The sequence below is a fragment of the Rhodococcus sp. M8 genome, from assembly GCF_015654185.1.
GTDB classification, from domain to species: Bacteria; Actinomycetota; Actinomycetes; order Mycobacteriales; family Mycobacteriaceae; genus Rhodococcus; species Rhodococcus aetherivorans.
Genome location: NZ_CP064065.1, coordinates 402,794 through 460,277, shown reverse-complemented (window position 1 = coordinate 460,277; position 57,484 = coordinate 402,794). Strand labels below are relative to the sequence as shown.

Below are 57,484 nucleotides of genomic sequence, written 5' to 3'. Positions count from 1 at the left end.
GGGCCGCGCCGTCGGCCTCCTCGCTGTCGCCCACCATCAGCGTGCGCTCCGGGGACACACCGAGCGCATCGACGGCGTGGCGGAAGATCTCCGGCTCCGGCTTGACCGCGCCGACCTCGAAGGACAACACGAACTCCGACACCAGGTCGTCGATGCCGAGCGCCGCGAACGCCGGCCGGATGTCGAAGGCGATGTTGCTCAGCACCGCCACGGCGAGGCCCTCGCCGGCGAGGGCCTCGATCACCGGGACCGTGTCCGGGTACACCGTCCAGCACCGCGGATCGGTCAGCTTCGCGTACAGGCCGAGGGCCTGCTCCTCGTCGGCGACCCCGGAGCGGCGCAGCACCGTGAGGTAGGCGTCGCGGTGCCAGCGGGGATCCCGGTCGCGGTTGATCCAGGCGTGATGCTCGGCGGCATCCATCTCGACGGGCTGGCCGGTCGGGGCGGTCATCCGGCGCATCAGCTCGGCCTGCCGGTGCACGTCGAACGGTCGGCCCCGGTCGTCGGTGACGTCGGCCAGCCAGGATTCGTCCTCCTCGAGCCGGAACAACGTGCCGGAGAAGTCGAACAGCACGGCGTCGAACGGTGGAACGCTCATGGTTCGAAGGCTAGCGGCCGCGGGGTCGGGCTGCGGATCGAGCGCGGAGCGACGACGATCGAGTCCATGTCGACGACCCGTGCCTCCCGCAAGTCCAAGGTTTCGATCGTCGGTGCCGGCAGCGTCGGCACCGCCGTCGCCTACGCGTGCCTGATCCGTGGCTCCGCGGATTCGCTGGCCCTGTTCGATCCGAACACCGACAAGGTGCGGGCCGAGGTGCTCGACCTGAACCACGGCACCCAGTTCGCCCCGGCGTGCCGCATCGACGGCGCCGACGACCTCGCCGTCACCGCCGGCTCCGACCTGATCGTCGTGACGGCGGGCGCCAAGCAGAAGCCGGGCCAGTCACGGCTCGAGCTGGCGGCGGCGAACGTGCGCATCGTGCAGGAGCTCACGCCCGCCCTCCTCGCGCTCTCCCCCGACGCCGTGGTGCTGTTCGTCAGCAACCCGGTCGACGTGGTGACGTATGCGGCGATCCGCGCGACCGACGCCCCCGCCGGACAGATCCTCGGGTCCGGCACGGTTCTCGACTCCGGGCGGTTGCGCTTCCTCGTCGCGCAGCACGTCGGCATCGCGGTGGAGAACGTGCACGCCCTCATCGTCGGCGAGCACGGCGACTCCGAGATCACGCTGTGGTCGAGCGCGACGGTGGGCGGGGTGCCGGCCACGGAGTACCGGGACGAGAATGGTGCGCCGGCGTTCGACGCGGCGATCCGGGAGCAGATCTCCACGCGGGTGGTCCGCAGCGCCTACGAGATCATCCTGGGCAAGGGGGCCACCAACCTGGCCATCGGCCTGTCCACCGCCCGGATCGTGGAGGCGGTGCTGAGGGACCAGCACCGGGTGCTGCCGGTCTCGACGCTGCAGCGCGGCGCGCACGGGATCGACGGGGTGTGCCTGTCGCTGCCGACGATCGTCGACGGCCGCGGCGCCGGCCGGGTGCTCGAGATCCCGCTGTCGCCCGACGAGGCCGCCGGGCTGCGGGCGTCGGCGCAGACGCTGCGGGAGGTGCAGCGCTCGCTGGGGCTGTGACCGCCGGGCCCGGCTCCGAGCGAATGTATCGTCGATCTCCGTAGCGGTAGCGAGCGATACACTCGCTCGGCGCACGGGAAGCCGGGAGGGTCAGCGCGTGCGGATCACCGGCGGGTCGAAGGCCCGGACCGGCGGCAGTTCCCCGTCGAAGCGCTCGATCTGCACGAGCACGTGCTGGCCCGTGCAACCGCGTGCGAGACGCGACGTGCCGATGTCGGCGGTGAGCACGTTGGGGTTGCCGTGCACGCACATCGAGCCGGGGTCGGCCGGGTCGAGGGGGTCGTACCAGGCGCCGGTGCCCAGCTGCACCACGCCGGGCAGCAGGCCGTCGTCGAGGACGGCGCCGGCCAGGCAGGCGCCCCGATCGTTGAAGACCCGCACAACGTCGTCGGCCGCCACGCCGCGTGCCGCCGCGTCGTCCGGGTGCATCCGGATCGGCTCACGCCCGCGGATCTTCGAGGCCTGGCTGGTGGCGCCGTGGTCGAGCTGGCTGTGCAGGCGGGTCTTCGGCTGGTTCGCGATCAGGTGCAGCGGGTAATGCTGCGCCCGCGGGCCCCCGAGCCACTCCTCCGGCTCGAACCAGGCGGGATGCCCGGCGCAGTCGTCGTATCCGAAGCCGTCGATATCGGCGGAGAAGATCTCGATGCGCCCGCTGGGGGTGCCCAGCGGATTGCGCTGCGGGTCGGCACGGAACTCCTCGAACAGGGTGAGCCCGTCCTCGCTGCGCATCCGCACGTGGCCGCGCCGCCAGAACTCGTCGAACTCGGGCGGTGTCTCGACGCGGTTCTCGTCGGCGAGAACGAAGCCACGCCACTGCCCGTACAGGTGCTCGAGCCACTCGCGGGCGCTGCGACCCTCCGTGAACCGCTCCCCGAAGCCGAGCCGGTGCGCCAGGGCGGCGAACGTGTCGTAGTCGTCGCGGGCGTCGGCGAATCGCGGGGCGGCGGCGTGCATCGCGACCAGCAGCGGGTCGTTGCGGGTGCAGCTGAGATCCTCGCGTTCGAGAGACGTGGTGGACGGCACCACGATGTCGGCGTGCTTGGCCGTCGCGGTCCAGTAGGGGTCGTGCACGACGATCGTGTCCGGCCGGGTCAGAGCGCGGCGCAGCCGGCCCAGGTCCTGGTGGTGGTGGAACGGGTTGCCGCCGGCCCAGTACACGAGCCGGATGTCGGGGTACGTCAGGCGCCGGCCGTCGAAGTCGTACTCCTGCCCCGGCCGCAGCAGCAGGTCGGAGATCGCGGCCACCGGGATCAGGTCGTCGACCGGGTTGTTGCCCTGGAACAGGGTCGGCAGCGGATACGGGACGGGCGCGATGCCGGGTTCGTTCATCGAGCCGTAGCCGTGCCCGAAGCCGCCGCCGGGCAGACCGATCTGGCCGAGCATCGCGGCGAGGGTCACCCCCGCCCACGGCGCCTGCTCGCCGTGCCGGACCCGCTGCAGCGACCAGGTGACCGTGATCAGGGTGCGGCCCGCGGCCATGCGCCGGGCCAGCGCGGCGATGGCCTCGGCGGGCAGGCCGGACAGGCCGGCTGCCCACCGCGGGGTCTTGGCGACGCCGTCGGTGCGGCCGAGGAGATAGTCCTCGAACCGGTCGTAGCCGACGCAGTAGCGGTCGAGGAAGTCGCGGTCGGCGAGGTCCTCGGTGGCGAGCACGTAGGCGAGGGCGAGCATGACCGCGACGTCCGTGCCGGGCCGGGGCGCGAGCCGCTCGGCGGCGCCGTGCAGGTCGTCGTGCAGGGGGCTGATCGACACCACGGTCCCGCCGCGGGCGCGCAGGGCGTCGAGCGCGCCGCGGGTGGGGTGGTGGCTGGTGCCGCCGTCGTTGACCGCCGTGTTCTTCAGCGGCACCCCACCGAAGCACACCATCAGGTCGGTCTCGCGGGCGATGACGTCCCAGTTCGTGGCGCGGGCGAACAGCTTCCAGTGCGTGCCGACCACGCGCGGCATGATCACGCCGGTCGCGCCGAGCGAATAGCTGTGCACCGATCGGGTGTAACCGCCGAGCATCTTCAGGAACCGGTGGACCTGGCTCTGCGCGTGGTGGAACCGGCCCGGCGACGACCAGCCGTACGAGCCGCCGAAGATCGCCCGGTTGCCGTGCGTGTCGACCACGCGCCGCAGCTCACCGGCGAGCAGCTCGGTCAGCTCGTCCCAGGACACCGCGACGAACTCGTCGACCCCACGTCGGTCGCTGGGGCCCGGTCCTGCTTCGAGCCAGCCCCGGCGCACCGCAGGTCCGGCCACGCGCGACCGGTGCCGCACCGAGCCGACGGCGTTGGCGAGAATCGGCGACGGATCGGTGTCGCCTTCGAAGGGGTGCACGGCGGTGACGTCGCCCTCGTCCGTCTCGACCTCGAACATCCCCCAGTGCGCCATGTGCTGGTGTCGCACGGCTCGAGAACTCATGGGGCACAGTCTGCCAGTGGGCGCGCAGCGTCCGATCGGCGAGCCGAGCGGCGCCCGGGGACCTAGCGTGGGCATCGACGGACGGCGACAGCCGTACCCGACGAGAGGGAGGCGTTGATGGCGGAAGGTGTCGAATCCGGCGGGGCCCCGGCCCGCGCGGTGGTGGTCGGAGCCGGGCACGTCGGCATGATCTCGGCGATGCGCCTGGCCGACGCGGACGTGTTCGACGAGGTCGTGCTCGTCGACGTCGAACCCGGCCTGGCGGCGGGGATCGCTCTGGACCTGACCCACACCGGCGCGCTGACGGGCTCCGGGACGCGGGTATGGGGGGCGGTGTCGCTGGAGGAGGCCGGTCCCGCGGACTACGTGATCATCACCGCCGGCAAGGCCCGCCGGCCGGGGATGAGTCGCAGCGACCTCACCGCGACGAACGCCCGGATCGTCGGCGACGTGGCCGGGCGCGCGGCGGCGGTCTCCCCCGACGTGGTGCTCGTCGTGGTGACGAACCCGTTGGACGAGATGACGTACCAGGCGTGGCGCGGCTCGGGGTTGCCGGCGGAGCAGGTGCTGGGCATGGCCGGGCTGCTCGACGCGGGGCGGTTCCGGGCGCTGGCCGCCGCGGACGGGGCCGGGGCGGCGCGGGAGCTCGGCGCCGTGGCGCTCGGGAGCCACGGCGAGGAGATGGTGATCCCGCTGTCGCAGGCACCGGAGATCGCCGCGCGTCTCGACGCCGCGCGCCTCGACGAGCTGGTCGACCGCACCCGCACCTCGGGCGCGGAGGTTCTGGGGCTGCTGAAGTCCGGCAGCGCGTTCTTCGGTCCCGGCACCGCCGCCGCGCACATGGTGCTGGCGATGGTCGCCGACTCGGGAACGGTCGTGTCGGCGACGGTGCGCCCGAACGGCGAGTACGGCATCGGCGACGTGTTCGTCGGTCTCCCGGTGGTCCTGGGGCGCCGCGGCGTGCGGCGCATCGTCGAGCTGGACCTGACACCGGAGGAACTGGAACTGCTGCGCGAGGCGGCGAAACGGATCGGTGAGCGGATCGCGGGGCTGCCCGCCTGAGCACGCCCGGGCTGCGGCGCCGTCCCCGGTGGCGGCGCCGCGGCGCGGGTCAGGGCAGCGCGGTGATCAGCTTCTCGACGTCGACGCGAGGACCGGTGAAGAACGGGGTCTCCTCCCGGACGTGCATGCGGGCCTCGGTGGCGCGCAGGTCACGCATGAGATCGACGATGCGGTCCAGTTCGGGCGCCTCGAACGCCAGGATCCACTCGTAGTCGCCGAGCGCGAACGCGGGGACGGTATTGGCGCGCACGTCCGGGTAGCCACGGCCGGCCTTGCCGTGGTCGGCGAGCATCTTGCGGCGCTCGGCGTCGGGCAGCAGGTACCACTCGTACGACCGCACGAAGGGGTAGACGCAGATGTAGTTGCCGGGGTCCTCGCCGGCGATGAAGGCCGGGACGTGGCTCTTGTTGAACTCCGCCGGCCGGTGCAGCGCGACGTTCGACCAGACCGGAGCGCTGGCGCGGCCGAGGACGGTGGTGCGCCGGAAATCGGAGTAGAGCTTCTGCAGATCCTCGAGCCGCTCGGCGTGGGTCCAGATCATGAAGTCGGCGTCGGCGCGGACGCCGGCGACGTCGTAGATGCCGCGGACGATCACATCGGTGTTCTCGAAGGACGCGAAGAACTTCTGCGCGTCCTCGATCGCCGCGGTGCGGTCCTCGCCGAGGACACCGGGCCGGACCTGGAACACCGAGAACATCGCGTAGCGGAGGGTGGAGTTGAGCTTGTCGAAGTCGAGACGTGCCATGCCGCTCATCCTGCCACTCGCGTAGCGAGCCGCGTCGCGGCCGTCGTGCCTGATGCGACACAGGCGGGGACTCCGACGCCGTGAAGCATCGCGCCGGCGACCTCGAGGCCGTCGACGGTAGCGATCGCGTCCTCGAGGACGGCGACCACGTCGAGGTGCCCGGCCCGGTACTGGGGCAGGCCGCCGTGCCAGCGCTGGACGAACGTGGCCACCGGCTCGTCGGTGACCCCGGTGACGGTGGCGAGGTCGGCGCGAGCGCGGGCGATCAGCTCGTCGTCGGGGGCGTCGACGATCGCGGCTTCGCCGTAACGGCCGAACGACGCGCGGGCCAGCGCGACGTCGCGCCCGGCCAGGTGGGGCCACTTGCGGCTCGACAGGGTGAACGCCTTGGCGGACAGGTCCTCACCGGTGGCGACGAGGATCCCGGAGTTCTGCGGCAACGCGGCACCGCTCGGCAGTGCCAGCGCCACCACCGCGGACGAGGCGAGCGGGATCCGGGACGCCTGCGCGGCCGCCGCCGGGACGGCGTCGGCGAGCAGCTCGGCGGCACGGTCGGCCGGCACCGCGAGGACGACACCGTCGACGGGTCCGATCGGGTCGAGGTTCCAGCGGCCGCCGGCGCGGCGCAGACCGCTCGCGGCGGCGTGCCGGATCTCGGCGTCGGCGGCCTTCTCCAGCGCGTCGAGCAGCGTGCCGTAGCCGTCGCGCAGGGTGCCGAACACCGGCGCGTCCGAGGGCTCCGGCAGCGCACGGGTGACCGCCTCGCTCAGGCTCGGGGCACCCGCGTCGAGGGCTGCGGCCAGGGTCGGCAGGGTGGCCCGCACGCCCGCGGTGTCGGAGAGCCCGGAGTAGACGCCGCCGAGGAGGGGGTCGACGGAGCGGCGCACCACCTGCTCGCCGAACCGGTCGGCGACCAGGTCGGCCACCGAGACGTCGCCGGCGCGGTCCCAGTACAGCGGGACGGTGGGCTCGGCCGCTATCCGCGCAAGGGTGTCGGCGTCGACGAGACCGGTCATCGACCCGGCGTCGGCGGGGATCCCCATCAGGGTGCCGCTGGGCAGCGGATGCAGCGCGGCACCGGCGTAGATCAGCGGCCGGGCCCCGGACGGGTGCACGAGCTGGTCACTCAGGCCCAGCTCCTCGAGCAGCGCGGGGACCTCGGGGCGGCGGCCGATGAACGCCTCCGCCCCCACATCGACCGGATCCCCGGCGAGCGGCACGGTGCGCAGCTTCCCGCCGAGCCGCTCGGAGCCCTCGAGGAGGACGATCTGGGCGTGCGCGCCGAGCAGGCGACGCAACCGGTACGCCGCGACGAGCCCGGTGATGCCGCCGCCGACGACGGCGACGCTCGGTGCTCCTGCACCGCTCACAGCGAGTGCACCAGTTCGACGACGGCGGTGAGGACGTCCGGATCGGTGTCGGGCAGGACGCCGTGCCCGAGGTTGAAGATGTGCCCGGTCGCCCCCGCGGCGCGGGCGCGGTCACCCTCGGCGACGATGCGGCGCACCTCGGCCTGGACCACCTCGGGTCCGGCGAACAGGATCGCGGGATCGAGATTGCCTTGCAACGCTTTTCCGGCCCCCACCCGGGTGACGGCGACGTCCAGCGGCACCCGCCAGTCCACGCCGACCACATCGGCGCCGGCCTCGCCCATGGCGCCGAGCAGTTCGCCGGTGCCGACACCGAAGTGGATGCGCGGCACGCCGGCGGACTCGACCTCGGCGAACACGCGTTCCGAATGGGGCAGCACGAATTCGCGGTAGTCGGCCAGCGACAGCGCGCCGGCCCACGAGTCGAACAGCTGGATCGCGTCGACGCCGGCGTGCAGCTGAGCCTGCAGGAACGCGATCGTGATGTCGGCGAGCCGCCCCAGCAGGGCGTGCCAGGTGCGCGGATCGGCGTGCATGAGGGCCTTGGTGCGCTCGTGGTTGCGGCTGGGTCCGCCCTCGACGAGGTAGGAGGCGAGGGTGAACGGCGCCCCGGCGAGGCCGATGAGCGGGACGTCGCCGAGTTCGCGAGTGAGCAGCCCCACCGCCCGTGCGACGGCACCGACCTCGTCGTGTTCGAGGGTGGGCAGCTTCGCGACGTCCGCCGCGGTGCGCACGGGGTTCGCGATCACCGGTCCGGTCCCGGCCACGATGTCGAGGTCGATCCCGGCGGCCTTGAGCGGAACGACGATGTCCGAGAACAGGATCGCGGCGTCCACCCGGTGCCGGCGCACCGGCTGCAGGGTGATCTCGCAGACCAGTTCGGGATCGAAGCAGGACTCGAGCATGCCGATGTTCGCCCGGATCTCGCGGTACTCCGGCAGCGACCGGCCGGCCTGCCGCATGAACCACACGGGCCGGTGCGCCGGCTCGAGTCCCCGCGCGGCGGCGAGCAGGGGCGCCTGCGGGAGCTGGCGCCGCGTCGGGTAATCCACACGCGGGGTGGAGCCGACGTTCGTGTTCTCCAGGCCGGTCATTGATCCTCGTTCGTCCAAGGGCACGGGTCGCTGCCCATGCTGCCACGCCCGGCCACCCCTCCGGAATCGGCGCGCCTCCCGCGTGGTCCCGGTCACCCGGTCTAACGTCCGCTGTCGTGACCACCTCGCCCGCCGAGCCGGCCCAGTTCCGCGCTGCCATCGACTCGATGAACGCGGCCACCGTGCGGCCGGAGATCGAGGTGGGTCCGATCCGGCCGCCGCAGCGGCTGGCTCCGTACAGCTATGCGCTGGGCGCGGAGGTGCTCCATCCGGACACCGACCTGGTGCCCGAGCAATCGGAGGGCGACGCGTTCGGCAGGCTGATCCTGCTGTACGACCCGGAGGGCGACGAGGCCTGGAACGGCACCATGCGGCTCGTCGCCTACATCCAGGCCGACGTGGACGCCACCCTGGCTGCCGATCCGCTGCTGCCGGAGGTGGCCTGGAGCTGGCTGGTCGATGCGCTCGACGCGCACGGCGAGCCGCTGACGGCGCTCGGCGGCACCGTGACGTCGACGAGTTCGGTGCGCTTCGGCGACATCGCCGGCCCGGCGCGGGCGCATCAGCTGGAGCTACGGGCGTCGTGGACCGCACAGTCCGGCGAGCTCGGACCGCACGTGGAGGCGTTCTGCGAGGTGCTCGCGTATGCGGCGGGCCTGCCCCCGGCGGGCGTGACGCGCCTGCAGCACTGAGCCGTCGCCGAGTCCCGAGTCGCCGACGGCACGGAGAGCGGTGCACCGGCGCACCCCGCGGTCCTATGATCGAGGCATGCGTCGGCTCAGCGGGCTCGACGCCGCGCTCCTCTACACCGACTCGCCGGGGCTGCCCGTGCAGATCGGCGGCTTGGCCCTGCTCGACGTCTCGACCGTGCCGGGCGGCTACTCCTTCGAACGGCTCGGCTCCGACCTGGAGGCGCGCGTTGCGGCGGTGCCGCTGCTGCGCCGGCGAGTGGTCGACTCCCGGCTCAATCCCGGCCATCCCGTGTGGGTGGATGACCCCGATTTCGACGTCGGCCGGCACGTGCGCCGGTTCACCGTGCCGCCCCCGGGCACCGCGGCCGAACTGGCCGTGCTCTGTGGGCAGCGTTTCGCCCAGCGGTTCGACCGGTCCGGGCCGCTGTGGGAGACCGCGGTGTTCGAGGGACTGGCCGACGGCTCGGTCGCGGTGCTGACGCGCATCCACCACGCCGTCGTGGACGGCCTCGCCGGGGCGACCCTGCTGGCGCAGCTGTGCGACCGCGAACCCGGCGCCCCGCCACCGCGGCCCGAGTCGCCCGGCGTCGGTGGGGCGAACCGCCTGACCGTCGCCGCGGGCGGCGTTGCCGATCTCGCCACCCGGCCGCTGGACCTCGCCCGCGCGGTGCGGTCCAGCGCGGCCATGGTGCCCCGGTGGGTGGGCCGGGCGCGGCGAGGGGAGGCGATGGCGGTGCCGCTCACGGCGCCGCGGACGTCGTTCAACCGCCGCGTCACCGGCCGTCGCAACGTCGCGTTCGTGACGCTGGATTTCGCGGCCGTGAAGGCGGTCAAGCGCGCGTTCGGCGTCACGGTCAACGATGTCGTGCTGGCCCTGTGCGCCTCGGTTCTGCGCCGATATCTCGCCGCCCGCGGCGAACTGCCGGCCTCTCCCCTGGTGGCCGCCGTCCCGGTCTCGGTGCACGGACGCGCCCGGGGGGACGCCGGCAACCAGATTTCGGTGCTGATGGGGCGGCTGCACACCGAGATCGCCGATCCCGTCGTGCGGCTGCACGCCGTCGCGGCGGACGAGACTGCGGCCAAGGCCCACCACGCCACCTTCGACCCCGACCTGCTCGGCAGCTGGGGCCAGGTGGCTCCGGGCGCGGCGTTCGGGGCGGCCCTGCGGTTGTATTCGGCGCTGCGGCTGCCCAACGTGCTCCCGGTGCTGAACAATCTCGTGGTCTCCGACATCCCCGGGCCGACGGACACGCTGTACTACCTCGGCGCGCGGATCACCGCGCTGTACCCGTTCGGGCCGATCTACCACGGCGCGGGCCTGAACATCACCGTCCTGTCGCTCGACGGCGGCCTGCACTTCGGTCTGCAGTCGTGCCCCGACCTGCTGCCGGACCTGTGGCGGCTGGCCGACGGCTTCCCGGCTGCTCTCGCGGAGCTGGCCGACCGGGTGCCGGGCGCTCCGCCGGCCCCGCTCGCCGCGCCGAGCTGACCGGCGCCCGTCGCGGCGCCCGGGGAACGGGTTCCGGACCGCCGGGGCGACGAAGACCCGCTCGGGCAGGTGGACCAGGCTTCCCCCGCCGATACTAGAACCTGTTCTAGAATGGGGCCATGCATCGACTCAGCGGCCTCGACGCCGGATTCCTGTACCTCGAGACGCCGACGCAGCTGCTGCACGTGTGCGGACTGATCGTCCTCGACACGACGACCGTTCCGGACGGGTACCGCTACGAGGCACTGCGCGCGGAACTCGCGGCCCGCCTCACGGCCGTACCGTTGTTCCGCCAGAAGATCGCCGACAGCCCGTTCAACCTCGACCATCCGGTATGGGTGGACGATCCGGACTTCGACCTCGACCGCCACCTGCACCGGGTCGCGGTCCCGGCGCCCGGGCGCCGGGAGGAGCTCGCGGACCTGTGCGGGCACATCGCCGCACAGCCGCTCGACCGCTCCCGGCCGCTGTGGGAGATGGTGGTGATCGAGGGCCTCGAGGACGGATCGGTCGCGGTGATGACGAAGATCCACCACGCCGGCGCCGACGGCGTCACCGGCGCGGACCTCGTGGCGCAGCTGTGCAGCCTCGAACCGGACGCGCCACGGCCCGAGCCCGTCACCGACGGGGCCGGCGGCGGCTCGGCGCTCGGGATCGCCCTCGGCGGCCTGCTCAACGTCGCCACCCGCCCGCTGGGGCTGGTGCGGGCGCTGCCCAAGACCGTGGAGCTGGTGCCCCGGTGGATCACCCGGGCCCGTCGCGGCGAGGCCATGCCGGCACCGTTCACCGCTCCGCGCACCTCCTTCAACGGCACGATCACCGGCCACCGCAGCGTCGGATTCGCGCAGTTCGACCTGGGCCGGGTCAAGGCCGTGAAGGACGAGCACGGGGTGAAGGTCAACGACGTGGTCATGGCCGTGTGCGCCGGTGCGCTGCGCCGTTACCTCGCCGACCGCGACGAGCTCCCCGACTCCCCGCTGATCGGCATGGTCCCGGTGTCGGTGCGCGGCAAGTCGGACCGGCCCGGACGCAACCAGGTCTCGCCGATGTTCGCGAGCCTGCACACCCACATCGCCGATCCGATCGAGCGACTGCACGCGATCGCGGATGCGAATGCCTGTGCCAAAGAACATAATTCGGCCCTGGGCGCAAGCCTGCTGCAGGACTGGACGCAGTTCATGGCGCCCGCGGTGTTCGGCGCGGCGATGCGCACGTACGCGTCGCTGCGGCTCGCGGAACGCCACCCCGTGGTCCACAACCTGGTGGTCTCGAACGTGCCCGGCCCTGCGATGCCCCTGTACTTCCTCGGGGCCCGGATCCGGGCCATGTACCCGCTGGGACCGATCTTCCACGGGGTCGGACTCAACATCACCGTGATGTCGTTGGACGGCGCGCTCGATGTCGGCGTGCTCACGTGCCCCGAACTTGTTCCCGACGTCTGGTTGCTCGTCGACGCCTTCCCTTCGGCGCTCGACGAACTCGACACCGCACCGTAGAATCCGCGCAGCAGCCCGCGCGGTCGTGTGCCACTCGTCACACCGGGAATCGGCACGTCGACCGCGCGGTTGACCGGGTCGACGCCCAGACCACCGCCACCCGGATAGAGTCACGAACCATGTCGGTAGCCAACGAACACGAGCCCGCAGGGGCGACGGTCCCGCTGCTGACCCCGCGTGACGGCGTCCCCGAGGTCGTCACCACGGCAGCCGGGGTGGCCGCGGCGGCGGAAGCGCTCGCCGCGGGCAGCGGGCCGCTCGCCGTCGACGCCGAGCGGGCTTCGGGCTTCCGGTACTCCGCGCGCGCCTATCTGGTGCAGCTGCGTCGCGCCGGCGCCGGCACGGTGCTGCTCGACCCGATCCCGACGGCCGACGCGCTCGCGCCGCTCGCGGCGGCGATCAACGATCTCGAGTGGGTGCTGCACTCCGCCGACCAGGACCTGCCCGGCCTCGACGAGCTGGGCCTGCGGCCCGCGGTGCTCTACGACACCGAACTGGCCGGGCGTCTCGCCGGCTTCGATCGGGTGGGGCTGGCCGCCATCGTCGAACGCACCCTCGGTTTCGAGCTGCGCAAGGGCCACGGGGCGGCCGACTGGTCCACCCGGCCGCTCCCCGACGCCTGGCTGAACTATGCGGCTCTCGACGTCGAGATCCTCGTCGAGCTGCGGGACGCGATGGCGGCCGAGCTCGAGCAGCAGGGCAAGTCGGAGTGGGCCGCGCAGGAGTTCGAGCACATCCGTCGCGCCGGGCCTCCGGCCCCCAAGCCCGACCGCTGGCGCCGCACCTCCCGCATCCACACCCTCAAGGATCCGCGGCGGCTCGCGATCGTGCGCGAGCTGTGGACGGCGCGAGACGAACTCGCGGCACGCCGGGACATCGCCCCGGGCCGGGTGCTGCCGGACTCCGCGATCGTCGCCGCAGCCGAGGCCGCCCCCCGTACCGTCGACGAGCTGCGCGCCCTGCCGGTCTTCGGGGGGCCGCGGCAGCGCCGGTCGTCGCGGGTGTGGCTGGGAGCGATCGAGCGGGCCCGGGCGCTGCCGAAATCGGAGCTGCCACCCGTTACACAGCCGTTCACCGGCCCGCCGCCGGCCAACCGCTGGGCCCGGCACGATCCCGACGCCGCCGCGCGGCTCACCGCGGCCCGTGCCGCGCTCGCCGAGCTCAGCGAGCAGGTCCAGGTGCCGGTGGAGAATCTCGTCGGCCCCGAACTGGTGCGCCGGTTGTGCTGGGAGTGGCGGGTGTCGGCGGATACCGACGTCGTCGCGTACATCGAGGAACGGTTCGCCACCGACGGGGCACGGCCCTGGCAGCGGGAGCTGACGGCGCCGCGCCTGGCGAAGGCGCTGACCGCGGACTGACCCGTTCCCACCGTCCCGGCCCGCGGACCCACGGTCGCGTCACGCCCGATCCCTGCATTCGCCACCGCCTCGGTGTCGAGCGCTTCCGCATACCCGCTGTTCAGAGCAACGTACTCGGGACCAGCGCGGCGAGTTCCCCTGATGGTCACGAGCGCGCCCCGCAACCCCGGCGGCCACCGGCCTCGCCGCAGGACGCCCAGACCGCCGGCGAGACCGGTGGCTGCCCGGCGCGCGCACCCCTCCGGTGACGCCCGGCGCGGATGGTAAGTTACTGGTCGGTAACACGCTGGCGTCCGGGCTGCCCGGCGCCGGGATGTTCCCGGAACCCTGGCCTCGCCGGCGTCGGCGAGCATCGCTCCATCGGGAGGAATACGCGTGGCGTCAACCACCACAACTCAACGCAATGTCGTCTTCGTCGACGGCGTACGCACCCCGTTCGGGAAAGCGGGCCCGAAGGGCATCTACGCGGAGACCCGCGCCGACGACCTCGTCGTCAAGACCATCCGGGAGCTGCTGCGCCGCAACCCGCAGCTCGACCCCGCGCGCATCGACGAGGTCGCCGTCGCCGCGACCACCCAGACCGGCGACCAGGGCCTGACCATCGGCCGCACTGCCGCGATCCTCGCCGGCCTACCGGAGACCGTGCCGGGCTTCGCGATCGACCGCATGTGCGCCGGCGCGATGACCGCAGTCACCACCACCGCCTCCGGAATCGGCTTCGGTCAGTACGACGTGGTGATCGCCGGCGGCGTCGAGCACATGGGCCGCCACCCGATGGGTCAGGGCGCCGATCCGAACCCCCGGTTCCTCGCCGACAAACTCGTCGACCCCAGCGCCCTTGTGATGGGCAACACCGCCGAGAACCTGCACGACCGGTTCCCCGGTATCACCAAGGCCCGCACCGACGCCTACGCCGTCGCCAGCCAGAACAAGTTCGACGCCGCGAAGAAGGCCGGCTACATCGCCGAGACCCTCGTGCCCGTCGCCACCCGGTCGGCGACCGGCTGGGGCCTGGCCACCGAGGACGAGCCGCCGCGCCCGGGCACCACGCTCGAGGATCTCGCGAAGCTCAAGACGCCGTTCCGCCCCGCCGGCCGCATCACCGCCGGCAACGCCGCCGGCCTCAACGACGGCGCGACGGCCTGCCTCCTCGCCGGCGAGGACACCGCCCGCGAACTCGGTCTGCAGATCGGCATGCGCATGGTCGGCTTCGCCTTCCAGGGCGTCGACCCGGCCGTGATGGGCATCGGCCCGGTGCCGGCGACCGAGAAGGTTCTCGCTCGCACCGGCCTGACCATCGACGACATCGGCCTGTTCGAGATCAACGAGGCCTTCGCCGTGCAGGTGCTCGCGTTTCTCGAACACTTCGGCATCGACGACGACGACCCGCGGGTCAACCAGTGGGGCGGCGCCATCGCCTGCGGCCACCCGCTCGCGTCGTCCGGCGTGCGCCTGATGACCCAGCTCTCCCGGCAGTTCGCCCGGCACCCCGAGGTGCGCTACGGCCTGACCACGATGTGCATCGGCCTCGGCATGGGCGGCACCGTGATCTGGGAGAACCCCAACTTCGAGGGAGACAAGTAGTCATGAGCGAGCTTTCGTCCCTGTTCGCCGACGAGGTCGTCACGAACGCCTACACCAAGCTCGTCGAGGTGCCCGGCATCGACGGCCCCGTCGCGCTGATCACCCTCGACAACGGGTTCGACCACACCAAGCCGAACTCGTTCGGCCCCGCCGGCCTCGAGGCCTTCGACAAGGCCCTCGACGAGGCCTTCGCCGCGAACCCCGCTGCTGTCGCGGTCACCGGCAAGCCGTTCATCTTCGCCGCCGGCGCCGACCTGAAGGGCGTTCCCTCGATCACCAGCCGCGAGCAGGGGCTCGAGCTGGGCCGCCTCGGCCACCGCGTGTTCCGCCGCCTGCGCGACTCGCAGGTGCCGACGTTCGCCTTCGTGGGCGGCCTCGCCCTCGGCGGCGGCCTCGAGGTCGGGCTGCACTGCCACTACCGGACCTACGCCGACAACGTGCCGGCGCTCGGCCTGCCCGAGACGATGCTGGGTCTGGTCCCCGGCTGGGGTGGCACCCAGCTGCTGCCGAACCTGATCGGGCCCGACCACGCGGTGACGCTGATCCTCGAGAACCCGCTCAACAACGGCAAGGTCATCCGCGCGAAGCAGGCCGCCGAACTCGGCCTGGCCGACGCGGTGTTCGGCTCGGCCGACTTCCTCGAGCAGTCCCTCGCCTGGGCTGCGAAGGTCCTCGCCGGGGAGATCACCCCGGCCCGCCCCGAGATCGACCGCGGCGCCGGCTGGGACGCGGCGCTCGGCCGCGCGAAGGCGCTCGTCGCGGCCAAGACCCGCGGCTTCGCGCCCGGAGCGGCCCGGGCGGTCGAGCTGCTCGAGCTGGCCCGTAACACCGACATCGCTGATCCCGAGTCGCTGTCGAAGGGCTTCGCCGCCGAGGACGAGGCGCTGGCCGACCTGCTGATGTCCGACGAGCTGCGGGCCGGGCTCTACGCCTTCGACCTGGTCAACAAGCGTGCCAAGCGTCCCGCCGGTGCGCCGGACAAGTCCCTGGCCCGCAAGGTCACCGGCGTCGGCATCGTCGGGGCGGGCCTGATGGCCAGCCAGCTCGCGCTGCTGTTCGTGCGCCAGCTGCAGGTGCCGGTGATCCTCACCGACGTCGACTCCGAGCGCATCGACAAGGGTGTGGGCTACGTGCACACCGAGATCGACAAGCTGCAGGGCAAGGGCCGGCTGTCGCCCGACGCCGCGAACCGCCTCAAGGCGCTCGTGTCGGGCTCCCTCGACAAGGCCGCGTTCGCGAACACCGACTTCGTCATCGAGGCTGTGTTCGAGAACATGGACGTCAAGAAGCAGGTTTTCGCCGAGATCGAGCAGTACGTCTCGCCGGAAACCGTCCTGGCGACCAACACGTCGTCGCTGTCGATCACCACGATGGCCGCGGACCTGAAGCACCCCGAGCGCGTCGTCGGCTTCCACTTCTTCAACCCCGTCGCCGTGCTCCCGTTGCTCGAGATCATCAGGGGCGCGCAGACGGACGACGCGACCCTTGCGACGGCCTTCGCCACCGCCAAGGCGCTGAAGAAGTCGGCCGTGCTGTGCGGGGACCTGCCGGGCTTCGTGTTCAACCGGCTCGTCACCCGCACCCTCGGCGAGGTGATGACCGCCGTGGACGAGGGCACCCCGTTCGAGGTCGCGGACAACGCCGTCGGCGAGCTGGGCATGCCGATGAGCCCCTTCACGCTGCTCGCACTCGTCGGCCCGGCCGTCGCGCTGCACACCGGCGAGACCCTGCAGGCCGCCTACCCCGACCGCTTCGTGTCCTCCCCCGGACTCGAGGCGCTCGTCGAGGCCCGCAAGCCGGGCGTGTGGACGTACGCGGACGGCAAGCAGGTCGTCGACCCGGAGGTCGCGGCGCTGTGGCCGCAGGGCGACAAGCCCTCCACCGCCGAGGAGGTGCTCGAGCGGACCCGTCGCGCCTTCGCCGAGGAGATCCGGATCATGCTCGAGGAGGGCGTCGTCGCCGCCCCCGAGGACATCGACCTGTGCCTGATCCTCGGCGGCGGCTTCGGATTCTGGAACGGCGGCATCACGCCGTACCTGGATCGCACCGGCACCTCGGAGGCCGTCAACGGCACACGCTTCCTCGCCCCCGGCGTGGCCGGCGTCTGACGAACCGGTAGCTCCGCACGGCGCCCCGGGACCCGCGCAACCGTCGTGGGCCCCGGGGCGCGTCCGTGCGTATCACCCCGGCCACGGTGCCCACCGAAGCGGCCCCCCCGACGCGGTGTCAGGCGTACCGTCCAGCCTGTGACCGACAGTTCCCACCTCCCCCATTCGAGGATCGAGCAGCAGCACACGGTGGCCCGCGCGGTGCTGTTCGCCGCCGTGGCCGCGCTCGGCGGATTCCTGTTCGGATACGACACCGCCGTCATCAACGGCGCCGTCGGCGCCATCCGCGAGCGCTACGAGGTCGGCGCCGGGGCCATCGGCCTGTCCGTGTCGCTGACGCTGGTCGGCGCGGCGCTCGGTGCGTGGATCGCCGGCAGCATCGCCGATCGGCTGGGCCGGATCCGGGTCATGCAGATCGCCGCGGTCCTGTTCCTTGTCGGCGCACTCGGGTCGGCGTTCCCCTTCAGCATCTACGACCTGACGTTCTGGCGCTCCATAGGTGGCGTGGGCGTCGGCTTCGCCTCGGTCATCGCCCCGGCCTACATCGCCGAGATCTCGCCCGCCGCCATACGTGGCCGACTCGGCTCGATGTACCAGCTCGCGATCGTCCTCGGCATCGCCATTTCCCAGCTCGTCAACTACGCCCTCGCCGCGGCCGCCGGCGGGGCCAGCGAAGAGCTGCTCGGCATCGAGGCCTGGCAGTGGATGCTCGCACTCGGCGCGGTCCCCGCGACCCTGTACCTGATCATGACCTTCCCCATCCCCGAATCGCCGCGGTACCTGGTGCGGATCGGCCGGGAGGACGCCGCGCGCCGCATCATCGCCACGGTCGAGGGCGGCGACGAGGTCGCCGTCGCCGAGCGGATCGCCACGATCCGCGAGACCCTGCACCTCGAGTCCGCCCGGCCGGGTGTGCGGGACGTGTTCTCCCGGCGGCTGGGCGTGGCTGCGCTGATCTACGTGGGCATCGCCCTGGCCGCGCTGCAGCAGTTCGTGGGCATCAACGTGATCTTCTACTACTCGTCGACGCTGTGGCAGGCGGTCGGATTCGGCGAAGACCGGTCCCTGCTCATCAGCGTCGTCAGCGCACTGGTCAACATCGTCGGTACCTTCGTGGCCATCGCGGTGATCGACAAGATCGGCCGCAAGCCGCTCCTGCTCGTCGGATCCGTCGGGATGGCGGCGTCGCTGGGCACCGCCGCCGTGTGCTTCCACTCGGCGACCTTCGTCGTCAACGAGGACGGGGAGAAGGTCGCGACGCTGTCCGACACCTACGGCATGATCGCCCTGCTCGCGGCCAACGCCTTCGTGTTCTTCTTCGCCCTGTCGTGGGGTCCGGTGGTGTGGGTCCTCATCAGCGAGATGTTCCCGAACCGGGTGCGTGCCGTCGCCGTCGGCATCGCGACCGCCTCCAACTGGATCGCGAACTTCCTCGTGTCCGCGACGTTCCCGGCGCTGGCGGACTGGAACCTGTCGTTCACCTATGCCGGCTACGCGGTGATGGCCGCGCTGTCTCTGCTGGTGGTGATCAAGTTCGTGCCCGAGACACGCGGACGGACCCTCGAGGAAGCTGGCTGAGCGACCGACGGGCCGGCAGCACGTGCGGCCGGCCCGTCGTCGCAGCGTCAGAGGCCGGGGTCCCGCCGGACGACGACGTCGCCCGCGGACTCCTCCCCGGCGGTCCCGTCCACGGCCTGCTCCGCTTTCTGCGCGGCACCGAGCCCGACGACCCAGCCGGTCACCTGACGCGCGACGTCCTGCGCGGTCAGCCCCAGCTCACGATGGATCTGTTCCCGCGACGCATGATCCAGGAACCGTTGCGGCACACCGAGTTCACGGGTGGGAACGTCGACCCCGGCCGCCCGCAGGGCCGACGAGAGCGCCGAACCCACACCGCCGTGCATGCCGCCGTCCTCCACGGTGACGACGAGCCGGAAGTCCCGCGCCAGCCGGGCGAGGGCCGCCGGGACGGGCAGCACCCAGCGCGGGTCGACGACGGCGGCGGTGAGGCCGTGCTGCTCGAGCCGCTCCGCTGCGTCGAGCGCCAGGCCCGCAAACGCGCCGACCGCGACGATCAGCACGTCACCGCGACGCTCGGACGGCATCCGCAGCACGTCGACGGTGCCGTCGATGCGCTCCACCGCAGGGATGTCGGGGCCGACCGCGCCCTTCGGGAACCGCAGTACGGTCGGGCCGTCGGCGATGGCGAGCGCCTCGCCGAACTCCTCGCGCAGGGTCGCGCCGTCGCGCGGCGACGCCACCCGGATCCCCGGGATCACGCCGAGCAGGGAGAAGTCCCACATACCGTTGTGGCTGGCGCCGTCGGCGCCGGTGATGCCGGCCCGGTCGAGCACTACGGTCACGGGCAGTCTCAGCAGCGCCACGTCCATCAGCAACTGGTCGAAGGCGCGGTTGAGGAACGTCGAGTACACCGCGACCACCGGGTGCATTCCGCCGAGCGCGAGGCCGGCGGCGGAGGTGACGGCGTGCTGCTCGGCGATGCCGACGTCGAACATCCGGTCGGGGTAGCGTTCGCCGAAGGCCGACAGCCCGGTCGGTCCCGGCATCGCCGCGGTGATCGCCACGACGTCCTTGCGGCGGCCGCCCTGCACGAGCAGTTCGTCGGAGAACACCGACGTCCAGTCCGGAGCCGACGCCGCCGCGGTGGCGCGGCCGGTGACCGGGTCGATGACACCGGTGGCATGCATCTGATCGGCGACATGGTTCTCGGCCGGGGCGTACCCGGCGCCCTTGCGGGTGACGGCGTGCACGATCACCGGTCCGCCGAACGACTTGGCGCGGCGGAGAGCGGCCTCGAGAGCGGCCTCGTCGTGGCCGTCGACCGGTCCGAGGTACTTCAGGCCGAGGTCGGTGAACAACACCTGCGGGCTGACCGCATCCTTGATGCCGACCTTCATCCCGTGCAGCACGGAGTACGCGGCCGCACCGATCCACGGCAGCCGCTTCACGAAGCGGCGGCCGTTGTCGAGGACACGCTCGTAGCCGGGCTGCAGCCGCAGCGCCGCGAGGTGCTCGGCCAGTCCGCCGATGGTGGGGGCATAGGAGCGGCCGTTGTCGTTGACGACGATCACGAGCCGCCGGTCCTTGCCGGCCGCGATGTTGTTCAGCGCCTCCCAGCACATCCCGCCGGTGAGCGCGCCGTCGCCGACCACGGCGACCACGGTCCGGTCCTGCTGGTCCGACAGCTCGTAGGCCTTGGCGAGGCCGTCGGCGTAGGACAGGGCGGCCGAGGCGTGCGAGGACTCGACCCAGTCGTGCTCGCTCTCGGCGCGGCAGGGGTAGCCCGACAGGCCGCCCTGCTTGCGCAGCGTGTCGAAGCCGTCCTTACGACCGGTCAGGATCTTGTGGACGTACGCCTGATGCCCGGTGTCGAAGATGATCGGGTCGTGGGGGGAGTCGAAGACCCGGTGCATGGCGATGGTCAGTTCGACGACGCCGAGGTTGGGGCCGAGGTGTCCCCCGGTCGCCGCCACCTTCTCGACCAGGAACTGCCGGATCTCCCCGGCGAGTTCCCTGATCTCCGGCTGGCTGAGCCGACGCAGGTCCTCGGGCGACTCGATGCGGGACAGGACACCCAACTGGAATTGCTCCCTCCGGCTCGGACCCGCGCGTCTCCGCGCGAGCGGTTCCACCCAGTCTACGGAGCGTCGGAGGTGGTCGACTCGCTTCGTCGTGCCGCCGCCCCGTCTCACACCGTGTCCCTCACCTCATTATGCCGATGATGTGACGTCGCACACGGTGGCGCCGGGGTGGCACGCCGGGCCCCGCCGAGCGGGGGGTGGGCACTGCGCGGGGCGACCCCAGCCCGGTCGAATCCGACAAAACCGATTGCCGGGCCCGGCACCGTGGGCGAGGCTGGACCCATGCCCCCTGCACTGGCCATCGAGACCTCGGGCTTGATCAAGCGATTCGGCGCGGAGACCGCCGTGGCCGGAATCGACCTCGCCGTCCCCGCCGGCGGCGTCTACGGCGTCCTCGGCCCGAACGGCGCCGGGAAGACGACCACGATCCGGATGCTGGCGACCCTGCTCGCACCGGACGGCGGGACCGCGACCGTACTCGGGCACGACGTGCGTCTTCAGCCCGAGCTGGTGCGGCGCCGGGTCTCGCTCACCGGCCAGTTCGCGTCGCTCGACGAGGATCTGACCGGCGCGGAAAACCTGGTACTGCTCGCCCGGCTGCTGGGCTTCTCCAGGGCGGGTGCCCGGTCCCGGGCCGGACAGCTGCTGGCGGCGTTCGATCTGGAGCCGGCCGCGGGCCGTCAGGTGAAGCTGTACTCGGGGGGCATGCGGCGGCGCCTCGACATCGCCGCGAGCATCATCGTCGCTCCCGAACTGATCTTCCTGGACGAGCCGACGACGGGACTCGACCCGCGCAGCCGCAACCAGGTGTGGGAGATCGTGCGGGCGCTCGTGGCCGCGGGGACGACGGTGCTGCTGACGACGCAGTACCTCGACGAGGCGGACCAGCTCGCCGACCGGGTCGCGGTCATCGACCGTGGCCGGGTGATCGCCGAGGGCACCCCGGGCGAGCTCAAGGCGTCCGTCGGTTCGGGTTCGCTGCACGTGCGGGTGGTCGATCCCGCGCGCCGGGACGAGGCGGCGGCGGTGCTGGGCGCCGCGCTGGGGGTGGCGGTGACGGCCGCGTCCGATCCGGCCGCGCTGACCGCGCGGGTGGACGATCCGCGGGCCGCGGCGGGGGCGCTGACGGCCCTCGCCGCCGCGGACATCCCGGTCACGACGTTCGCCCTCGGGCAGCCGAGCCTGGACGAGGTCTTTCTCGCGCTCACCGGCCATCCCACGGAAGTTCCCGACGAAGACGAGGAGATCGCGTCGTGACCTCGACCGCCGACCGACGGGCGGGCACCCCCGCCGCCGTCGTGGACGTCCTCCATGTCCCCGGGCCGCGTCCGACGCCGGCGTCCGCGTTCGCCGCGTCGCTGTCGTTCGGGTGGCGGGCACTGCTGCGGATCAAGCACGTTCCCGAGCAGTTGTTCGACGTGACCGTCTTCCCACTGATGTTCACGCTGCTGTTCACGTACCTGTTCGGCGGGGCGCTGGCCGGCTCGACCACCGCGTACGTGCAGTTCCTGATCCCCGGCATCCTGGTGCAGACGGTGTGCACCATCACGATGTACACGGGCATGACGCTCAACCGCGACATCGAGAAGGGCGTGTTCGACCGGTTCCGCTCGATGCCGGTGTGGCGGCCCGCTCCCCTCGTCGGCGCGTTGTTCGGCGATCTCGCCCGCTACACGCTGGCGTCGGTGATCGTGCTGGCCCTCGGGGTGATGCTCGGGTTCCGGCCCGCGGGCGGCCCGATCGGCACGATCGGGTCGGTGGTGCTCGTGCTGCTGTTCGCGTTCAGTCTCTCGTGGGTCTGGACGATGCTGGCGATGCTGCTGCGCACCGAGCAGGCGGTGATGGGTGTGTCCATGACCATCCTGTTCCCGCTCACCTTCGCGTCGAACGTGTTCGTCGATCCCGCGACGATGCCGAGCTGGTTGCAGGGCTTCGTGACGGTCAATCCCATCAGCCGGCTCGTCACCGCCGTCCGGGATCTGACGGCCGGCACGCCGGACGCCGCGCACCTCGCGATCGTGTTCGCGTGGTGCGCGGCGCTGATCGTGCTGTTCGGGCCGGCGACGATGTGGTTGTACAACCGCCGGTCCTGATCAGTGCTGCGCCGGGGCGGGCACCTTCTCCTCGGTGACGATGTCGATGGTCTTGCGCAGCGGGCGGTTCGGGATGAACACGACCGCTGCGACGGTGACCAGCGCGATGATCGCGGCGACGAGGAACAGCAGGCCGGTGGCGTCGCCGTAGGCGTGGCGGATGATCTCCGCGACCGGTTCGGGCAGGGCCGCGAGGTCGAGGTTGCCCCCGCCGCCGGCCGAGCCGGTGTCGATGCCGAGGGCGGCGAAGCCGTCCGCGGACAGCGTGGTCACGCGGGTGGCGAGGATCGATCCGAGCACGGACACTCCGATCGCGCCGCCGAAGGTGCGGAAGAACGCGACCGAGCTGCTCGCGGCCCCGATGTTGCGGACGCTGACGGTGTTCTGCACGGCGAGCACCAGGTTCTGCATGAGCATGCCGGTCCCGAGACCGACGATCGCGATGTAGACCCCGATCAGCCCCAGCGGGGTGGCATGGTCGAGGAAGCCGAGCAGGCCGAAACCGACCACCTGCAGTACGGCGCCGAGCACCAGGAACGGCTTCCACCGGCCGAAGCGGGTGATGAGCTGACCGGAGACGACCGACGCGAACAGCATTCCGAGCACCATGGGGATGGTGAGCAGGCCGGCGGCGGTCGGGCTGTAGCCGCGGGCCGTCTGGAAGTACTGCCCGAGGAACGCGGTGGCACCGAACATGCCCACGCCGACGGCGATGGATGCGACGATCGCGAGCGCGGTGGTGCGCTCGGTGACGATCTTCAGCGGGATGATCGGATCGGCGACCTTGGACTCGACCACGACGGTGGCGGCGAGCAGTCCGACGCCGGCGCCGACGTACGCGAGGGTCTCCCACGACAGCCATCCGTAGTAGCCGGCCTTCCCGGCGAACGACACCCAGATCAACAGGACGCTGACACCGGCGGTGAGCAGCGTGGCGCCCAGCCAGTCGATTCTCACGTTCTGTTTGCGCTCGGTGGTGATGTGCAGGGTGCGCTGCAGTAGCACCAAGGCCACGACGGCGATGGGGATCGAGATGAAGAAGCACCAGCGCCAGCCGAGCGGGCTGTCGACGATGACGCCACCGAGGATCGGGCCGCCCGACATGGCCACGGCCATCACCGCACCCATGTAACCGGAGTACCGGCCGCGTTCCCGGGGCGGGATGATGCTGCCGATGACCGCGACGACGAGCGCGGTGAGACCACCCATGCCGACGCCTTGGATCACGCGGGCGGCGAGCAGGATCGGCACGTTGGTGGCGACGCCCGCGACGACGGAGCCGGCGACGAAGACGACGATCGCGACCTGCACGAGCAGCTTCTTGTTGAACAGGTCGGCGAGCTTGCCCCAGATGGGCGTGGAGGCGGCGTTGGCGAGCAGTGCGGTGGTGATGATCCACGCGAACTGGGTCTGGCTGCCGTTCAGGTCCGCAATGATCGTGGGGAGCGCCACCGACACGATGGTGGTACTGAGCAGCGCCGTGAAGAGGGCGGCGAGCAGCCCGGCGAGAGCCTCGAGGATCTCGCGGTGCGTCATGGTGGTCTCGGCGGCGCCGGATGCGCTCGCCGAGGAGGGGGGACTGACAGCTGCGGCGCTCACAGGCAGTTCCTTCCGGTGGATTCGTGTACGGAAAGGGTGTGGTTCAGGCGCGCGAGCACGTCGAGGGCGGATTCGGCTTGCGCCTGGTCCCAGCCGCCGAGCAGCTCGTGCAACCGGGAGGCGCGCCGGTCGCGGATCTCGCGCAGGGCCTTCTGCCCGGTCTCGGACACGCTGACGCGGTGGGCGCGTCTGTCGTCCGGGTCGCGGTGGCGGTCAACCATTCCCCGTTCGACGAGCTCCCCCAGCTGCCGGCTCAACGCGGACTGACTCATACACAGCTCCGCGGCGAGTTCGGTGGGGCGGCACTCCCCCATTCGCCACAGGACGAACAGGACGCCGGTCAGCGCGTTGGGCAACGGGTCACCCGTCGAGTTGGCCAGGGTCGTGCGCAGCGTGCGACCGAACAGGAAGATCGCGTCGACGAGCGCGTGCGCGGTGTCGGGCTGGACAGCCACGGAACACCTCCGAATCGAAATTATTTGCTTGCGACACGCAACTATACACTTAGTTGCATGCCGCAAGCAACCACGGGGGTCGCGCGGGACGCCCTGAATCCGTGAGCGGCCCGCTCAGCGGGTGAACAACGCCAGGCACTCCACGTGATGCGTCGACGGGAACGCGGCGTAGACGCGCAGCTCGGCCAGCTCGAACCCGTGCTCCCGGTACAGGCCGACATCCCGGCCGAACGACGCCGGATCGCATCCGACGTGCACGACGCGCTCCGGCCCGGCCGCCGCGACGGCCGCCACCACCTCGCGCCCGGCGCCGGCCCGAGGCGGATCGAGCACCACGACCTGCGGGGCGGGGAGATCCGGCAGCAGCCGTTCCACCCGGCCCGCATGGAACCGCACCTGCCCGAGATCCGAGAGCGCTTCCGCGCCGTCCTGCACCGCCCGGCGCGACAGTTCCACAGACTCGACCCGGCCACCGTCGCCGACCTGATCGGCCAGGACGGCCGCGAACACCCCGACACCGCCGTAGAGGTCCCACGCCGTCGCCCCCGGCGACGCCGCGGCCCACTCCCCCACGGTGTCCGAATAGGTCTGCGCCGCGCCGCGGTGTGCCTGCCAGAAGCCGGTCGCGGCCAGGTGCCAGTCCCGGCCGCCGACCCGCTCCACCGCCCGCCCCGAGCCCTCGATCACCTTCTCGGCGCGGGGCGCACCGGCCGCCGCGCGGCGGGCGGACGCTCCCCGCCGGCCCGGGCTGCGACGTCCCGTGCGGGAGACCGGCGGCGGTGCGATCTCGACCACGTGCCGCGTCCCGTCCGCATCGAGGACCACCTGGACCTCGGAACCGGGCTGCCACACCCGCTCGGCCAGCCCCTCGTAGGCGCGCGCCTCGATCTGCGGACACGCCAGTTCGGTCTCCAGTTCGTGGCTCCGGTAGCGCCGATACCCCGCTCGCCCGGCGGCGTCGACGGCCAGCCGCACCCGGGTGCGCCAGCGGGTGCCGTTCGCCGCCCCGCCCGGCACCTCCTCGACGACCACCTCGCGCTCGATGCCGCCGAGACGGCGCAACTGCTCCGCGACCACCGCAGCCCCGAATGCCCGCTGGGCCGGCACCGTCGCGTGGGACAGGTCGCAGCACCCCGATCCGCCGGGACCGGCGATGGGACACACCCGCTCCACCCGGTCCGGCGACGCTTCGAGGATGTGGACGGCGTCGGCGCGACAGAACGAGCCGCCACGGTCCTCCGTGACCAGCGCGACGACGCGCTCCCCGGGCAGGCCGTGCCGGACGAACACGACCCGCCCCTCGTGCCGGGCGACGCAGAAGCCCCCGTGCGCCGGGTTGCCCAGCGTCACCTCGAGCCGACGGCCGGACCAGTCGATGCTCACCGCTCCTCCTCCTCGAATCCCCGCCGCACCGATCCCGGCGCGGAGTCCAATCGTTCGCCGCGGGCATGGGCCGACGAGCTCAGCTGCCACGGGACGCTGGTGACCATGACACCGGGCTGGAACAGCAGCCGGCTCTTCAGCCGCAGCGCGCTCTGGTTGTGCAGGATCTGCTCCCACCAGTGACCCACCACGTACTCCGGGATGAACACGGTCACCACGTCGCGCGGCGAGTCCCGTCGCACCCGCCGGACGTATTCGAGGACGGGGCGGGTGATCTCCCGGTACGGCGACTCGACGACCTTGAGAGGGACGGTGATGTCGCTGCGTTCCCATTCGCGCACCAGCATCCGCGTGTCGGCCTCGTCGACGTTGACGGTGACCGCCTCGAGCGTGTCCGGCCGGGTGGCCCGCGCGTACGCCAGCGCCCGCAGGGTCGGCATGTGCAGCTTGGACACCAGCACGATCGAATGGGTGCGGCTGGGCAGCACACCGTCCCATTCGGTGTTCTCCAGCTCCTCGGCCACGCTGTCGTAGTGACGGTGGATGGCCTTCATCACACCGAAGATCGCGACCATCGCCACGATCGCGATCCACGCGCCCGCCGCGAACTTCGTCACCAGCACGATCACCAGGACGGATGCGGTCATGATCAGGCCGATCGTGTTGACGATCCGCGACCGTCGCATGCGGGCCCGCTGTTCGGGGTCGGTCTCGGACGCCAGATGCCGCGTCCAGTGCCGGATCATGCCGGTCTGACTGAGGGTGAACGAGACGAACACCCCGACGATGTAGAGCTGGATCAGCTTGGTGACCTCAGCATCGAAGGCCCACACGAAGACGATCGCCACGCCCGACAGGAACAGGATGCCGTTGCTGAACGCCAGCCGGTCGCCCCGGGTGTGCAGCTGCCGGGGCAGGTAGCGGTCCTGCGCCAGCACCGAGGCCAGCACCGGGAAGCCGTTGAACGCCGTGTTGGCGGCCAGCACCAGGATCAACGCGGTCACGATGGTGATCAGCAGGAACCCGAGCGGGAAGTCGTCGAAGACCGCGTGCGCGAGTTGCGCCACGAGCGTCTTCTGCTGGTAGCCCTCCGGGGCACCGCGCAACTGGGTCTCGGGATGTTCGGCGATGACCACCCCCAGCTTGTTCGCGAGCAGAATCATGCCGAGGAGCAGGACGATCGCGATCCCGCCGAGCATGAGCAGGGTCGTGGCGGCGTTGCGGGACTTCGGCTTGCGGAACGCAGGCACCCCGTTGCTGATCGCCTCGACGCCGGTCAGCGCGGCACACCCGGACGAGAACGCACGGGCCAGCAGGAACACGAACGCGATCCCGGCCAGATCCGACTGCTCGGCGACCAACTCGAACCCGGCCGACTCGGCCTTGACGTCGTCCCCGAACACGAAGACGCGCACCAGACCCCACCCCAGCATGACGATCATGCCGATCATGAAGGCGTAGGTCGGGACGGCGAACGCGGTGCCGGCTTCCCGCAGGCCACGCAGGTTGACCGCGGTCAGCACGACGATCGCGGAGATCGCGAACAGCACCTTGTGCTGCGCCACGAACGGCACCGCCGATCCGATGTTCGCCGCGGCCGAGGAGATCGACACCGCGACGGTGAGCACGTAGTCGACCATCAGGGCGCTGCCGACGGTCAATCCCGCGGTCGGACCGAGGTTCACGGTGGCAACCTCGTAGTCGCCGCCGCCGGAGGGGTACGCGTGCACGTTCTGCCGGTAGCTGGCGACGACGACGGCGAGGACGAGCGCCACCGCGACGCCGATCCACGGCGTGAACACGTACGCCGAAAGACCCGCGACGGACAGGACGAGGAAGATCTCCTCCGGGGCGTACGCCACCGACGACAACGCGTCGGATGCGAACACCGGCAGGGCGATTCGCTTGGGTAGCAACGTGTGACCGAGCGTGTCGCTGCGGAACGGCCTACCCAACAACAACCGCTTCGTGGCGGTCGAGAGCTTGGACACTCGCAAAGCCTAAGCCGTCCCACCGGCCACCCGCCGGGCACCCGTGGCCGTGTCCGAAATGCACCTCTGCGGGGAGCCCGTTCGGCCGGCACCGCACGCCGGTCCTGCGCGGGCGGTACGGTTCGGTTCTGCGCGTCGCGATCGGGACGCGCGGCGACACGGAAAGAAGCGGAACGGAGCGAACGGTGTACGTGGTGGTCATGGGCTGTGGCCGGGTGGGTTCCTCCCTGGCCGCGGCGCTCGTCCGGCTGGGCAACGAGGTGGCCGTCATCGACCGCGACCCGAGCGCGTTCCTGCGGCTGGGTCCGGACTTTCCCGGGCACACGATCGTGGGTATGGGCTTCGACCGGGACGTGCTGGTGCGGTCCGGCATCGAGCGGGCCGACGCGTTCGCCGCCGTCTCCTCCGGGGACAACTCGAACATCATCTCCGCCCGGGTGGCCCGGGAGACCTTCGGCGTCGAGCGCGTCGTCGCCCGCATCTACGATGCCAAGCGCGCCGCGGTGTACGAGCGACTCGGGATCCCGACCGTCGCGACGGTGCCGTGGACGACCGACAGGTTCCTGCACAACCTCACCCATGAGAGCCAGACCGCCAAGTGGCGGGATCCGACCGGCACCGTCGCCGTCGCGGAGGTGTCGGTGCACGAGGCCTGGATCGGCCGCAACGTCACCGAGTTCGAGGCCGCTACCCACTCGAGGGTCGCGTTCATCATCCGATTCGGCACCGGGGTCCTACCCGACCGCAAGACCGTGCTGCAGGCGGACGACCAGGTCTACATCGCGGCTGTCTCGGGCACCGTCGCCGAGGCGATCGCCCTCGCCGAACAGCCCCCCGCGGCCGACGACTGACCGTGCTGCGCCCGCGGGCGCAGCCGCAACACACGACCCGGAATCACCGAGAGGAACGCCGATGAAGGTGGCCATCGCGGGAGCGGGAGCCGTCGGGCGCTCCATCGCGCGCGAACTGATCCGCAACAACCACGAAGTGATGCTGCTCGAACGCAAGCTCGAGCACGTCGAGCCCGAATCCGTGCCCGACGCCAAGTGGGTGCACGCCGACGCGTGCGAGCTGAGCCTGCTCGAGGCCGCACAGCTCGAGCAGTACGACGTGGTGATCGCCGCCACCGGCGACGACAAGGCCAACCTGGTGCTGAGCCTGCTCGCCACCACCGAGTTCGGCGTCGCCCGCGTCGTCGCCCGTGTCAACGATCCGCGCAACGAGTGGCTGTTCGACGAGTCCTGGGGCGTCGACGTCGCCGTGTCCACGCCGCGCATGCTGGCGTCGCTGGTCGAGGAGGCCGTCTCGGTCGGCGACCTGGTGCGGCTGATGACGCTGCGCAAGGGCGCGAACCTGGTCGAGATCACGCTGCCGGACACCACCGTGCTGGCCGGCAAGCCGGTGCGCAAGCTGCAACTGCCCCGGGACGCGGCCCTGGTGACGATCCTGCGCGGCGGCCGGGTTATCGTCCCGCAGCCCGACGATCCGCTCGAAGGCGGCGACGAGCTGCTGTTCGTCGCCGCGGCCGAGGTGGAGCAGGAACTGCGGGCGGCCATCGGCCTCTAGCAGGTCAGCGCGCGTCCTGGTCGGGGCCGGCTTCGGCGGCCCGGCCCGGGCCGGTCTCGACGGGCTCGTCGACAGCCTCGGGCGCCGGCTCGACCAGCCGATCGGCGCGGCGGACCGCCCACAAGGTCACGAGCAACGCCACCGCGGTCAGCGGCCATCCCATACCGATCCGGGCCACGGCGAGCCAGCCGGTCCGGTCGGCGTCGTACAGCTCGTGTTGCACGAAGTAGCGGGCCGCGAACACCAGCGCCCACGCCGCGGTCGCGATGTCGTAGGCGCGCACGGCGACGCGATGCCGCCGCCAGGACGATCCCTGCCCGTTGAGCATGCCCCAGATGACGCCGACCAGGGGCCGCCGCACCAGAATGGACAGGACGAAACCGGCGGCATAGAGCAGGCTGGTGTAGATGCCGAAGAGGAAGTAGCCCTTGGCGTCGCCGGTGCGGTAGGCGATGAACGCACACACGCCCACACCGAGGAGCCCCGAGACCGCCGGCTGGACGGGGGTGCGCTGGACGAGCCGCCACACGAGGATGACGGTGGCCACGGCGAGGGCCGCCCAGATCGCGGCGGTCAGGCCCCAGATGCTGTTGACCGGAACGAACACCAGCACGGGCACGGTCGAGTAGACCAACCCGCTGAGTCCACCGAGTTGTTCCAGGACCGTCTGCTGCTTGTCGCTCACTCCTACGAGGGTGCCACAGCCCCACGCGGGCGCGGGGCGGCGCCGGGCGCTGGGGCACCGGCGCTCGGGTCAGGCCCGCTCGCGCAGTTCGTAATACGGGTTGTAGATGACCTTCGAGCCGTCACGCTCGCCGACGCGCCCGCGCACCAGCAGGGTCTTGCCCGGCTCGATGCCCGGAATGCGGCGACGTCCGATCCATACGAGCTTGACGGCCTCGGTGCCGTCGAACAGTTCCGCCTCGACGGCGGCGCTGGCGGCCTTCGGGCACGCCTCGACACTGCGGAGACGACCGAACATGGTCACCTCTTCGCCGCGCGCACAGTCGCAGGCGCGGCGGGCACCCGTCGCCTGGGCGGTTTCGGCGATCTCCTCGGCGTCGAGTTGCTCGAGATCTTCCGTGAGCCGACGGGTGAGTCGGCGGAAGTAACCGGCTGCGGCGGGTGCCATAGCGTGCTCCTGAGAAGGGCGCGGCACGGATCGCGGGCCGCGCATGGGGCTTTCCTGAGGGCCACTGTAGACCTATCCGCACAGGGCAACCACTCGGGTTCCCACCTGCTCGGACGGGTCCGGCAGGATCGGACCATGCGCTCCGCGAACACGTCCCCCGAACACGCCGGGGCCAGCACTTTCGTCGCCGTCGTCCTGCCCGGGACGGGCTCCGACGCCCGCTTCGTGGAGCGGGCGTTCGGCGGTCCGCTCGCCGCTGCCGGAATACGCACCGTCGCGGTCGACCCGGACCCGGCCCGCGTGGTCGGCAGCTACGTCGATGCACTCGAGCGCGCCGCCGCCGACGGTCCCGTGCTGGTGGGCGGGGTGTCGCTCGGGGCGGCCGTCGCGCTGCGGTGGGCGGCCGAGCACCCGGGGCGCACCGTCGGCGTGCTCGCAGCCCTGCCGGCGTGGACGGGCTCGCCGGAGGCCGCGCCGGCGGCGGCGAGCGCCCGTTGGACGGCCGGCGAGCTGCGCGCCCACGGACTTGCTGCGGTCACCGCGGCGATGGTGGCGTCCAGCCCCGCCTGGCTCGGGGTCGAACTGGCCCGCTCCTGGCGGTCGCAGTGGCCGGGCCTGCCGGCGGCGCTCGACGAGGCGTCCCGCTACCGGGCGCCGGACCGGGACGAGCTGCGGACCGTCGAGGTGCCGGTCGGCATCGCCGCCGCCGTGGACGACCCGGTCCATCCCCTCGCGGTCGCGCAGGAATGGTGTGCGCACCTGAGGCGGGCCGCGCTGGGCACCGTCACCCTCGCCGGGATCGGCGCCGATCCCGCCGTGCTCGGAGCCACCTGTCTGGAGGCACTGCGCCGCGTCGGGGACTGACCCCGGGGGACCGGACCGTCAGAAGCCGAGCTGCTGCATCGCCGAACCCGACTCGCCGTGCCGCGGCCGGGGCGGCGCGGGCTGCTGGGGCGGCGCGGGCTGCTGCTGTTGCGCGGACTGCTGCGGCGGCAGGGGCTGCTGGGCCGCCGCCTGCTGGGCCGCCTGCTGGGCTGCCGCCTGCTGTTGCGCGGCGGCCAGCTGCTCCGCGAGGGCCTTCGGGAGCACCACCGGCAGCGGCGTCCGCACCGGATGCGGATCCTGGCCGCGCCGCACGACGGTCTCGGCGACGATGGCACGGGCCGTCTCCACCAGCGGCGAGTCGGCCGTCACCGAACCTGCCGGTCCGGCGACGACGCAGCGGATCATCCATCGGTAGCCGTCGACACCGAGGAAGCGCAGGTCCGCGTTCGGGGTGCTGCCCTGCAGCTCCCGGCCCCACGGTCCGCTTTCGATGCTCACCGTCGCGTTGTCGCGGCGCAGCGACTCGGCCAGCTCGGCGGCCACCTCCCGCCACTGCCCCGGGGACTTCGGTGCCGCGTACGCGGAGACCGTGATCCGGCCGTGCTGGGTCACCAGATGCACGGCCTGCGGTTGGCCGTTCGGTGCCATCTCCACCTGGATCTGCCCGCCCGGTGGCAGCGGGACGAGCACCGACCCGAGGTCGAGCCGGCTACCGACCGCGTCCTCGCCGATGTCGTCGATGTCGTAGGGACCGCCCTCGGGCGCCTGCACCTCGTCGTCCACGGGCGCGGAGTCGAAGTTGCCCTCGTCCGCGAGGCCCGGAGCCTCGGCGTCCCGGTTCTTCCGGCGTCGTCCGAACATGTCAGGAACCTTCCTTCACCAGACCGGCGTGCCCACCGCTCGACCCGTATCCTCCGGCGCCGCGGCTGGTGTCGTCGAGGGAACCGACCTCGACGAAGTCGACGAGCTCGACCCTCTGCACGAGCAGTTGCGCGATGCGGTCACCACGACGCAGTTCGACCGCGCGGTCGGGGTCGTGGTTGATCAGGCACACCTTGATCTCCCCGCGGTAGCCCGCATCCACCGTCCCGGGAGTGTTGACCACGGAGAGCCCGTACTTCGCGGCCAGACCGGAGCGCGGATGGATCAGACCCACCGTGCCGACGGGCAGGGCCACCGCGATGCCGGTCCCCACCAGCGCTCGCCGCCCGGGCTCGATGGTCACGTCCACCGTGGTGCACAGGTCCACACCGGCGTCGCCGGCGTGTGCCCGCGCGGGCAAGGGAATCCCCGGGTCCAGGCGGAGCAGGGGGACGGCTGGAAGATCGGTCACGTGCACCGAGACTACTCTGATGGACGTGTCTCGAACCTCTCGACCCGATGCGGATGCGCAGCAGACGACCGGCGCACCGGTCTATTCCGAACGGATGTGGGTGCCGCTGTGGTGGTGGCCCCTAGGCCTGGGCGTCGCGGCGCTGCTGGCCGCGGAACTGCACATGGGGGCGCCCGGCCTGTACGCCTGGCTGCCGTACGTGCTGCTGTTGCCGTTCCCTGTCTGGGCGCTCGTGTGGCTGTCCCGGCTGCGGCTGGAGGTGACGGGCGGGGAGTTGATCGTCGGCCGGGCGCACCTGCCGCTCGAGGTGATCTCCCGCGGTGTCGTGGTGCCGGCGTCGGCGAAGAGCGCCGCCCTGGGGCGCCAGCTCGACCCGGCGGCGTACGTCCAGCACCGCCCGTGGATCGGGACGATGGTGCTCGTCGTGCTGGACGACCCGGACGACCCCACCCCCTACTGGCTGATCAGCACAAGGCGGCCGGCAGAGCTGCTGGCCGCCTTGGGGTGTGCCGACAAGACCGAACGCTGAACCGGGGGCGGCCGGTCAGCGCCGTCCCTCCGGGACTCAGGCCGCGCCGTCCCTCCGGGACTCAGGCCGCGCAGTCCCGGCAGATCATCACTCCGTTCTCGTCGCTCGCGAGCCGGCTGCGGTGGTGCACCAGGAAGCAGCTCGAGCAGGTGAACTCGTCGGCCTGCTTCGGCACCACCCGCACCGACAGCTCCTCGCCGGACAGATCCGCCCCGGGCAGCTCGAAGGACTCCGCGGTGTCCGACTCGTCGACGTCCACGACGGCGGACTGCGCCTCGTTGCGTCGCGCCTTCAGTTCTTCGAGTGAATCCTCCGACACATCATCGGTTTCGGTTCGCCTCGGTGCGTCGTAGTCAGTCGCCATTTCCTCTACCTCTAGTCCTCGTGCAGGTGCCCTGCCGAAGGACACTGTTCATGTCCTTCGGCCCGGGCAACGCCCGACCGTCTCCGGAAGTTCCCACCGGCCGTATCCGGGTCCCGGACACGACCCGGGCCTTCCGCTGTCGAAAGCCTCGCCGTCGCCTCTTTCGACGACCTGGGCCGCCGAACAATAGCGGAAGTACCCACGGAAGCCGTAACCGATACACCCGGTCCGGGGAATTGTCGGTCAATTGTCACCAACACCACAGCAACTCGAGACATTCCACCGGTCGCCCACCTTCGCGGACCCCACCGGGAGGCCCTCTACAGTGGTCGCACACAACCCTTGGAGATGCGAGAGGCAGGGCGCCGTGGTTTCCCTGATCACCGAAGGCCGCGCGCGGGACGAACGCGGCCGGCCGTTCCCACGGCGCCGCGTCGTACCCGCCGCGGCCCTGTTCGCGGTCCTGGCGACGATCGGGATCGTGGTGTGGACATCGGTGTTCGCCGGCTCGGACCCGGTGTCCAGGACCGTGGCGTGCAACGCCCCGCCGACCGTCCCGTCGGAGCCCGGCGGACCCCAGCCGGCCCCCCTCGGCGAGGTGGTCGACCGTTCCGTCCTGCTCGACGTGGAGCCCGCTCCCCTGGCGGCGACGCGGGTGCGGGTGTTCAACGCCAACGGCGAACGTGGCCAGGCCACCCACGTGGCAACCCAGCTGGCCGAATACGGATTCGCGAGCGCACCGGATGTGCAGGCCGGCAACGACCCGGTCTACATCGACCAGAACATGCAGTGTCACGGCCAGATCAGGTTCGGGGCGGCCGGGACCGCGGCGGCGAGCACGGTGTGGCTGGTCGCGCCGTGCGCCGAACTCGTCCGCGACGACCGCGCCGACGACACCGTCGACCTGGCCCTGGGCACCTACTCCAAGGAGATCGCGCCCAACGCCGACGCCGAGGAGGTGCTGCAGTCGCTGCGGGAGGCGCCGGTGGGCGCGGCCGCCGCGCCGCTCGACATCGACCTGCTGGCCGCGGCCCGCGACGCCCGCTGCTGAGCGCGCCGCGGACCGTCAGGCCGGGATCGGCGCGTCGGCGCCGAGCGCGGCGAGCAGGTCCGCGAGCTGTGTCGCGATGCCGGGCGCGGCGGCGACGGTGATCTCGCCGGCGTCGCCGGCTCCGGCCGGGAGTTGCACCCACGCGCCCGCCTCCGCGGCGATCAGCGCACCGGCCGCCCAGTCCCACGGTTGCAGGCCGTGTTCGTAGTGGGCGTCGACGCGCCCCGACGCCACCATGCACAGATCCAGGGCGGCCGCACCGATGCGGCGGATGTCCCGCACCCTCGGTAACAGCTCGGCCACCAGCGCGCCCTGCCGTTCGCGACGGTGCGGCGCGTAGGAGAAGCCCGTCGCGACGAGGGCGCGGGCGACGTCGTCGACCGGGTTGCAGCGCAGGCGCGTCACCGCTCCGCCGACGTCGGTGCGGGTGGCTCCGCGCCCGCGCGCGGCCGAGTACACGTCCCCGGCGGCGACGTCGACCACCGCTCCCGCCACGGACCGCCCCCCGACCTGGGCTGCCACCGACACCGCGTAGGCCGGGATGCCGTAGACGAAGTTCACCGTGCCGTCGATGGGGTCGACGACCCAGCGGACGCCGCTCGACCCGGTGTGGGCGCCGCCCTCCTCTCCGAGGATCGCGTCGCCCGGCCGCAACCGGGTCAGCAGCCGCCGGATCAGGTCCTCGGTCTCGGTGTCCGCCACCGTCACGGGGTCGGTGTCGGTGCTCTTCGTCCGCACCGCGCCGACGCGGTCGGTACCCGTGTCGGCGGGTGGGAACAGGTCGGGCCGCCGGGCGCGCACGTGACCGGCGGCCTCGGCCGCGACGGACACGGCGATCTCGCGCAGCAGGGCCGGGTCCGTGGTGACGTCGGGGGACAGCGTAGAGGGGCGGGAGTCCGGGGTGTCGGGCACCCGAGTATCCGAACACACTGTGCGGCACGGCACCACCCGCGCGGCGGCCACGTTCGGATTAGGGTGACGTCACGACAGCGGTCGCCCGCGGTGACTGTTCCGGTGACGAGAGGGAGCGCGAGATGACGCAGACGATGCACCCGGCCACGCCGGACCCGGACCTTCTCGGATTCGGTGTCGACGTCGGCGGCAGCGGCATCAAGGGCGGCGTCGTCGATCTGTCCACAGGCCGGTTGGTGGGCGAGCGCATCAAGATCCTGACCCCGCAGCCGTCCACCCCGCAGGCCGTCGCCGACACGGTCGCCCGGATCGTGGACGAGGCGCAGTGGACGGGACCGGTGGGGGTCACCCTGCCGAGCGTGGTGACGGGCGGCGTGGCGCGCACGGCCGCGAACATCGATCCGGCGTGGATCGGCACCGACGCCCGGACGTTGTTCTCGTCGGTTCTGGGCGACCGCCCGGTGAGTGTCCTGAACGACGCGGACGCCGCCGGCCTCGCCGAGGACCGCTTCGGCGCGGCCAAGGACGCGTCCGGGGTGGTCATCCTGCTCACGTTCGGGACCGGGATCGGCTCGGCGGTTTTGCACAACGGCGATCTGCTGCCGAACACCGAGTTCGGGCACATGGAGATCGACGGGATGGAGGCCGAGCACCGCGCGGCGTCGTCGGTCAAGGAGAACAACGAGTGGACGTACAAGCGGTGGGCGAAGGAGGTCTCGCTGGTGCTGTCGCGGTTCGAGGCCCTGTTGTGGCCCGACCTGTTCATCGCCGGTGGCGGGATCAGCCGCAAGCACGAGAAGTGGATCCCGTTGCTGACCAACCGCACACCCGTCGTTCCGGCCGCATTGCGCAACGCGGCCGGCATCATCGGGGCCGCCTACGCTGCGAAAACAGGTGTACTCCCCTGAGTCCTGCACATCGCGCGTGGCGGCGATCGTTACAATGGTGCACAGCCGGCTGCGAACCGGCCTGATCCCGACAGACCTCTCCGCCGGAACCACTCTGGCGCGACGCCGCACTACCTCGTCACGAAAGGGCGTACGTGGCAGCCACCGAAATCCACACGGCTGATTCCCCGAACGAATCGGCAGCCTCCGCGGACGCCGCGGATACCACGACCGGTACCGCACCCGCCACGAAGCGGCCGGCGAAGAAGGCCGCGGCCAAGAAGGCCCCGGCGAAGAAGGCGGCCGCCAAGAAGGCCCCGGCCAAGAAGGCCGCCGCCAAGAAGACCACGGCGAAGAAGGCCGCCGCCAAGAAGGCGGGCAAGCCTGCCGGCGACGAGTTCGAGGGCGAGGAAGCCGAGCTCGAGGATCTCGACGTCGCCGAGGCCGACCTCGAAGGTGCCGAGGACGTGGTCGTGGAGGTGACGGAAGCCGACGACGAGCCCAGCGACAAGGACAAGGCGTCGGGCGACTTCGTCTGGGACGAGGAGGAGTCGGAGGCGCTGCGGCAGGCCCGCAAGGACGCCGAGCTGACCGCCTCCGCCGACTCGGTGCGCGCCTACCTCAAGCAGATCGGCAAGGTCGCGCTGCTCAACGCCGAGGAGGAGGTCGAGCTCGCCAAGCGCATCGAAGCCGGCCTCTACGCCACCTACCGGCTGCAGGAGTACGCCGACAAGGGCGAGAAGCTGCCGGTCGCGCAGCGCCGCGACCTGAACTGGATCTGCCGGGACGGCAACCGCGCCAAGAACCACCTGCTCGAGGCCAACCTGCGTCTCGTCGTCTCGCTCGCCAAGCGCTACACCGGCCGTGGCATGGCATTCCTGGATCTGATCCAGGAGGGCAACCTCGGTCTGATCCGTGCGGTGGAGAAGTTCGACTACACGAAGGGTTACAAGTTCTCCACGTATGCCACGTGGTGGATCCGCCAGGCGATCACCCGCGCGATGGCCGATCAGGCCCGCACCATCCGCATCCCGGTGCACATGGTCGAGGTGATCAACAAGCTCGGCCGCATCCAGCGCGAGCTGCTCCAGGACCTCGGGCGCGAGCCCACCCCGGAGGAACTGGCCAAGGAGATGGACATCACGCCGGAGAAGGTGCTGGAGATCCAGCAGTACGCGCGTGAGCCGATCTCCCTCGACCAGACCATCGGCGACGAGGGCGACAGCCAGCTCGGCGACTTCATCGAGGACAGCGAGGCCGTGGTCGCCGTCGACGCGGTGTCGTTCACGCTGCTGCAGGACCAGCTGCAGTCGGTGCTCGAGACCCTGTCCGAGCGCGAGGCCGGCGTCGTCCGGCTGCGGTTCGGCCTGACCGACGGTCAGCCCCGGACCCTCGACGAGATCGGGCAGGTCTACGGGGTCACCCGCGAACGGATCCGGCAGATCGAGTCGAAGACCATGTCGAAGCTGCGGCACCCGTCGCGGTCGCAGGTGCTGCGCGACTACCTCGACTGAGGATCGACGTCTAGAACTCTTCCGCTTCACGGCGATCGGCCGTCGGCTCCGCAGCCGACGGCCGTTCGCGTAGCCGGGGCACCACGGTGCGGGTGACGGGCTCGACGATCCGTGCCGCGACGGGTCCGAGCACCGCCGTGATCAGCACGTACGCCGAGGCGAGGGCGGCGAGCTCGGCGTCCACCTGGCCGGAGGTGACGGCCAGTCCGGCGATGACGATGGAGAACTCGCCGCGGGCGATGAGTGCGGCGCCCGCGCGGGCCCGGCCCATGGTGCCGATGCCGTGCCGGTGGGCCGCCCACCAGCCGGTGGCGATCTTCGTCAGCGCGGTGACGACGGCGAGCAGCACCGCCCACCCCAGCACCGGGGGGATCGCGGTCGGATCGGTGTTGAGGCCGAAGAACACGAAGAAGATCGCCGCGAACAGGTCCCGCAGGGGCTCGAGGACGCGAGCCGCATTGTGGGCGGTCGACCCCGAGATCGCGATGCCGAGCAGGAACGCACCGACCGCCGCCGACACCTGCATCGCCGAGCTGACGCCCGCGACGAGGAGCGCGGCCCCGAGCAGCTTGAGCAGCAGCGTCTCGCTGTCCGGGCTGTCGAGCACCGCGGAGACGTAACGCCCGTACCGCAGCACCAGCACGAGCACGATCGTGACCAGGCCCAGGGCGATCGCGACGGCCTCGAGTCCACCGATCAGGCTGACCCCGGCGAGCACCGCGGTCAGGATCGGCAGGTATACCGCCATCGCGAGGTCCTCGAAGACGAGGATCGACAGCACTACGGGAGTCTCCCGGTTACCCAGACGGCCGAGGTCGGTCAGCGTCTTGGCGATGATGCCCGAGGACGAGATGTAGGTGATGCCCCCGAGGACGAACGCCCCCGTCGCACCCCAACCGAGCAGCAGCGCGATCGCCGCCCCCGGCGCGGCGTTGAGCACGAGATCGAGCAGACCCGCCGCGCGGGAACGTTTGAGCCCGGTCATGAGCTCGGAGGCCGTGTACTCCAGCCCGAGAAGCAGCAGGAGCAGGACCACGCCGATCTCACTGGCGACGTGACTGAATTCGCTGATGTCGCCGAGCTGGACGAAGCCGCCGGTGCCGAACGCCAGACCGCCGAGGAGGTAGAACGGGATCGGCGACATGGCGAATCGCGCGGCGACCCGTCCGAGCACCCCCAGGGCGAAGAACACCGCCCCCAGTTCGATCAGGGCGAGCGTGGTCGAGTTCATCCGTCAGCCGTTGCGCAGGATCCTGGCCGCGGCGTCCAGCCCGTCGGCGGTGCCGACGGCGACGAGGATGTCTCCCCCGGTGAGCACGAAGTCCGGTCCCGGTGACGGCGTCACCTGCCCCGCGCGCATCACCGCGACGACGGACACGCCCGTGCGGGTCCGCATCGCCGTGTCCCCGAGCACCGCCCCGTCGAAGCGGGAGCCGTCGTGGATGTGCAGCTGCCGGGTGATGATCCCGGGCAGCTCCCGGTGGTCCTCCTGGAGCTGGGCGACGAGCTGGGGCGCGCCGAGCAGGTTGCTCAGTGTGGCCGCCTCCTCGACGGTCAGCGGTAGCGAGGCGGCGCAGGCGTCGGGATCGTCCGCCTTCGAGATGATCAGGTCCGAATGGCCGTCCCGATGCGTGATGACCCCGATCCGACGACCCGACGCCAGCTCGAAGTCCTTGCGCACACCGATCCCGGGAAGCGGCGTCACTTCGACGTTCATGCCGCCAGAGTAGGGCTCACGGCGGACACGGGTGACGGCGCACCGTCAGAGATGTCCGAACCGTCCGTTTTCGTCGGGGAGGTAGTCGACGGCTGCGGTGACCGCGGCGACGGGGAGGGGGCCGTAGAGGTGCGGGAACGCCATCCCCGCCGGATCGCCCGGCACGCCCGGCTCGAACCGCACCTCGTCCGCGAGCCGGGCCGGGTCGATGTGCAACAGCACCAGGTCCGTGCGGCCGGCGAACAACCGGTTCGCCGGCAGGTGCACCTGTTCCGGGGCCGACAGGTGTACGAACCCCTGCGCGGCGAGCGACTCGGGGGTCAACGCCCCGCTGCGCTGCGCCCGCTCCCAGTCGGCCCGCGCGCAGATGTGTACCAGCCGATCCGTCACCGCGACCCCTCTCGACGACCGTTCCGGGCCCGCGACGGCGCCGAGGGCTCTGCGCTGTGAGCGAACACCCGCAGCCGCGAAACCGCACGTCGTCGGCATTCGGCCGGTTCCGGGGTGAAACGCGACACGATTTCCGGAGGATTGGAACAACGCATGAACGGGAATCGTCTGACACAGTAGATCCACCGCGCCGGCCCGGTGCGGCGGACCAGACCCCAGGCAACCGACGACAGTGGTGGCCAGTTTGGAGGAGTCATGCCCGGAACGTTGACCAGCCCGAAGTTGACCGCCGCAGACCGCTGCGATCGGTGCAGTGCAGCCGCTCGCGTCCGTGCCGTCCTTGCCACCGGTGGCGAGCTGCTCTTCTGCGGCCACCACGCCAAGGAGCACACCGACCGGCTGCGTGAACTCGGCGCCACGATCGTGACCGAGTCCGACGCCGAAGCCGCCGTCTGATCCACCGTTCCGGAGCCGACCGACTCCGAGACCCGACCCGAAACGGGCGACCACCGCGAGTGGTCGCCCGTTTCGCCGTTCGGGGAGTGTGCCGTCGGCCGGTTCACCGTCGGCCGGTTCACCGTCGGCCGGCTCACCACTGACGCAGCAGGGCGATGCGGTCGCCCAGCTGTTCGGCCGTGGCGATCGCGGTCGGCGGGCCGCCGCACTGCCGCCGCAGCTCCCCGTGGATGACCCCGTGCGGCTTGCCGGTGCGGTGGTGGTGCATGGCGACGAGCGAGTTCAGTTCCTTGCGCAGCCGGGCCAGCGAGTCGGCGGTCGCCACCCGCTCGGCCACCTGCGGCGGCGGGACGGGGGTGGGCGGGGAGGCCGGCTTGTCCAGCTGCTCCTGCTGGCGGCGGCGCAGCAGCGCCCGCATCTGTTCGGCGTCGAGCAGCCCGGGAAGCCCCAGGTAGTCGGCTTCCTCCTCGCTGCCGGCGAACGTCGCCGTGCCGAACGAGGAGCCGTCGTAGATCACCTGGTCGAGCTCGGCGTCGGCGCCGAGCGCGGTGAACGCCTTCTCCTCCTCGCCGGGTTCGTCCTTGCGCCGGTTGGCGTCGGCGAGCAGGTCGTCGTCGAAGCCCTCCTTCTCGCGGTGGGGCTTGCCGAGCACGTGGTCCCGTTGGGCCTCGAGCTGGCTGGCGAGATCGAGCAGCACCGGCACGGACGGCAGGAACACGCTCGCGGTCTCGCCCTTGCGGCGCGATCGCACGAACCGGCCGATGGCCTGGGCGAAGAACAGCGGCGTCGACGCGCTGGTGGCGTACACGCCCACCGCGAGCCGCGGCACGTCGACGCCTTCGGACACCATTCGCACCGCCACCATCCAGCGCTGGGTGCTCGCATCGAACTCCGAGATGCGCCCGGAGGCCGTCGGGTCGTCGGACAGGACGAGTGCGGGCGCCTCGCCGGTGAGCTGCTCGAGGATCCTGGCATACGCGCGGGCCACCGTCTGGTCGCTGGCGATGACCAATCCGCCCGCGTCGGGCATCCCGCCCTGGCGCAGCTGCTCGAGCCGCGTGTTGGCGGCGGTGAGGACGGCCGGGATCCAGTCGCCGGCGGGATCGAGCGCGGTCCGCCACGCCCGGGCGGTCTGCTCGGCGCTGAGCGGCTCGCCGAGCCGCGCCGAGTACTCCTCCCCCGCGCTGTTGCGCCACCGGGCTTCACCGGAGTAGGCGAGGAACACCACCGGGCGCACGACGCCGTCGGCGAGCGCGTCGGCGTAGCCGTACGCGTGGTCGGCCCTGGACTGCATGAGACCGTCGGCGTTCGGTTCGTACACCACGAACGGAATGGCGCTGTCGTCGCTGCGGAACGGCGTTCCGGTCAGGGCGAGGCGGCGGGTGGCGTCGCCGAACGCCTCCCGGATGCCCTCGCCCCAGCTCTTGGCGTCGCCGCCGTGGTGGATCTCGTCGAGGATCACCAGGGTGCGGCGCGCCTCGGTGCGGACCCGATGCTTGAACGGATGCGAGGCGACCTGCGCATAGGTCACCACGACGCCGTGGAAGTCGCTCGACGTCTGGCCCGTGGAGTTGGTGAAGTTCGAGTCCAGCGCGATGCCGGAGCGGGCGGCCGAGGCGGCCCACTGGTGCTTGAGGTGCTCGGTCGGGGCGACGACCGTCACCTGGTCGACGGTGCGGTCACGCAGCAGCTCGCTCGCGACGCGCAGCGCGAACGTGGTCTTACCGGCGCCCGGGGTCGCGACGGCGAGGAAATCCCGCGGACCCGTCGCGAGGTACTTCGTGAGGGCCCGGCGCTGCCAGGCGCGCAGCTGTCCGGCGGGGGCGGAGGACGCTGTTCCGAGGGTCTCGGTGCTCACCGGCTACTCGTGCTCCTTCTCCGGTCGTGCAGGTGGTTTCGCTCTGCGGCAACGTCGCCGGGCGGCGAACGGGCACCGCCGTGCGGTCGCCGGGCGGGCGACAGCCGTCGAGCAGCCTATCCCGGCCCGCGAGCCCGGCCCGCATCCGAACCGCCGTCCGTGACGCGGGCGACAGGAGACGATCATGACAGAATTCGCGGTCCCGTCGGCCCGCCGCCGCGCACCGCGGCGTGTCGTCAGGAATGCTGGAAGTACCCATGAGCGAGATATCCCCACCGGCCGGATCCACCGCCGCATCGAGCCCGCGACGGCGGCCGGTGCATCGGGGCCTACAGGTGATCGCCCGCACGGCGACCAAGGCGTGGGACGACTCCATCTTCAGCAAGGCCGCAGCCGCCGCCTTCTGGCAGACGCTGTCGCTGCCCCCGCTGCTGCTGGGCCTGCTGGGCAGTCTCGGGTACGTGGCCGGGTGGTTCGGGCCGGACACGGTGGAGATCATCCAGTCCAAGATCGTCACGTTCAGCCGCACGATGTTCAGCGAGAGCGTCGTCGACGACATCATCGGGCCCACGGTGCAGGACGTGCTGCTGCGGGGACGCGCCGACGTGATGTCCCTCGGGTTCCTGCTGTCGCTCTGGGCGGGTTCGTCGGCGATCTCGACGTTCGTGGACTCGATCGACGAGGCACACGACCAGCACGATCACCGGCATCCCGTCTGGCAGCGGTTCTTCGCGCTGCTGCTGTACGTGGTGTTCCTCGTGCTGGCGGTGTTCACGCTGCCACTCGTCGCGCTCGGGCCGACCATGATCGGACGCGCGCTGCCGGCGGCGTGGTACGACCTCGGCACCCGGCTGCTGGACACGTTCTACTACCCCGGCGTGGGACTGCTGCTGCTCGTGGGCCTGACGACGCTGTACAAGGTGGCGCTGCCGAGATCGCTGCCGTGGCATCGGCTGCTGGGCGGCGCGATCCTCGCGGGCACGTTCTTCATGGCGTCGAGCGCGGGACTGCGCTGGTATCTGCGGTGGGTCTCCGGGACCGGCTACACCTACGGCGCGCTCGCCACCCCGATCGCGTTCCTGCTGTTCACCTTCTTCCTCGGCTTCGCCGTCGTGCTGGGTGCCGAGTTCAACGCGACCGTGCAGGAGTTCTGGCCCGCCCGCGAGACCCGCATCGAGCAGATGCGCCGGTGGCTGGCCGAACGGGCCGCCGCGGCGCCCTCGCCGGCGGCGGCCGCGGTGACCGGCCTGACCCGGCGGCTCGGGACGGCGCCGATCCCGATCCGGCTACCGGACATCATGCGGCCGGACCAGCGGGAACCGGAGTCGTGCCCCGTGGACGCTCCGCACCCGCGCGCAGCGGAGAAGGCCGCCGGCGAACACGCCCCGGCGGCTCCGGACGAGACCGTCGATCAGTCGCCCTTGCGCAGGCCCTCGTAGACCTTCTTGCACTCCGGGCACACCGGTGACCCCGGTTTCGGGGAGCGCGTCACCGGGAAGACCTCGCCGCACAGCGCGACGACGTGGGTGCCCATGACCGCGCTCTCGGCGATCTTGTCCTTCTTGACGTAGTGGAAGAACTTGGGAGTGTCGTCGTCGGTGGTTTCGTCGGTGGTGGTATCCGGCCGTTCCTTGATGTCGGTGCTCACCGTTACATGATGCCGCACCCCCGGTGCAGATGCGCATGTGCATTCCGCGCGCGCGAGTGGGACAGTAGAGGGATGTCGAGAACTCCGGGTTTCAATGGGGACTACGACGACGGGTCACCCGAGAAACCGGTTCTGATCACCGAGGCGGCGTTGTCGCTGGAGGACCAGCACCGTGCGCGGGTCCGCAAGTACCTCACGCTCATGTCCTTCCGCATCCCCGCCATGATCCTCGCCGCCCTCGCGTACGCGGCGTTCGCCAATCCCTGGCTCTCGGTGGGCATCCTCGCCCTGTCCGTCCCGTTGCCGTGGGTGGCGGTGCTCATCGCCAACGATCGGCCACCGCGGTCGAAGGACGAGCCCAGCCGCTGGGACGGCCGCGGGGACGGGACCACCGCCCTGGAGGGCCCGCAGCCCCGCATCATCGAGGGCTGACCCGGCTCCCCGGTCCCCGGCGACGCGGCCTCGGGGTGCTGCCAGAATGCGGGGGTGGACCGCGACCTGCTGCTTTCGATCTGCCCCCGTTGCGCACGGCGCTGACGCGCGCCCGGTTCGACACCGACACGCTGCTCGAGCTGCTCGGCCCCGACGCGCACGCCGCGCTCGGCCGGGGCGAGCCCGTGCCGGTGCGGCGGGCCGCGACGGGCGGTGGTGATCTCGGCACCCTCGTGCGCCTGTTCCTGGTGTGCGACACGCTGCCTGCTGCGGAGGTGGCCGCGGCGCTCGCCCCGGTCGACGTGGCGACGGCGATCGCGGCCGGGCTGCTCGAACGCGACGGCGACGGCGTGCGCGCGGCGCTGGATCTGCGTCCGCTCGACGCCGGCACCGGCACCCGCTGGATGCTGTCGGACCTCGACGGGGCGATGCGCCCCCGGCCCACCCGCGAGGACCACGTGCTCGGGGTCGGGCACGCCTCGCTGTCGCTGCTGCAGGCCATGCCCACCGACCCGGTCGGCTCGGTGCTGGACCTGGGCACCGGCTGCGGCGTACAGGCCGTGCGCGCCACCGACTTCGCCGGCACCGTCACCGCCACCGACGTCAACCCGCGGGCACTGGATCTGGCCGCCGCCACGGCCGCGCTCAACGAGGTCGAGGTCGAACTGCTCGAGGGATCGTGGTTCGAGCCGGTGGCCGGCCGCCGCTTCGACCGGATCATCGCGAACCCGCCGTTCGTGGTGAGCACCGGACGGGTCGAGCACACCTACCGGGACTCGGGCCTGGACCTCGACGGCGCGAGCGAGCTGATGGTCTCCCGCGCCGCCGAGCACCTGAACCCGGGTGGGACCGCGGCGATGCTGGCCTCGTGGGTGCACGTCGAGGACGAGGACTGGCGACGCCGGATCGCCTCCTGGCTGCCCGCCCACGGGGTCGATGCGTGGATCGTGCAGCGCGACGTCGCCGACCCGGCCCTCTACGTGGGGACGTGGCTGCGTGACGGCGACGCCGACCCGCGGGATCCGGCGGTGTCGGCGCGCGCCGAGGCCTGGCTGGACCACTTCGAGCGGCACCGGGTCGAGGGCATCGGCTTCGGGTTCGTCTACCTGCGGCGCACCGACGCGCCCAGCGACGTGCTCGCCGAGGACCTGCGGCACGGATTCACCGACCCGCTCGGGGCGGAGGCCGTCGGCTACTTCGAGCGGCTGGCGTGGTTGCGCGACCACGATGTCCTCGAGGCGCGGTTCGTCGTCCGGCCCGACACCGCCCTGGAGCGCGTGTACCTGCCGGGTGCGGACGGCTGGCGGCAGGTGGTGACGCGCGTGCACCGCGGCGGCGGCCCGAACTGGCAGCACGAGGTGGACGATCCCGCAGCGGCCCTGCTGGCGGGGATGCGGGCCGACGGCCTGCCGCTGTCGGAGCTGGTGGCGCTGCTCGCCGCCGCGCACGACGAGGACGAGCAGGCGCTGGCCGGGCAGGCGGTCCCCCTGGTGCAGGCGCTCGTCCGGCACGGACTCGTCGAACCCGTCCGGTAAGGCGGCCCGGCGGGCCGGAAAGTTACCCGCCGGTTCCCCCGGTGGTGTGTTCTCAGCAACTTCTCAGGACCTGTTCGCCATATACGCAGGTCAGGGCGGTTCCCACGGAGGAACCCCGGGAACTTTCCCAGGGGTCCTGCGCGTTGAACGCATCGAGACACCACCGATGAGGAGGCACGTCATGGCACGCCCCGATACCACCGCCCGCGTCGATTCCGACCTCGACAGCCAGAGCCCGGCCGCGGACCTGGTCCGCGTCTATCTGAACGGGATCGGCCGCACGGCCCTGCTGAGCGCTGCGGACGAGGTGGAACTGGCCAAGCGGATCGAGGCCGGCCTGTACGCCCAGCATCTGCTGGAGACCAAGAAGCGGCTCACCGCCGCGAAGAAGCGCGACCTGGCGATCGTCGTGCGTGACGGTCAGGCCGCCCGCAGTCACCTGCTCGAGGCGAATCTGCGTCTGGTCGTGTCCCTGGCCAAGCGCTACACCGGCCGCGGCATGCCCCTGCTGGACCTGATCCAGGAGGGCAACCTCGGCCTGATCCGCGCCATGGAGAAGTTCGACTACGCCAAGGGCTTCAAGTTCTCGACCTACGCCACCTGGTGGATCCGGCAGGCCATCACCCGCGGCATGGCCGACCAGAGCCGCACGATCCGGCTCCCCGTCCACCTCGTCGAGCAGGTCAACAAGCTGGCCCGGATCAAGCGGGAACTGCATCAGCAGCTCGGTCGGGAGGCGACCGACGAGGAACTGTCCGCGGAGTCCGGTATCCCGGTCGAGAAGATCGGCGACCTGCTGGACCACAGCCGCGACCCGGTGAGCCTGGACATGCCGGTCGGCAACGACGAGGAGGCCCCGCTCGGCGACTTCATCGAGGATGCCGAGGCGACGTCCGCGGAGAACGCGGTGATCGCCGGGTTGCTGCACAGCGACGTGCGCAGCGTCCTGGCCACCCTGGACGAGCGCGAGCAGCAGGTGATCCGGCTGCGCTACGGCCTCGACGACGGCCAGCCCCGCACCCTCGACCAGATCGGCAAGCTGTTCGGTCTCTCCCGTGAGCGGGTCCGCCAGATCGAGCGGGAAGTGATGGGCAAGCTCCGCGAGGGCGATCGCGCCGAACGCCTCCGCGCCTACGCCAGCTGACCGGGCAGTCGGCCGGACGATCCCCGAGAACCGGGCTGGGTTCTCGGGGATCTTCGCGTCCGCGGACCGCCGCGGCCGTCAGCGCAGCCGGCGGGGGCCGAGGTCAGCGCAGCCGGCGGGGGCCGAGGTCTAGGGGGTGCGGCTCGGGGCCGATCCGCAGGTGCGCGTCGGTGATCTCCGCGCCCGTGGGAGACGCGAGGACCGGTTCGCACGCGATCTCCCGCACCTCCGGCAGATCGTCGGCGAGAGCGGAGATGCGCTGGACCAGGTCGACGAGCGCGGCCTTGCTGACCGGCTCGGTGTTGCGGTAGCCGGACAGCAGCGGCGCCGCCTTGGGTGCGTCTATCAGCTCGACCGCCTCGTCCTCGGTGACCGGCAGGACCCGGAAAGCGCGGTCGCCGAGCAGGTCGGAGATGACCCCGGCGAGACCGAACGAGATCAGCGACCCGAACGACGGGTCGTCCTGCACCTGCACGACGCAACCGATGCCCTTGGTGGCCATCTTCTGCACGTGCAGCAACGGCTCCCCGGAGACCGCGGCAAGGTCACGGTACGCGATCCGCACCGCCTCGGGCCCGAGCAGATCCAGCCGCACCCCGCTCAGGTCCGGCCGGTGCCGCCAGTGGGCGCCGGTCGCCTTCACCGCGACGGGGAACCCGATCTCCTCCGCGGCGGCGACGGCCTCGTCGGCCGTGGTCACCGCCCGGAACTCGGCGATGTGCACGCCGTAGCACGCGAGCAGCAGCGCCGCCTCGGTGTCCGAGAGCCAGCGTCCCTCCGGCGACGTCGCCAGCCACCCTTCGACCAGGGTGCGGGCCTTGTCGGCTTCGATACCCGCCGGACGGACGACCTGGGACGCCGGACGGCTGCGCCACTTGGCGTACCGCCACGCCCGGGCCAGCGCGAGCGCCGCCCGCTCGGGCCCCGGATACGACGGCACCGAACCCCGGGTGGGGTGGCCGTCCGGTCCGCGCACGGCGAGCACGTCGGGCAGGCCCTCGGTGGCGAGGAACGTCGTCAGCACCGGCTTGTCGGTGCCGGCGACGGCGTCGCGCAGGGCCTGCGCGTACGGCTCGACCGTCACGGCGACCGGGGGCACGAACACCGCGATCACCGCGTCGACATCGGCCGCCTCGAGCGCGTGGGCGACGGCTGCCGCGAACTGTTCCGGCGAGGCCGCCGCCCCCAGATCGACGGGTTCACCGACGTGCAGGCCCTCGCTGCGGGCGGCGTCGACGGCGAGCACGCCGAGGGCCGTGGAGTTGCCCACCACCGCGACGCGGGGGCCGGCGGGCAGCGGCTGGTAGCCGAACAACAGGGCGGAGTCGAACAACTGCGCGATCGAACCCACCTGCACGACGCCGGCCTGCTCGAACAGGTCCCGCACGATGGTGTCGTCCATCTCCCCCGTGCGGGCCGCGAGGACCGGGGGCACGGCGTGGCGGCCGCTCTTGACGGCGACGATCGGCTTGCTGCGGGCCACGCGCCGCGCGATACGCGAGAACTTGCGCGGATTGCCGAAGCTCTCGAGATACAGCAGCACCACCTCGGTGGCCGGATCGGTGTCCCAGTACTGCAGCAGGTCGTTGCCCGACAGGTCGGCGCGGTTGCCGGCAGAGACGAACGAGGACAGGCCGACGCCGGTCTTGGCCGCCTCGTCGAGGATCGCGATGCCCAGCGCGCCGGACTGGCAGAAGAAGCCGACGTTGCCGGCCGCGGGCAGCACGGGCGCGAGGGTGGCGTTGAGGCGGATCTCCGGATCGTTGTTGGCGACGCCGAGCGCGTTCGGCCCGATCAGCCGCATGCCGTGCGCCCGGGCCGCGTGGGCGAGGCGGCGTTCCGCGACCCGGCCCTCCGGACCGGTCTCGCCGAAGCCGGACGACACGACGAGCAACGCCTTGACGCCCTTGGCGAGGCAGTCGTCGAGCACCGCGTCGATGGCGTCGGCCGGGACCGCCGCGATCGCGAGGTCGATGTCGTCGGGGATGTCACGGACGGTCGGATAGGCCCGCACGCCACGCACCGAGCGGTGCTCGGCGTTGACCGGATAGACCGGGCCGGTGAAGCCGCTGCGCAGCATGTTGACCAGGACCGCGTTGCCGACCTTGCGGCTGTCGGTGGACGCGCCGATGACGGCGGCACTGCCCGGGCTGAGCAGGTTGCGAACGCTGCGGGCCTCGGCGGCGCGTTCGCGGGCGTTGCGCACCGACACCAGCGCCTCGGTGGGGTCGATGGCGAACTCGAGTCGCACCACGCCGCCCTCGAAACTGCGGCTGACCTGGTAGCCGGCCTCCCGGAACACGGTCACCATGTTGCGGTTCTCGGCCAGCACCTCCGCGACGAAGGTGTGGAGGCCGTTCTCGGCGGCGGCCCCGGCGAGGTGCTCGAGCAGGATCGGACCGAGGCCGCGGCCCTGGTGCGCGTCGGCGACGGTGAATGCGACCTCGGCGGACAGGCCGTCGCCCTCGGGCAGACCCTCGTAGCGGCCGACCGCGATGATCTCCCCGCCGAGCAGGGCCACGAACGCGACCCGCCGGTGGTGGTCGACGACGGTGAAGTTGAACAGGTCCCGTTTCGACATCGTCGGGTAGGGGCCGAAGTAGCGGAGATAGCGGGTGCGCTCGGAGAGTTTGCTGTGGAAGTCCACGAGCAGGTCCGCGTCCTCGGGGACGATGGGACGCAGGTGCACGGCCTTGCCGTCGGCGGCGAGGACGTCCGCCACCCAGTGCTTGGGGTAGTTGCGGGCGACAGCGAGTGCGCGCTCGCGGGCGGCCTCCTTCTCCGCCTGTGCGCGGGCTGCGGCATCGGCCGGCCCGCGGGCTGCGGCATCGGCCGGCCCACCGGCTGCAGCATCGGCCGGCCCACCGGCTGCAGCATCGGCCGGCCCACCGGCTGCGGCATCGGCCGGCCCACCGGCTGCGGCATCGGCCGGCCCACCGGCTGCGGCATCGGCCGGCCCACCGGCTGCGGCATCGGCCGGCCCGCCGGCGGCGTCGCCGTCGGGGGTCTGCCCCGCGGTGACCGCGGGGCCGTGGGCCGTGTTCTCGGATTCAGTCACGCGGGTCCTCCGGGTCCAGGCCGAGCAGCGGGAAGCAGGCCCGGCGGGTGGCGACGATGGCCGAGTCGACGCGGCTGAGAGCACGATCGAACGATGCGACGCCGGTCTCGGGGGTACCGCCGGGGCCGTCCCACGGCAGATACGCCACGTCGCCGCCCTCCCCCATCACGGTCGGCAGATCGACCCCCGGCGCCATCGCGGCGACCCGCTCGCGCCACTCGTCGGGGATCGGGGTGGCGGGGTCGATCTCGCGGTCGAGTACGGCTGCGATCAGGTGGGTCCAGGATCTCGGCACCACCCGCACCAGCCCGTAGCCGCCTCCGCCCACCGCGAGCCACCGGCCCTCGCAGTGCCGGTCCGCGAGCTCGCGCATGGCGAGATACGCCGCGCGCTGGCCGTCGACGGTCAACGAGAGGTCGGCCAGCGGATCCTCCCGGTGGCTGTCGGCACCGCACTGGCTGATGATGATCTGCGGCCGGAACGTCGCGACCGCGGCGGGGACGACGGCGTGGAATGCGCGCAGCCACAGCGCGTCGACGGTGCCGGGCAGGACCGGCAGGTTGATCGCGGTCCCCTCGGCGGCGCCGGTGCCGACCTCGCTGGACCAGCCGGTATTCGGCCACAGCGTCGCGGGGTGCTGGTGGATGGAGACGGTGAGCACCCGGGGATCGCTCAGGAAGGCGTGCTGCACCCCGTCGCCGTGGTGGGCGTCGACGTCGATGTAGGCGATCCGGTCGAAGCCGTTGTCCAGGAGCCACGAGATGGCGATGGCGGCGTCGTTGTACACACAGAATCCGGCGGCCCAGTCCGCCATCGCATGGTGCATCCCACCGCCGATGCTCACCGCCCGCCGGGTGCGGCCGGCGGCGATCTCCCGGGCGGCGGCGAGGGTGCCGCCTGCGAGGACGGCACTGGCCTCGTGCATGCGCGGGAAGATCGGATTGTCCTCGGTGCCGAGACCGTGCGGGGCCTCCGCCCCGGCGGTCGAACCTGGCGGCAGGCTGCCGGCGTGCTTGACGGCCTCGACGTAGGCAGGGGTGTGGATACGCAGCAGCTCGGCGTCGGTCGCGGCCGGCGGACGCAGGGTCTCCACCCCCTCGAGCAGGCCGAGGCCGCGGGACAGTGCCATCGTGAGATCGAGCCGGGTGGGATTCATGGGATGAGTCGGGCCCCACCGGTAGTCGAGGAAGTCCGGGCTCCACACCACCACTCGGTCGCCGCTCGGATGTGTCGGATCGCCCGTCGCGGCGGAGGTCGTGGTCATGGCCACAAAGCTACTGCGCCGTCCGGGGCGATGCGAGTGCCGCAGGGCCCCGGCGCGCCTGCCGCAGGCCCCGCCGGGCGGCGCCGCGCGAGGTGCGCCCGCCGGGGGTTTCGCCCGGTTAGAATCGGCCGCAGACGAAGGGGTGTGAGAGTGAAGGACCTGGTCGATACCACGGAGATGTACCTCCGGACGATCTACGACTTGGAGGAAGAGGGCGTCGTGCCGCTGCGTGCGCGCATTGCCGAACGCCTGGAACAGAGCGGACCGACCGTGAGCCAGACCGTCGCCCGGATGGAGCGGGACGGGCTGCTGCGCGTGGCAGGCGACCGGCACCTCGAGCTGACCGAGAAGGGCCGCGACCTGGCGGTGTCGGTCATGCGCAAGCATCGGCTCGCTGAGCGGCTGCTCGTGGATGTGATCGGTCTCGACTGGGAGAACGTGCACGCCGAGGCATGCCGCTGGGAGCACGTGATGAGCGAGGAGGTCGAGCGCCGCCTCGTCGAGGTGCTGCACAACCCCACAACCTCGCCGTACGGCAATCCGATTCCGGGACTGGACCAGCTCGGCCTGGACCGCCCGGCCGCGGCGGACGAGCGGCTGGTGCGGCTCACCGAGATCCCGCCGGGCAAGCCGACCGCCGTGGTCGTGCGCCGGCTGGCGGAGTACGTGCAGTCCGATCACGAGGTGATCGGGCGGCTGCGTGAGGCGGGGATCGTCCCCGACGCACGCGTTACAGTCGAGACGAAGCCGGGGTCGGTGGTCATCAACGTGCCCGGCCACGACGGCTTCGAACTTTCCGACGAGATGGCCCACGCGGTGCAGGTGAAGCAGGTCTGAGACAGGCCCTTCTTCGCCGGCCCCGCGCGGGCCGGCGAAGAAGGGTCCCAGCGTGAGGCTTCTGGTTACCGGCGGTGCCGGCTATGTGGGCAGCGTCTGCAGCACGGTGCTGCTCGAGCAGGGTCACGAGGTGGTGATCCTCGACGATCTGTCCACCGGCAACGTCGACGCCGTCCCGGCCGGCGCGGAGTTCGTCGAGGGCGACATCGCGACCGCGGCCGCGGAGGTGCTCGGCGGCGGTGCACAGCCCCGGTTCGGCGGGGTGCTGCACTTCGCGGCCCAGTCCCTGGTCGGCGAGTCCGTCGAGCATCCGGACAAGTACTGGCACGGCAACGTCGTCGCGACCCTCGCCCTGCTGGACGCGATCCGCGCCTCGGGAACACCGCGGCTGGTGTTCTCGTCGACGGCGGCGACGTACGGCGAGCCGGACCGGGTACCGATCACCGAGGATGCACCCGCCCGGCCCACCAACCCGTACGGCGCCACGAAACTCGCCATCGACCATGCGATCTCGTCGTACACGCGGGCGTACGGTCTGGCCGCGACGAGCCTGCGCTACTTCAACGTCGCGGGCGCATACCACGGTGCCGGCGAGAACCGCGTGGTCGAGACGCACCTGATTCCGCTCGTGCTGCAGGTGGCTCTCGGCCAGCGCGAGCACATCTCGGTGTTCGGCACCGACTGGCCGACCAAGGACGGCACGGCGGTGCGGGACTACATCCATGTCAAGGACCTCGCCGACGCCCACCTGCTGGCACTGGCGGCCGCCCGGCCCGGCGAGCACGCCGTCTACAACCTCGGGAGCGGCGAGGGTTTCACCGTCCGGGAGGTCATCGAGGCGTGCCGCCGGGTGACGGGCCTGCCGATCACGGTGGTCGATGCACCCCGGCGCGCCGGGGATCCGGCCGTACTGATCGCGTCGAGCCGCCGCGCCGTCGAGGAACTGGGCTGGAAGCCGCAGCACACGAGCCTCGACGAGATCGTCGCCGACGCGTGGGTCTACCTGCAGGAACTCGGCGACCGGTCGCACGCGGCACGGCGCTGAGCCGGCGCCGTCCCGGCGGTCACGCCGCCGGTGCGGGCGGGGGCATTCGCACCCCGAGCCGCGCGGCGATCTCGTAGCCGGTGTCGGCGAGGCCGCGCACGGTGTGCGGCCGCAGCCCGGCCTGCAGGGCCTGGTCGAGGAGGTCGGCGAGCCGGTGCCGCGGGTTGGACTCGAGTGCGACCCCCAGGGCCACCCCGGCGAGCGGTCCGTCGCCCCGAACGTACGCGCTGTAGCCGACGAGGGCGGCGGCCTCGGCTCGTTCCGGGTCCGGGAGACGCCGGGTGAGCGTGACCCACAACCGTTCGGCGGTGTCGGCCTCGGCGCCCGCCGCGAGGGCCATCACGGCGTCGCGCACGGTCGAATTGGACAGCAGGACGGCGAGTTCGGCAAGCTCGGGGGCGAGCAGCTCGGCGCCGTCGTCGTGCCGGGCGATGTGGGCCAGCACGGCCTCGAGTTCCTGACGGTCGGCGCGGTCGCGGCCGCCGGCGCGGACGGCGAGTTCGTAGGCGAGGTCACGCGCGTCGATCGCCTCGTCGATGTGGTCGGCAACCTGCATGCGCCCGGGCATCGGCAGCGGGGTGAGCAGATCGGCGAGTTCGGCGCGGGACCGCCGGATCGCCCCGCCCTCGAAGACGCGGGCGGCGGCGACGGGCGAGGCCTGCGGGTCCGGGACCGTCCCGCGCGCACCGCCGACGAGCGCAAACCATGTTCTGCCGCAAGCGACCTCGGAAACGGCGTGTGCTCCGGCGATGCGAACCCCGCGCCGGTCGAGGCGGACGGCGAAGTCGTCGAGCAGTCGGCAGGCCGCGGCGACGGCGGGGGCGTCGGGGTGGTCGAGACGGTCGTCGACGAGGACGACGAGCACGGCGTCGGCGCCCTCCCGATCGCAGAGCGCACCGAATCGGTCGAAGACGTCGCGCATCGCAGCCGGCACCGGATCGTCCTCGCCGGGCGGCAGGATCAGGTCGTGGCGCATGACGGCGCCGACGGTCGCGGACCGGGCACCGTCGCGCCCGCCGCCGGCATCGGACGCGAGGCTCAGCACGATCAGCGACCGTGCGGGCAGGAAGCCGAGCATGGCCGGCACGGCGGCGATCAGATCCCCCGGATCGGTGAGTCGCAGCGGCCGGGGCGAGGAAGTCGATGTGGTCATGCGCCGACTGTCCCCGACGACCGGTGCCCTCGGGGGCCGCGCGACCCGGATCCGCGGAATCTGGGGACGAGCGCTCCGGTTGTGGACAAGTACTGCGGCCGCAGGAGTTCCGGCCGCCCGATGTCGGTGCCGGCTGGTAGCGTGCCGCGTCAGCCGACGCGCACGCGCTCCACGCTCGCCTCGAACACCCGGCCCAGGGTGGCGGTGTCGGCGGGCCCCGCACCGAAGGACATGTACGTCACCAGCACCCGCACGTCGTCGACCTGGGCGATCCGGCTGGTCATCGACTGGGTGACCACCTCCCGGCCCTCGCCCGAGCGGACGGTGCGGGTGAACGCGAGGGTCGCCACCCCCGCGGCGGCCGGCGGCGCCGACGGGTCGACCGTGGTCGTCACCGTGGCGGTGACGCCCCGGCGGGTCGCCGCGACGACGGGGCATTCGACGAGACGGTCGCGGTAGGCGGCCAGGTCGTCGGTGACAGCGACGAGTTCGACCGAGATCGTGGCCCGGCTGTCGTTGTCCGTGCCGACCACCATCGCGGTCCCGTCCGGGCCGTAGTTCTGCGGCGGCGGCAGGCATCCGGGTGGATCCACCTTGGCCCCCTCCGGGACTCCGGTGAGGTCGGGAGCGGCCTGGGCGACCGCCTGCGGCGGTAGCACCACCGCGTCGTACGGCTCGGGGAACTGCTCGGGCGGCAGCAGCAGTTCGGCGAGGGGCCGGCCCGCGGTGCCGGCCTCGTCCGTCGTGGCCAGTGCGGCCGGCTCGGGCTGTGGCGTGCCGTCGACGGTCGACGAGCACCCGGCGGCGAGCAGCAACGCGCCCCCGATCACGGTCGCGCCCAGCCGGCGGAAGGGCACCGGCGGGGTCCGGGAGCGGCGCGGCGTCCGGACGTCGTCTCCTGCGCTGTGGGTTGCCACCGGACCTCCGCTGTCGCGTCCCGCCGGGGTCGTGCCCCGGCGGAAGCTGATCACCAGTTCAACTAGACTCGAACTCCACCATGCCACGCCGGTGACCCGGCGGTATCACGGCGCCCCGGATCGAACGGAGGATGTTCGCATGGACGACCAGTCCCGCATGTACGAGCTCGAGTTCCCCGCTCCGCAGCTGACGTCTGCCGACGGCGAGGGTCCCGTGCTGGTGCACGGTCTCGAGGGGTTCGCCGACGCCGGGCATGCGGTGCGGCTCGCCACCACGCACCTGCGCGAGAGCCTCGAAAGCGAACTCGTGGCGTCGTTCGCCGTGGACGAGCTGATCGACTACCGGTCCCGGCGGCCGACCATGACGTTCAAGGCGGATCACTTCTCCGACTACGCCGCCCCCGAACTCAACCTGTACGCCCTGATCGACACGGCCGGAACCCCCTTCCTGTTACTGGCCGGCGCGGAACCGGACCTGAAATGGGAGCGGTTCATCACGGCGGTGCGCCTACTCGCCGAGCAGTTCGGGGTCCGGCGCACGATCGGGATCAGCGCGATCCCGATGGCGATCCCCCACACCCGTCCGCTGGGCGTGACGGCGCACTCGACGAACAAGGACCTGATCGCCGACCACCACCGCTGGACGGGCGAGCTGCAGGTGCCGGCGGGGGTGTCGTCGCTGCTCGAGCTGCGGATGGCGCAGCACGGGCACGAGTCGGTGGGGTTCTCGGTCCACGTGCCCCACTACCTGGCGCAGACCGAGTACCCGGGCGCTGCCGAGACCTTGCTCGAGAACGTCGCCGAAGCCGGGGGCCTGGGGTTGCCGCTGGCCGCGCTCGGCGAGGCCGCCGCACGGGTGCGTGAGCAGATCGACGAGCACATCGCCCAGAACGAGGAGGTGCAGGCGGTGGTCCGCGGACTCGAGCGGCAGTACGACAGCTATGTGGCGGCCCAGGAGCAGCAGGCCGCCCAGCTGCCGACGGACGAGAACCTGCCGACCGGCGAGGAGATCGGTGCCGAGTTCGAGCGTTTCCTCGCCGAATACGAGGATCGCGGCGGGAACGGACAGCCCGGCGACGCGGACCCCTCCGCCTGACCGGGTTCGAATCGCCGCCTGTCCGACCCCGGATCATTACTCTCTCGTTACACTTCGCGTTGTGCAGGTCACATACAGTCAGTACGCTCAGTTCGACGAGTTGAGCTGAAGGGTCGGGCCGGAGACGGTCCGGCGCCTCGGACACCACAGGTAGACGAGGAACCGGCGGTCAGGAGACGCACATGGGTACACCGCGCACACGCACGCTCCGGCCGGTGCCGGACGCGGAGACGCGGATGGTCTTCCGCACCATCCACGGCTACCGTCGCGCCTTCCGACTCGCCGGCGAGGGCCCCGCGCTGCTGCTGATCCACGGGATCGGCGACAACTCCTCGACCTGGCAGGAGGTCATCCCGCACCTGGCCCGCAAGTACACGGTCATCGCACCGGACCTGCTCGGCCACGGCCGCTCCGACAAGCCGCGCGCCGACTACTCGGTCGCCGCGTACGCCAACGGCGTCCGCGACCTGCTCTCGGTCCTGGACATCGAGCACGTCACCGTGGTCGGGCACTCCCTCGGCGGCGGCGTCGCGATGCAGTTCGCGTACCAGTTCCCGCAGATGGTCGACCGGCTCATCCTGGTCTCGGCCGGCGGCGTCACCAAGGACGTCCACCCGGCGCTGCGCCTGCTGTCCATGCCCGGCCTGAGCGAGGTCCTCAAGCT

General features: G+C 71.8%; 51 protein-coding genes and 1 pseudogene (2 of these 52 cut by a window edge). 27 read left to right on the top strand and 25 right to left on the bottom strand.

Annotated elements, in window-relative coordinates:
- On the bottom strand, positions 1-598 hold the 5' portion of the coding sequence (locus ISO16_RS02100; protein WP_072635167.1) for an HAD family hydrolase. 128 nt of this gene lie to the left of the window's left edge; only the first 598 of its 726 coding nucleotides appear in the window; it begins with the start codon at positions 596-598; its stop codon lies off the left edge, out of view.
- Positions 599-664: 66 nt separating this feature from the next.
- Between ISO16_RS02100 and ISO16_RS02095 the strand changes: the two genes are divergently transcribed.
- Positions 665-1,630: an L-lactate dehydrogenase gene (locus ISO16_RS02095; protein WP_170914077.1), complete on the top strand. Its 966-nt coding sequence runs from the start codon at positions 665-667 to the stop codon at positions 1,628-1,630.
- A 90-nt stretch (positions 1,631-1,720) separates the two neighbouring features.
- Here the strand turns inward: ISO16_RS02095 and ISO16_RS02090 are convergent, their stop codons facing one another.
- The gene (locus ISO16_RS02090; protein ID WP_081636981.1) at positions 1,721-4,006 is read right to left on the bottom strand and encodes a molybdopterin-dependent oxidoreductase; all 2,286 of its coding nucleotides are present in this window, start codon (positions 4,004-4,006) and stop codon (positions 1,721-1,723) included.
- A gap of 147 nt (positions 4,007-4,153) precedes the next feature.
- Between ISO16_RS02090 and ISO16_RS02085 the strand changes: the two genes are divergently transcribed.
- Entirely contained in the window at positions 4,154-5,098 is a 945-nt protein-coding gene (locus ISO16_RS02085; RefSeq protein WP_072635158.1) for a lactate/malate family dehydrogenase, read from the top strand.
- A gap of 49 nt (positions 5,099-5,147) precedes the next feature.
- Here the strand turns inward: ISO16_RS02085 and hemQ are convergent, their stop codons facing one another.
- Genes hemQ through hemE form a run of 3 tightly spaced genes read right to left on the bottom strand, consistent with a single transcriptional unit; the run spans position 5,148 to position 8,307 of the window.
- Entirely contained in the window at positions 5,148-5,843 is a 696-nt protein-coding gene (gene hemQ / locus ISO16_RS02080; protein WP_006938082.1) for a hydrogen peroxide-dependent heme synthase, read from the bottom strand.
- A gap of 5 nt (positions 5,844-5,848) precedes the next feature.
- Positions 5,849-7,213, bottom strand: coding sequence for a protoporphyrinogen oxidase (locus ISO16_RS02075; protein WP_072635157.1), 1,365 nt, complete (start codon positions 7,211-7,213; stop codon positions 5,849-5,851).
- The gene (gene hemE, locus ISO16_RS02070; protein WP_072635156.1) at positions 7,210-8,307 is read right to left on the bottom strand and encodes a uroporphyrinogen decarboxylase; all 1,098 of its coding nucleotides are present in this window, start codon (positions 8,305-8,307) and stop codon (positions 7,210-7,212) included. Before hemE ends, ISO16_RS02075 begins: the two co-directional genes overlap by 4 nt.
- A 116-nt stretch (positions 8,308-8,423) precedes the next feature.
- Here hemE and ISO16_RS02065 point away from each other — a divergent pair, with 116 nt between their 5' ends.
- The 7 genes from ISO16_RS02065 to ISO16_RS02035 all read left to right on the top strand — a co-directional run bounded on the left by ISO16_RS02065 (position 8,424) and on the right by ISO16_RS02035 (position 18,612).
- Positions 8,424-8,999, top strand: coding sequence for a DUF3000 domain-containing protein (locus tag ISO16_RS02065; protein WP_006938090.1), 576 nt, complete (start codon positions 8,424-8,426; stop codon positions 8,997-8,999).
- A gap of 76 nt (positions 9,000-9,075) precedes the next feature.
- Complete coding sequence (locus ISO16_RS02060) at positions 9,076-10,488, top strand: WS/DGAT/MGAT family O-acyltransferase (protein ID WP_029543440.1); 1,413 nt, start codon at positions 9,076-9,078, stop codon at positions 10,486-10,488.
- A 119-nt stretch (positions 10,489-10,607) separates the two neighbouring features.
- On the top strand, positions 10,608-11,984 hold the full coding sequence (locus ISO16_RS02055; RefSeq protein WP_072635155.1) for a WS/DGAT/MGAT family O-acyltransferase: 1,377 nt from the start codon (positions 10,608-10,610) through the stop codon (positions 11,982-11,984).
- Between the two features lie 119 nt (positions 11,985-12,103).
- Positions 12,104-13,342: an HRDC domain-containing protein gene (locus ISO16_RS02050; RefSeq protein WP_006938094.1), complete on the top strand. Its 1,239-nt coding sequence runs from the start codon at positions 12,104-12,106 to the stop codon at positions 13,340-13,342.
- Positions 13,343-13,717: 375 nt separating this feature from the next.
- Complete coding sequence (locus ISO16_RS02045) at positions 13,718-14,926, top strand: thiolase family protein (protein ID WP_006938095.1); 1,209 nt, start codon at positions 13,718-13,720, stop codon at positions 14,924-14,926.
- A 2-nt stretch (positions 14,927-14,928) separates the two neighbouring features.
- Positions 14,929-17,034, top strand: coding sequence for a 3-hydroxyacyl-CoA dehydrogenase NAD-binding domain-containing protein (locus ISO16_RS02040; RefSeq protein WP_072635154.1), 2,106 nt, complete (start codon positions 14,929-14,931; stop codon positions 17,032-17,034).
- A gap of 138 nt (positions 17,035-17,172) precedes the next feature.
- Positions 17,173-18,612, top strand: coding sequence for a sugar porter family MFS transporter (locus tag ISO16_RS02035; RefSeq protein WP_006938099.1), 1,440 nt, complete (start codon positions 17,173-17,175; stop codon positions 18,610-18,612).
- Between the two features lie 47 nt (positions 18,613-18,659).
- Here ISO16_RS02035 and dxs read toward each other — a convergent pair whose 3' ends face one another.
- Positions 18,660-20,633, bottom strand: a complete 1,974-nt coding sequence (gene dxs / locus ISO16_RS02030) for a 1-deoxy-D-xylulose-5-phosphate synthase (protein WP_072635153.1) — start codon at positions 20,631-20,633, stop codon at positions 18,660-18,662.
- Positions 20,634-20,918: 285 nt separating this feature from the next.
- Between dxs and ISO16_RS02025 the strand changes: the two genes are divergently transcribed.
- Positions 20,919-21,893, top strand: coding sequence for a daunorubicin resistance protein DrrA family ABC transporter ATP-binding protein (locus tag ISO16_RS02025; protein WP_006938116.1), 975 nt, complete (start codon positions 20,919-20,921; stop codon positions 21,891-21,893).
- Entirely contained in the window at positions 21,890-22,729 is an 840-nt protein-coding gene (locus tag ISO16_RS02020; protein WP_072635152.1) for an ABC transporter permease, read from the top strand. Before ISO16_RS02025 ends, ISO16_RS02020 begins: the two co-directional genes overlap by 4 nt.
- Here the strand turns inward: ISO16_RS02020 and ISO16_RS02015 are convergent, their stop codons facing one another.
- From ISO16_RS02015 to ISO16_RS02000, 4 genes are all read right to left on the bottom strand, one after another.
- On the bottom strand, positions 22,730-24,265 hold the full coding sequence (locus ISO16_RS02015) for an MDR family MFS transporter (RefSeq protein ID WP_072635165.1): 1,536 nt from the start codon (positions 24,263-24,265) through the stop codon (positions 22,730-22,732).
- A gap of 59 nt (positions 24,266-24,324) precedes the next feature.
- A complete protein-coding gene (locus tag ISO16_RS02010) occupies positions 24,325-24,783 on the bottom strand; it encodes a MarR family winged helix-turn-helix transcriptional regulator (protein ID WP_072635151.1) in 459 nt (152 codons plus the stop codon).
- Between the two features lie 114 nt (positions 24,784-24,897).
- Positions 24,898-26,166, bottom strand: a complete 1,269-nt coding sequence (locus tag ISO16_RS02005) for a class I SAM-dependent RNA methyltransferase (protein ID WP_072635150.1) — start codon at positions 26,164-26,166, stop codon at positions 24,898-24,900.
- Complete coding sequence (locus ISO16_RS02000; protein WP_006938123.1) at positions 26,163-28,157, bottom strand: APC family permease; 1,995 nt, start codon at positions 28,155-28,157, stop codon at positions 26,163-26,165. Before ISO16_RS02000 ends, ISO16_RS02005 begins: the two co-directional genes overlap by 4 nt.
- A 185-nt stretch (positions 28,158-28,342) precedes the next feature.
- On the opposite strand from ISO16_RS02000, the gene ISO16_RS01995 reads away from it, so the two are divergent.
- On the top strand, positions 28,343-29,008 hold the full coding sequence (locus tag ISO16_RS01995) for a potassium channel family protein (RefSeq protein ID WP_072635149.1): 666 nt from the start codon (positions 28,343-28,345) through the stop codon (positions 29,006-29,008).
- A gap of 61 nt (positions 29,009-29,069) precedes the next feature.
- The gene (locus tag ISO16_RS01990) at positions 29,070-29,723 is read left to right on the top strand and encodes a potassium channel family protein (RefSeq protein ID WP_006938125.1); all 654 of its coding nucleotides are present in this window, start codon (positions 29,070-29,072) and stop codon (positions 29,721-29,723) included.
- A gap of 4 nt (positions 29,724-29,727) precedes the next feature.
- On the opposite strand, the gene ISO16_RS01985 is transcribed toward ISO16_RS01990, so the two are convergent.
- Both ISO16_RS01985 and ISO16_RS01980 read right to left on the bottom strand, forming a co-directional pair.
- Entirely contained in the window at positions 29,728-30,408 is a 681-nt protein-coding gene (locus ISO16_RS01985; protein ID WP_006938132.1) for a DUF3159 domain-containing protein, read from the bottom strand.
- Between the two features lie 69 nt (positions 30,409-30,477).
- Entirely contained in the window at positions 30,478-30,855 is a 378-nt protein-coding gene (locus ISO16_RS01980) for an OB-fold nucleic acid binding domain-containing protein (protein WP_006938133.1), read from the bottom strand.
- 135 nt (positions 30,856-30,990) lie between these two features.
- Between ISO16_RS01980 and ISO16_RS01975 the strand changes: the two genes are divergently transcribed.
- Positions 30,991-31,719, top strand: a complete 729-nt coding sequence (locus tag ISO16_RS01975) for an alpha/beta fold hydrolase (RefSeq protein WP_006938136.1) — start codon at positions 30,991-30,993, stop codon at positions 31,717-31,719.
- 18 nt (positions 31,720-31,737) lie between these two features.
- On the opposite strand, the gene ISO16_RS01970 is transcribed toward ISO16_RS01975, so the two are convergent.
- Complete coding sequence (locus ISO16_RS01970) at positions 31,738-32,541, bottom strand: DUF3710 domain-containing protein (RefSeq protein ID WP_072635148.1); 804 nt, start codon at positions 32,539-32,541, stop codon at positions 31,738-31,740.
- A gap of 1 nt (position 32,542) precedes the next feature.
- Positions 32,543-33,013, bottom strand: a complete 471-nt coding sequence (gene dut / locus ISO16_RS01965) for a dUTP diphosphatase (protein ID WP_029543411.1) — start codon at positions 33,011-33,013, stop codon at positions 32,543-32,545.
- A 19-nt stretch (positions 33,014-33,032) separates the two neighbouring features.
- On the opposite strand from dut, the gene ISO16_RS01960 reads away from it, so the two are divergent.
- Positions 33,033-33,542: a DUF3093 domain-containing protein gene (locus ISO16_RS01960; RefSeq protein WP_006938139.1), complete on the top strand. Its 510-nt coding sequence runs from the start codon at positions 33,033-33,035 to the stop codon at positions 33,540-33,542.
- Between the two features lie 61 nt (positions 33,543-33,603).
- Here ISO16_RS01960 and ISO16_RS01955 read toward each other — a convergent pair whose 3' ends face one another.
- Positions 33,604-33,906, bottom strand: a complete 303-nt coding sequence (locus ISO16_RS01955) for a DUF4193 domain-containing protein (protein WP_029543409.1) — start codon at positions 33,904-33,906, stop codon at positions 33,604-33,606.
- A 367-nt stretch (positions 33,907-34,273) separates the two neighbouring features.
- On the opposite strand from ISO16_RS01955, the gene cei reads away from it, so the two are divergent.
- A complete protein-coding gene (cei, locus tag ISO16_RS01950; protein ID WP_006938142.1) occupies positions 34,274-34,957 on the top strand; it encodes an envelope integrity protein Cei in 684 nt (227 codons plus the stop codon).
- Between the two features lie 15 nt (positions 34,958-34,972).
- Here cei and ISO16_RS01945 read toward each other — a convergent pair whose 3' ends face one another.
- The gene (locus ISO16_RS01945) at positions 34,973-35,869 is read right to left on the bottom strand and encodes an inositol monophosphatase family protein (protein WP_006938143.1); all 897 of its coding nucleotides are present in this window, start codon (positions 35,867-35,869) and stop codon (positions 34,973-34,975) included.
- 122 nt (positions 35,870-35,991) lie between these two features.
- On the opposite strand from ISO16_RS01945, the gene ppgK reads away from it, so the two are divergent.
- Positions 35,992-36,777 (top strand): polyphosphate--glucose phosphotransferase, encoded by a 786-nt coding sequence (gene ppgK / locus ISO16_RS01940; protein WP_006938148.1) that lies wholly within the window; start codon positions 35,992-35,994, stop codon positions 36,775-36,777.
- Between the two features lie 134 nt (positions 36,778-36,911).
- Complete coding sequence (locus ISO16_RS01935) at positions 36,912-38,270, top strand: RNA polymerase sigma factor (protein WP_006938149.1); 1,359 nt, start codon at positions 36,912-36,914, stop codon at positions 38,268-38,270.
- Between the two features lie 10 nt (positions 38,271-38,280).
- On the opposite strand, the gene ISO16_RS01930 is transcribed toward ISO16_RS01935, so the two are convergent.
- Genes ISO16_RS01930 through ISO16_RS01920 form a run of 3 tightly spaced genes read right to left on the bottom strand, consistent with a single transcriptional unit; the run spans position 38,281 to position 40,377 of the window.
- Entirely contained in the window at positions 38,281-39,501 is a 1,221-nt protein-coding gene (locus ISO16_RS01930; protein ID WP_006938150.1) for a cation:proton antiporter, read from the bottom strand.
- 3 nt (positions 39,502-39,504) lie between these two features.
- The gene (locus ISO16_RS01925) at positions 39,505-39,987 is read right to left on the bottom strand and encodes a cation:proton antiporter regulatory subunit (RefSeq protein ID WP_029543402.1); all 483 of its coding nucleotides are present in this window, start codon (positions 39,985-39,987) and stop codon (positions 39,505-39,507) included.
- A 45-nt stretch (positions 39,988-40,032) separates the two neighbouring features.
- The gene (locus ISO16_RS01920; RefSeq protein ID WP_072635147.1) at positions 40,033-40,377 is read right to left on the bottom strand and encodes a DUF952 domain-containing protein; all 345 of its coding nucleotides are present in this window, start codon (positions 40,375-40,377) and stop codon (positions 40,033-40,035) included.
- 255 nt (positions 40,378-40,632) lie between these two features.
- Here ISO16_RS01920 and ISO16_RS01915 point away from each other — a divergent pair, with 255 nt between their 5' ends.
- The gene (locus ISO16_RS01915) at positions 40,633-40,833 is read left to right on the top strand and encodes a DUF7455 domain-containing protein (RefSeq protein ID WP_003935586.1); all 201 of its coding nucleotides are present in this window, start codon (positions 40,633-40,635) and stop codon (positions 40,831-40,833) included.
- Between the two features lie 133 nt (positions 40,834-40,966).
- Here the strand turns inward: ISO16_RS01915 and ISO16_RS01910 are convergent, their stop codons facing one another.
- Positions 40,967-42,691, bottom strand: coding sequence for a DEAD/DEAH box helicase (locus tag ISO16_RS01910; protein WP_029543398.1), 1,725 nt, complete (start codon positions 42,689-42,691; stop codon positions 40,967-40,969).
- 257 nt (positions 42,692-42,948) lie between these two features.
- Between ISO16_RS01910 and ISO16_RS01905 the strand changes: the two genes are divergently transcribed.
- Positions 42,949-44,130, top strand: a complete 1,182-nt coding sequence (locus ISO16_RS01905) for a YihY/virulence factor BrkB family protein (protein ID WP_006934997.1) — start codon at positions 42,949-42,951, stop codon at positions 44,128-44,130.
- Here the strand turns inward: ISO16_RS01905 and ISO16_RS01900 are convergent.
- The gene (locus tag ISO16_RS01900; protein WP_003935590.1) at positions 44,103-44,339 is read right to left on the bottom strand and encodes a DUF3039 domain-containing protein; all 237 of its coding nucleotides are present in this window, start codon (positions 44,337-44,339) and stop codon (positions 44,103-44,105) included. The genes ISO16_RS01905 and ISO16_RS01900 overlap by 28 nt on opposite strands.
- Before the next feature lie 72 nt (positions 44,340-44,411).
- Between ISO16_RS01900 and ISO16_RS01895 the strand changes: the two genes are divergently transcribed.
- The 3 genes and pseudogenes from ISO16_RS01895 (at position 44,412) to ISO16_RS01885 (ending at position 47,450) form a co-directional block, all read left to right on the top strand.
- Positions 44,412-44,771, top strand: coding sequence for a DUF3099 domain-containing protein (locus ISO16_RS01895; protein WP_006935000.1), 360 nt, complete (start codon positions 44,412-44,414; stop codon positions 44,769-44,771).
- A 54-nt stretch (positions 44,772-44,825) separates the two neighbouring features.
- Positions 44,826-46,306: pseudogene (locus tag ISO16_RS01890) on the top strand (DUF7782 domain-containing protein).
- A gap of 181 nt (positions 46,307-46,487) precedes the next feature.
- Positions 46,488-47,450 carry a sigma-70 family RNA polymerase sigma factor gene (locus ISO16_RS01885; RefSeq protein ID WP_006935004.1) on the top strand — a complete coding sequence of 321 codons (963 nt, stop codon included), beginning with the start codon at positions 46,488-46,490 and terminating at the stop codon, positions 47,448-47,450.
- A 103-nt stretch (positions 47,451-47,553) separates the two neighbouring features.
- Here the strand turns inward: ISO16_RS01885 and ISO16_RS01880 are convergent, their stop codons facing one another.
- On the bottom strand, positions 47,554-50,508 hold the full coding sequence (locus ISO16_RS01880) for a bifunctional acetate--CoA ligase family protein/GNAT family N-acetyltransferase (RefSeq protein WP_442800807.1): 2,955 nt from the start codon (positions 50,506-50,508) through the stop codon (positions 47,554-47,556).
- The gene (locus tag ISO16_RS01875; RefSeq protein WP_029543391.1) at positions 50,501-51,772 is read right to left on the bottom strand and encodes an acetoin utilization protein AcuC; all 1,272 of its coding nucleotides are present in this window, start codon (positions 51,770-51,772) and stop codon (positions 50,501-50,503) included. Before ISO16_RS01875 ends, ISO16_RS01880 begins: the two co-directional genes overlap by 8 nt.
- A 150-nt stretch (positions 51,773-51,922) precedes the next feature.
- On the opposite strand from ISO16_RS01875, the gene ISO16_RS01870 reads away from it, so the two are divergent.
- Entirely contained in the window at positions 51,923-52,609 is a 687-nt protein-coding gene (locus ISO16_RS01870; protein WP_006935008.1) for a metal-dependent transcriptional regulator, read from the top strand.
- A 52-nt stretch (positions 52,610-52,661) separates the two neighbouring features.
- Positions 52,662-53,654, top strand: coding sequence for a UDP-glucose 4-epimerase GalE (gene galE / locus ISO16_RS01865; protein ID WP_072635144.1), 993 nt, complete (start codon positions 52,662-52,664; stop codon positions 53,652-53,654).
- 19 nt (positions 53,655-53,673) lie between these two features.
- Here the strand turns inward: galE and ISO16_RS01860 are convergent, their stop codons facing one another.
- Together ISO16_RS01860 and ISO16_RS01855 are read right to left on the bottom strand one after the other, a co-directional pair.
- Positions 53,674-54,807 carry a DUF4192 domain-containing protein gene (locus ISO16_RS01860; RefSeq protein ID WP_006935014.1) on the bottom strand — a complete coding sequence of 378 codons (1,134 nt, stop codon included), beginning with the start codon at positions 54,805-54,807 and terminating at the stop codon, positions 53,674-53,676.
- Between the two features lie 149 nt (positions 54,808-54,956).
- Positions 54,957-55,724, bottom strand: a complete 768-nt coding sequence (locus ISO16_RS01855; protein WP_072635164.1) for a hypothetical protein — start codon at positions 55,722-55,724, stop codon at positions 54,957-54,959.
- A gap of 139 nt (positions 55,725-55,863) precedes the next feature.
- Here ISO16_RS01855 and ISO16_RS01850 point away from each other — a divergent pair, with 139 nt between their 5' ends.
- Together ISO16_RS01850 and ISO16_RS01845 are read left to right on the top strand one after the other, a co-directional pair.
- Positions 55,864-56,820, top strand: a complete 957-nt coding sequence (locus tag ISO16_RS01850; protein ID WP_006935021.1) for a proteasome assembly chaperone family protein — start codon at positions 55,864-55,866, stop codon at positions 56,818-56,820.
- Between the two features lie 182 nt (positions 56,821-57,002).
- Positions 57,003-57,484, top strand: partial view of an alpha/beta fold hydrolase gene (locus ISO16_RS01845; RefSeq protein WP_006935025.1) — the 5' end (the start) only. It continues 556 nt past the right edge of the window; only the first 482 of its 1,038 coding nucleotides appear in the window; it begins with the start codon at positions 57,003-57,005; its stop codon lies beyond the right edge, outside the window.

Bases quoted from the DNA above. Each gene is read 5' to 3' on its own strand.
- ISO16_RS01885 (WP_006935004.1), top strand. From the start codon at position 46,488: ATGGCACGCCCCGATACCACCGCCCGCGTCGATTCCGACCTCGACAGC.
- ISO16_RS01955 (WP_029543409.1), bottom strand. From the start codon at position 33,906: ATGGCGACTGACTACGACGCACCGAGGCGAACCGAAACCGATGATGTG.
- ISO16_RS01925 (WP_029543402.1), bottom strand. From the start codon at position 39,987: ATGAACGTCGAAGTGACGCCGCTTCCCGGGATCGGTGTGCGCAAGGAC.
- ISO16_RS01960 (WP_006938139.1), top strand. From the start codon at position 33,033: ATGGACGTGTCTCGAACCTCTCGACCCGATGCGGATGCGCAGCAGACG.
- ISO16_RS02040 (WP_072635154.1), top strand. From the start codon at position 14,929: ATGAGCGAGCTTTCGTCCCTGTTCGCCGACGAGGTCGTCACGAACGCC.
- ISO16_RS01970 (WP_072635148.1), bottom strand. From the start codon at position 32,541: ATGTTCGGACGACGCCGGAAGAACCGGGACGCCGAGGCTCCGGGCCTC.
- hemE (WP_072635156.1), bottom strand. From the start codon at position 8,307: ATGACCGGCCTGGAGAACACGAACGTCGGCTCCACCCCGCGTGTGGAT.
- hemQ (WP_006938082.1), bottom strand. From the start codon at position 5,843: ATGGCACGTCTCGACTTCGACAAGCTCAACTCCACCCTCCGCTACGCG.
- ISO16_RS01895 (WP_006935000.1), top strand. From the start codon at position 44,412: ATGTCGAGAACTCCGGGTTTCAATGGGGACTACGACGACGGGTCACCC.
- ISO16_RS01980 (WP_006938133.1), bottom strand. From the start codon at position 30,855: ATGGCACCCGCCGCAGCCGGTTACTTCCGCCGACTCACCCGTCGGCTC.
- ISO16_RS01975 (WP_006938136.1), top strand. From the start codon at position 30,991: ATGCGCTCCGCGAACACGTCCCCCGAACACGCCGGGGCCAGCACTTTC.
- ISO16_RS02095 (WP_170914077.1), top strand. From the start codon at position 665: ATGTCGACGACCCGTGCCTCCCGCAAGTCCAAGGTTTCGATCGTCGGT.
- ISO16_RS01930 (WP_006938150.1), bottom strand. From the start codon at position 39,501: ATGAACTCGACCACGCTCGCCCTGATCGAACTGGGGGCGGTGTTCTTC.
- ISO16_RS02050 (WP_006938094.1), top strand. From the start codon at position 12,104: ATGTCGGTAGCCAACGAACACGAGCCCGCAGGGGCGACGGTCCCGCTG.
- ISO16_RS01915 (WP_003935586.1), top strand. From the start codon at position 40,633: ATGCCCGGAACGTTGACCAGCCCGAAGTTGACCGCCGCAGACCGCTGC.
- ISO16_RS02090 (WP_081636981.1), bottom strand. From the start codon at position 4,006: ATGGCGCACTGGGGGATGTTCGAGGTCGAGACGGACGAGGGCGACGTC.
- ISO16_RS01860 (WP_006935014.1), bottom strand. From the start codon at position 54,807: ATGACCACATCGACTTCCTCGCCCCGGCCGCTGCGACTCACCGATCCG.
- ISO16_RS01905 (WP_006934997.1), top strand. From the start codon at position 42,949: ATGAGCGAGATATCCCCACCGGCCGGATCCACCGCCGCATCGAGCCCG.
- ISO16_RS02055 (WP_072635155.1), top strand. From the start codon at position 10,608: ATGCATCGACTCAGCGGCCTCGACGCCGGATTCCTGTACCTCGAGACG.
- ISO16_RS02015 (WP_072635165.1), bottom strand. From the start codon at position 24,265: ATGACGCACCGCGAGATCCTCGAGGCTCTCGCCGGGCTGCTCGCCGCC.
- ISO16_RS02025 (WP_006938116.1), top strand. From the start codon at position 20,919: ATGCCCCCTGCACTGGCCATCGAGACCTCGGGCTTGATCAAGCGATTC.
- ISO16_RS01990 (WP_006938125.1), top strand. From the start codon at position 29,070: ATGAAGGTGGCCATCGCGGGAGCGGGAGCCGTCGGGCGCTCCATCGCG.
- ISO16_RS01875 (WP_029543391.1), bottom strand. From the start codon at position 51,772: ATGACCACGACCTCCGCCGCGACGGGCGATCCGACACATCCGAGCGGC.
- ISO16_RS02085 (WP_072635158.1), top strand. From the start codon at position 4,154: ATGGCGGAAGGTGTCGAATCCGGCGGGGCCCCGGCCCGCGCGGTGGTG.
- ISO16_RS01850 (WP_006935021.1), top strand. From the start codon at position 55,864: ATGGACGACCAGTCCCGCATGTACGAGCTCGAGTTCCCCGCTCCGCAG.
- ppgK (WP_006938148.1), top strand. From the start codon at position 35,992: ATGACGCAGACGATGCACCCGGCCACGCCGGACCCGGACCTTCTCGGA.
- ISO16_RS02060 (WP_029543440.1), top strand. From the start codon at position 9,076: ATGCGTCGGCTCAGCGGGCTCGACGCCGCGCTCCTCTACACCGACTCG.